The organism is Kitasatospora sp. NPDC040550, from assembly GCF_055594965.1.
The window spans coordinates 104,903-161,798 of record NZ_JBVIWC010000017.1; the positions used below are offsets into that span (position 1 = coordinate 104,903).

Here is a 56,896-nt window from a genome sequence, read left to right on the forward strand (position 1 = left end):
CTTCCCTTTTTCTTATGCTACTATCCCCCCCCCCCCCCCTCCCCCCCCTCCCCCCCCCCCCCCCACGGCCGTCCGGTTCGCGCTCAGCGGGCGAGCAGCTCCGGCGCGCGGTGGGCCACCGTGCGTTCCGCCTCGCGCCGGCCGCGCGGGCTCAGCCGGGCCAGCAGGTCGTGGTCGACGGCGCCGCGGTGGATCCAGATCCCGGCGAGCGACTCGGCGCACAGGTCCACCAGGGTCTCGTCCGGCTGGGCCGGATCACCGGCGATCCCGGCCAGGGCCGCGACCACCGCGTCGGCCGGGAAGCCCTCCAACTCCGAGGCCGCGTCGTACCGTTCGTCCGGCCGGACACCGGCGGCCGTGCCGAGCAGGACGCCGATGAGCAGGGCCTCCTGCTCGCCGGGCAGGTACGCGCGCCGGGCCACCGGTCGCTCCGCGGGCTTCTGGCGGGGTGTCCGCCGGTCCGACGAAAAGGTCTTCAACGGATCTCTCCCCCGTGCGTCTCGCTGCGCTTCCCGGCTCCGACCATACCGCCGTCGGGATCACCGGCGGCTCGCCCCCCGACGCGCGGTGCCGTCCCGGGCGGGGAACGCGCCGGCGGCGATCCGGCCCAGGTTGTAGCAGAAGCCCTGCCCGTGGCCGCGGACCCGGGTGGGGTACGACCCGGCGGAGCTGCGCGCGGCCGGGACGGTGAACCCCGGACGGCTGCTGGGCTGGTCGCCGCGGACGGCGGGCCGTGAGCCCGGGGCCGTGGCCGGCCAGGAGGCGGGGGCCCGGTGACGCCCGGTCGGAACCCGGCTGACATCCTGGCCGGATGGACGCCGACGACCTGGACCTGGTGCACCTCCACGAGGTGATGGACGGTCTGGCCAGGAACCCCGCCCTGCCGGCCCCGATGATCCGGCGGCTGTTCGCGCGGCGGGAGGGGTGGGGGCAGGTGGCGCAGCGTCCGGACCTCACCGAGGACATGATCACCGAGATCCTGGCGACCGACAACGAGTGGCTGGTGTTCGGCCTGGCGCTCAACGACCGGCTGCCGGACGCCTTCCGCCTCCGGCTGGTCGCCCATCCGTACGGTGCGGTCCACGCCGCGGTCGTCGCCCGGGCCACGAACCTGCCGAGGGAGGTGCTGGAGCGGCTCGTCGACGACCCCGAGCCGGAGGTGCGGAAGGACCTGGCGAAGCGCGACGGCACGCCGCCCGACCTCCGGGCCCGCCTCGCCGACGACGCCGACCCGGAGGTCCGCGCCACGCTGGCGAAGTTCTGGACCAGTGCGCCGGAAGCCGTGCGGCGGACCCTGCTGACCGACCCCGAGGCCGACGTCCGGGCCGCCGCCTGTGCCACCTGGTTCGCGCGTGAACCGCATCCGGTGCCGCCCGCGGACCTGGTGCCGGCCCTGCTGGCGGACCCGGTGACCAGGGCGGGCGCGGTGATCCACGCCGTGCTCGACGCGGACACCCTCCGGCGGCTCGCCGACGATCCGGACGGCGAGGTGCGCGCCGAGCTCGCCCGGCACCCCGACCTGCCGCCGTCGGTCCGTGAGGTGCTCGCCGTCGATCCGGCCCTGAGCGTCCGGGTGAAGGTCTTCGCCCGGCCCGACACGCCGGAGCACCTGCGGGCCCGGATCCACGCCTCGGTCCACGAGCCGGCGGGCTCGATGGCCGACCCGGGCCCCGACGCCGACGACGAAGCCCTCCTGGAGTGGATCCGGAACGAGTTCGCGCCCACGGAACTCCGGATCCTGCGGCTACCGTGGGTGACGGCCGATCCGCTGCCGTACGTCGAATCGCCCTACCCCTGCTTCCGGGCCTCGGCGGCCGCCGGACGGGACCTGCCCGCGGACGCGGTGGCCCGGCTGCTCGACGACGAGGAGGAGATGGTCCGCCTCACCATGGCGTACACCGCCCCGCACCTGGTCGATCCCGGGACCGCCGAGCGCATCGAACGCCGCTACCGCCGACGGGACAAGTTCACCTTCTGGTGGGACACGGAGGAGGTCCTGACCTTCCAGCCGGTCACGCTGCGTCGCTTCGCCGCCGATCCCGAGCCCAGGCTGCGCTCCTTCGCACCCCGTGATCCGGACCTGCCGCCGGAGCTCGCCGAGCAACTGGCCGCCGACCCCGAGGAGCGCGTGCGCCGTGCGGTCGCGGGCCACCGCGCCCTCCCGCTCCCGGCCCTGCTCCGGCTGCTCGCCGACCCCGAGGGGTCCGTCGCGGAGGCGGCCGCCGCCTCGCCGTACCTCCCCGTCGAGCAGATGGAGCGCTTGCTGGCTCTGGCAGGGCTCTGACCCTCGGAGGCCCCCGGACCGGGGGCTTGCCCGGTTCGGCGGACCGCTCGGATCGCCGGGCCGGGGCGTGTCGGGCGGGCGGACGGGGTACCGGAAGTGCATGGCAGTCTTCCGAAAGCCGGGGCGCTTCAAGCGGCCGGACCGTTCCGGTCCGGTGCGTCCCGAGCCCGTTGCCCGGGCCGAATCCGGTCCGGAAGGGGGTCTGGCCGAGGGCCTCACCGAGCTGGTGGAGGGGGCCGAGCGGCCCACCGGGGCCTGGCAGGTCGCCGAGTACCACGCGGAGCGCGGGCGGGGGCGGGCACTGGTGGCGGGCGTGGCCGGGTGGCTCGGCAGCGGGGGACGGGTGGCGGCCCGGGGCGCGGCGCTCGGCGGCAAGGCGCTGACCGAGCAGCTGGTGCGCACGGCGCCCCGGATCCCGGTCCGCGGCCTCGCGACCCTGCGCGCCCAGCACCCGGACGCGGCCGATCCCGAGCAGCTGGCCGATCTGCTGGTGGCCGGTGCCACCCGGGCCTCCGCCGCCCTCGGCGCGGGCGTCGGGGCGGCGGCCATGCTGCCGGTGCCGCCCGCGATGCCGCTGGAGATCGCGGCCGAGACGCTGGCGGTGGCGGCGGTGGAGGTGAAGCTGATCGCCGAGCTGCACGAGGTCTACGGCGTCCCGGCGCAGGGCAGCGTCACTCAGCGGGCCGGGGCCTACCTGGGGGCCTGGGCGAACCGCCGGGGAATCGACGCGATGCTGCTGACCCGCCCGGCGGGCTTCGCGGCGCTGGCCCTGGGGGCGGAGGTGCGCCAGCAGGTGCGGCGCCGGCTCACCCGCAGCTGGATGCGCCGGTTGCCGTCCGTGACGCCGCTGCTGCTGGGCGCGGGCATCGGCGCGACGGTCAACCGGCGGGACACCCGGCGGCTGGCCGGGCAGGTCCGCGACGACCTGCGGTCGCGGCCGCCGACGGACCGCGGGTACTGGGCGGCGGCCGGGCCGACCGTCGAGGGCGAGGTCGTTCCGTGACCTCCTGGACCCTGACCCCTGGGCCCTGGCCGTCGTTCCGTGAGCCCGTGAGCCCGTGAGCCCGTGAGCCCGTGGCCCCGGGTGCGGGGCGGGTGGCCGGGGTTGTGCCGGGACGGGGGCCTGACCGGCGATCCGTCGCCGGCCGAGCTGCCGGCACTGCCGCTCGGCCACTGGGCGACCCGTGCGGACGCCTCGTCGACGGAGTGGCAGGTCTTCCGGGGCCGACCGGGCTCGGGGGACGGGCCCCCGGCGGAGCGCGGTCAGTCGAGGAGGCCGAGGCGCGGCCCGCCCCGCTCGTGCAGTCGGCGGAGGAAGCCGAGCACTCCGGCGGAGCCGCCGGCCCAGGTGGCGCTCGGCCGGGCGAGGCCGGTGTCCGGGAACACCGGACGGGACGGCGGGCCGCCGCTGCGGCTGAGGAGGATCGCCGCGACGGTGTCGGCGGCGTGCCAGAACTCCTCGGCTCCGGTACCGCTGCCGGAGCCGGATGCGACGGCGACGTCCACCAGCAGCTCACCGACCCCGGCCAGCCCGCAGCACTGGGTGACCAGCGGCATCCGGGGCGCGAGCGCGGCGCAGGTGCGGGCGGTCTGCCGGGCGAGGTCCAGGTACCGGGGCTCGGCCAGCCGGTCGGCGGCCCGGACCAGTACCGGTCCGATCCCGGCCAGGCCCCGGCACCAGGAGCCGTAGCGGCGGGTCGCCCCCGGGGCGGTGGCCCGGGCGATCAGCCCCGGGGTGTCGGCGGCGAGTCGGGCGCAGGCCTGTTCGGCCCGGTGGCGGTCGGCCGGGTCGCCGCCGGAACTCCCGTACTCCAGCAGGAAGTAGGCGACGCCTGCGGTGCCGTGTGCCAGGCCCTCGCGCAGTGCGGCGCTGCCGGGCGTGTCGGCTCCGGTGGGGGACAGGCGGGCCCGGCCGGTGGCCAGCAGCCGGGCGCACTCGGCGGCGACGGCGAGGTGCCGCTCCCGCCCGGCGGGGTGGGCCCGGGCGAGCAGCAGTCGGCCGACGCCGATCCCGGCGACGCCCTCGATCAGGTCGGCCTCGGGCGGTCCGCCGTCCGGGCCGTGGGTGGGCAGGTCCTCGCCGCCGCCGGCGGGCGATCCGGCCCGGGCGAGGAACAGTTCGACCCCGGTGCGGCCCGAGTAGAACCCCGGTGACAGCCGCCTGGACTGCGCCGCCGTCCACTCGGCCAGCGCCGTCACGGCCTCCGGCACGCCGGGCCGGTGGAGGTGGTGGAGGAGTTCCAGGCCGAGTCCCGCGCTGCCGCCGTAGACGTCGATCGGCGTCGGGACGGCCGCCCGGGCGGCGAGCGCCGGGTCGGTGATCCGGTGTGCCTCGGCGACGCAGTACGCGGTGGTGTGCTCGACGACCTCGCGCAGCCGGTCGGGGTCGAGCCGGTACGGGGGCGGTACCGGCGGGGGCGGTGTCCCGACGGCCGTACGGCTGCGGAGCCGGTCCGCGCCGGTGGTCCGGACGCCCGGCTCGGGGCTGGTCAACTCGGCGATCAGCGAACGGAGTTGCCGGTGTTCCCGGCCGGGCAGTGCCCAGGCCAGCCCGGCCAGGGTGCGGTCCCGGTTGACGGTGGCGTCGCCGTCGACGATCACCGGGTCCAGTCCGGTGGCGGCGAAGCCGAGGGTCGCGCCCAGCGCGTGGAAGTCGTCGGCGGGCCGCGCGGGTTGGCCGACCGGGCGCCGCACCGGGTCGCTGTAGCCGGGTGTCGAGCCGTCCGGGCCGGCGCCGTCCAGGGAGCTGATCCCGAAGTCGACCAGGTGGCAGCGGCCTTCGGCGTCCAGCGCGACGTTGTCGGGTTTGAGGTCGCGGACGACCACGCCCCGGCGGTGGATGCCGTCCAGCAGCCGCAGCAGCCGGTGGGCCAGTTCGGCGAGCCGGGCGGCCTCGTACGGTCCGTGCTCCTGGACGTCCCGGCGCAGGTCCCGGTCGCCGCAGCTGGTCATCACCAGGTACTCGTCCGAGCGGTGCCGGAACGCGTCGAGTGCCCGGGGCACGCCGGGGAGGCCGTCGAGTGCGGTGAGCACCGCCCGTTCGTTGCGCAGCCGGTCGCGGGCGTCCGCACCGGTTTCGTCCTCGGCCACGAAGGCCCGGGCCTGCTTGACCACCACGGGCCGCCCGGTGGCCAGGTCGACCGCCCGGTAGACGTTGCCCTGCGGTTTGCGGGCGATGCCGCCGGTGACCCGGTAGCGGCCGCCGCCGAGCCCGGGGGCGTCCTGGGAGGGCAGCGACCGGTGCGGGAAAGGGTCCTCGGCCCAGGGCGGGCACCGGTAGGAGCCGGCCGCCAGCCCGTCGAAGGCCCGGCCGTCGGGGCCGACCATGACGGACTCCAGGCGCCCGCCGCGCCCGGTGCGGTAGTCGCCGGTGAAGGGCCCGTACCGGTAGTAGACGGGGGCGTCGGGGTCGACCCGTCGATCGCTCACGACCTGCGGTCCCTGCTGCCCGCGCAGCGCCGCGACCAGCTCCCCGGCCAGTGTGACGGCGGTGCCCGGCGCCGGGTAGACGGTGAGCGCCTTCCCGACCGAAGCGGCGCTCCGCGCGCCGGAGTTGAGCTCCCGCAGCACCTCCGGGCCGCTCGCCCACTTGGCGTGGCAGACGTGCCTGGCCAGTACGGGAAGGGCGAGGGCGAGCAGGGTGTCGAGCCCGCCGGGGCGGGCCGAGACGTGCAGCTTCCAACCGTGTTCCACCGCCGGCATCCGCGGGTCGTTCAGGTACGACCAGGTCTCGTCGGACCAGCCGCTGCGGCCGGCGATGGAACCGGTCACCGTCAGGAGTTGAAGTCGCAGGCGAAGCGGGTGGTGGCGGTCACCCACGGGTCGGCGAGACAGGCCGTGGCCTCGCGGTCGCCGCGGTCGTCGTCCTCGAACGCGATGCTCTCGTCATCGACCAGCAGCGGACCCGCGTCGCGGATCTCCTCGATCATGGTTCCGGGCATGGGAAACCTCCAGATCTTGTCGTGCTCCGGTGATGGTGCGGGCCGCGGCCCCTGCGGCTGACCGAGCGGGCCGGGATCCCGAAGCACGAAGGTAGGGAGGAACGTTCCGCCTGACAAGGGGTCAGGACGCACCAGCTCCACTTCCTGGGCACATTCGTGGAGGAACGGTAAACACCGCCCGCGATGCTCAGGAGCTGACGCCGACCGCGTGCCGGAAGCTCGTCGGGTCGGTGACCAGGTCCAGCATGGCCCGGGCGACGTCGGCGCGCGGCACGGTGGAGCCGGCGGGCCCGGACTCGACGGCGTGCCGGTAGCGGCCCCGGCCCGGCCGGTCGGTCAGTCGCGGCGGCCGCACCGCCGTCCAGTCGAGGCCGCTCTCGCGCAGTACGCGTTCCATCGCCTCCAGGTCGGTGTACACGTCCCGGAGCGCCGCCCAGAGCAGCGGGCCGAAGGCCTTCGCGGCGAGGACCGGTTGCCCGGCCCCGGAGCGGTTGAGCGGGGCGGCGCTGACCACCAGGAGGCGGCGCACCCCGGTGGCCGCCATGGCCGCGACGGCCGCGCGGGCGGAGGTCGAGGCGGGCTTGAGCGGGTCGCGCCGGCCGGCCTGGCCGATGCCGGAGAGCACGGCGTCGGCGCCCGCGACCACCGGCTCCAGCGAGGCGGGGTCGAGGGCGTCGGCCTGGACCACGGTCAGCCGGTCGTGCCGGAGGGGAAGTCGGGCCGGGTCGCGGACGGCGGCCGTGACCAGGTGTCCGTCGGCGAGGGCGAGGGTGACCAGCTGGCGGCCGATGCCGCCGGTGGCGCCCAGGACGGTGAGTTTCATGACCGCTCCCAGGGGGTGGGTGAGTGCTCACTTCCGTTCTCCTCCTCATGGTGAGTGAGTGCTCACCCACCTGTCAAGGTAGGCTGGTGCCCATGACGAACGAGGGGATCCACGAGGACGGCCGTCCGCTCACCGGCGGAGCGCTGACCAGGGCCCGGGTGCTGGACGCGGCCGCCCGGCTGATCGGCACGGTCGGACTGGTCCGCGCCACCACGAAGCAGATCGCGCGGGAGGCCGGCTGCTCGGAGGCGGCGCTGTACAAGCACTTCCGGGACAAGGAGGAGATCTTCGTCCGCGTCCTGCGCGAACGCGCCCCGCGACTGGCCGCCGCCGTCGCCGAACTCCCCGACCGGGCCGGGCAGGGCTCGGTGCGCGAGCACCTGGAGGCGGTCGTGCTGATCGCCGTGCCGTTCTACCGGCAGTCCTTCCCGATGGCCGGCGGCCTGCTCGCCAGCCCCGAACTGCTCGCCGCCCACCGCCGCAAGCTCGACGACGCCGGCCCGCACCACGTCAGCTCCCACCTGGCCGACTACCTGCGCGCCGAACAGCGGCTCGGCCGGATCGCCGCCGACGTCGACCCGCACGCCGCCGCGATGCTGCTGATCGGCGCCTGCTTCCACCGCGCCTTCCTGGAGGTCTTCTACGCCGGCGAGGCTCCGGCCGAGGCGCTGCGCCCCGCCGGCCCGGAGGAGTTCGCGGCGGCGACGGTCCGGGCCCTGGTCGGCGGCATTGAGGCTCCGGACGCCTGAGGCATTCGGCCGACCTCGCCGGGCGTCGTGACGGTCCGGGTATGTACCGTCACCTCCTTGGGGGATCTGCCGACTCTGCACGGGCCGGGCCCGCGCCCTCAGGAGTCAGTACCCATGAGACTTCGTGCCGGCGGTCCGTCAGGGGCCGGGGGCGAGGTAGCGGCGGCCCGGTATCTGTTCGAAGATCAGGTTGGTGCGGGTCTGGGCCACCGCGGGGTGGGTGGTGAGGTGGTCGACGACGAAGTCGCGCAGGGACTCGGGGCCGGCGACGCCGACGTGCAGCAGGTAGTCGTCCGAGCCGGCCATGTGGAAGACGGCCAGGACGCCGGGCAGGTCGGGGGCGGTGCTGCGGAAGCTCTCGTTCTGCTCCCGGGTGTGGGCGCGCAGCCGCACCGAGATCATCGCCTGGAGCGGCAGGCCGATCGCGGCCGGGTCGAGTTCGGCGCGGAAGCCGCGGATGATGCCGCGCTCCTGGAGGGCGCGGACCCGGGCCAGGCAGGTGGAGGGGGCGATGCCGACGGCGGCCGCGAGGGCGTTGTTCGGGAGGCGGGCGTTGTCGGCCAGGGCGCGGACGATCGCCCGGTCGACGTCGTCGACGGGTGCCCGTCCGGCCTGCGGATTGTTCGGCATGCCTGCCAGGATTCCAGCCCGTTCCGCAGATTCGCAAACCTGATCGACCCGGAACCGAATGTTCTTCGGAAGGGCTTCCCCCCGGCGCCCGAAAGTTCCATCCTTACCGACGGTCCTCCCCGGCACCCAGGGTGACGGTGGCGACCTCCCGCCGCCGTCCCCGCACCTCCGGAGCGCCCCGCCCATGAGCCCGACCGCCTTCCCCGCCGCTGCGACCGCCGTCGACCCCGGTCCGGAGCTGGACGGCGGCGACTTCGCCCTCCCCGAGGGCGGCCTGGACGAGGCCGGGCGGCTGCGCGCGCTCGACGCCGTGGACGAGTACCTGACCCGCAAGCGCAAGCACCTGGTCGGCTACCAGGCCACCCAGGACATGCACGGCACCGCGCTGGACCTCGCCCGGTTCCTGCCGAACAACATCAACAACCTCGGCGACCCGTTCCAGAGCGGCGGCTACAAGCCCAACACCAAGGTCGTCGAGCGGGCCGTGCTCGACTACTACGCCAAGCTCTGGCACGCCGAGCGCCCGCACGACCCGACCGACCCGGAGTCCTACTGGGGCTACATGCTGTCCATGGGCTCCACCGAGGGCAACATGTACGCCCTGTGGAACGCCCGGGACTACCTGAGCGGCAAGGCGCTGATCCAGCCGCCGACCGAGCCCCTGGACGCGGTGCGCTACGTCAAGGCCGACCCCGACCGGCGGAACCCGAACGCCCACCATCCGGTGGCGTTCTACTCCGAGGACACCCACTACTCCTTCGCCAAGGCCGTCGCCGTGCTGGGCGTGGAGACCTTCCACGCCGTCGGCCTGGAGAAGTACCCGGACGAGTGCCCGCTGGTCGACCCGGTGACCGGCCGCCGCGACTGGCCCACCGAGGTGCCGTCCCGCCCGGGCCCGTCCGGCCTGTCCTGGGACGGCCCCGGCGAGATAGACGTCGACGCCCTCGCCGTCCTGGTCGAGTTCTTCGCCGCCAAGGGCCACCCGGTCTTCGTCAACCTCAACCTCGGCAGCACCTTCAAGGGCGCCCACGACGACGTCCGCGCGGTCTGCGAGCGACTGCTGCCGATCTTCGAGCGGCACGGGCTGGTACGGCGCGAGGTCGTCTACGGCAGCTGCGCGCGGACCGGCCGCCCGCTGGTCGACGTGCGCCGCGGCTTCTGGATCCACGTGGACGGCGCACTCGGCGCCGGGTACGCGCCGTTCCTGCGGCTGGCCGCCCAGGACCCGCAGGCCTACGGCTGGACGCCCGAGGCGGAGCTGCCCGAGTTCGACTTCGGCCTGCGGCTGCCCACCGCCGGGCACGGCGAGGTGGACATGGTCTCCTCGATCGCGATGAGCGGCCACAAGTGGGCCGGCGCGCCCTGGCCGTGCGGCATCTACATGACCAAGGTGAAGTACCAGATCTCGCCGCCGTCCCAGCCCGACTACATCGGCGCGCCGGACACCACCTTCGCCGGCTCCCGCAACGGCTTCTCCCCGCTGATCCTCTGGGACCACCTGTCCCGGTACTCCTACCGCGACCAGGTCGGCCGGATCCGCGAGGCCCAGGAGCTCGCCGCCTACCTGGAACGGCGCCTGGCCGCCATGGAGCGGGAGCTCGGTGTCGAGCTCTGGCCGGCCCGCACCCCGGGCGCGGTCACCGTGCGGTTCCGCAAGCCGAGCCCGGAGCTGGTGGCCAAGTGGTCGCTGTCCTCCCAGGACGTGGTGATGGTCCCGGGCGACGAGACCACCCGGCGCAGCTACGTGCACGTCTTCGTGATGCCCTCGGTGGACCGGGCCAAGCTGGACGCCCTGCTCGCCGAACTCGCCGAGGACCCGGTGGTGCTGGGCGCCTGCTGACGGAGGGCGTCGTCGGCGCGGACGGCGGCCGTCAGAGGTTGGTCAGCCGGTCGCCCTTGGCGTCCTGGAGCACGTGGTCGACGCAGACCGCGAGGACGACCAGCAGCAGGGCGTCCTGCTGCTCCAGGACGTCGACGGCGTAGGCGTCGCGGATGGTGAACCAGCGCCGGGAGACGTGCGCCAGGGTGGTGCCCTCGTGCTGGATGTCGAACTCGCGGTCCCACAGGTTGCCGTTGATCCGCAGCCGGCGGCCGTCGCCGAGGCGGACCTTGAAGCGGTCGCCGAAGAGCGTGAACATCTTCTTGCTGATCTTGGCGGTCAGCTCGCCGTTCTGCTTGATCAGCAGGGTGTGGTGGATCGTGAAGGCCTTGCGGACGATGCTCGCGACGTGCTCGCCGCGGGTGTCCTCCAGGGCGAAGGTGCGGCGCAGCCGGAGGAACTTCCGGTTCACGCGGTAGAGCTTCTCCCGGTGCTCGGTCTCTATCCAGGCCTCTTCGTGGAAGGCGAACATGCGGTCGCGGACCAGGTAGCGCACTGTGGGTCCCCCCGTGGTGGTGCCGCCGGCCCCCGTGGCGCGGCGCGGCCCAGAGCGTAGCGGCTGGTCAGCGCGGGGGAGGGGCGGGGGGTGGTGGCTTTACCGGTCCGCTACCGGGCTGCGACGATCCGCCGACACGGCGGTGACCCGACGGTGACACCGGGCCGCGCGGCGGGCCTCGGCGGATGGGTGTCCAGGGCCCCGGCGGGGTGGGCGTCCAGGGCCCCGGCGGGTGGCTGCGCCGGGGCGCCCCCGGGTGGGTCAGGCGATGCCCTGCCCGTCGATGTCCGCCCCCCACTGGTCCTCGCCGACGGCGCCCACGCAGTAGCCCCCGCCCTGCACGGTGCCGCCGGCCTCCTGGCACTGCTCGGCGGTGACGTCGGCGGGCAGCACGGCGGCGGTGGCGGGCGCCGCGCCCGCGAGGGCGAGCACGGCGGCGGCGAGCGGGACGGCGAGCGGGGCGGCCAGACGGGCCGGCGATGAGGTGAACATGTGCCTCACAAGAGCACGCGCCGGGGGTGACGGCCAGTCAGGTACGTCCGTTCGCGGGCCCCGCCCCGTCAGTGTGGGTGGGCCGGCTCCGGGGGCCAGGCGTCCGGGTCGAGGACGCCGAGGGCGTAGGCGCGGGCGACCAGGGCGGTGCGGTTGGGGAGCTGCCAGCGGCGGGAGAGGCGGGTGAGGTGGTAGTTGACGCCGTCCGCCGTGAGGCCGATCTCCTTGGCGATCCGGGCGGTGGTGGCGCCCCGGGCGGCGGCGGCCAGGATGCGGGCCTCGATCGGGCTGGCCTCCGGGCGCGGGGGTGGCACCCGGGGCGCCGGGCAGGCGGCCGGTTCGGCCGGCGCGCGGAGCGAGAGCAGCATGTTCGGGGTCTGCTCCGGGGTGTCGCTGACCAGGTCGACGGTCATCTCGCCCTGCCGCTCGGCGCCGCCGGCGGGCGTCCAGGACACCCCGACGGAGTACTGCGAGCGGCGGTGCAGCCGGATCGCCTCGGCGAGGGTCTGCAAGGAGGTGTCGTCCCGCAGCGTGAAGTACTCCAGGATCCGGCGGTTGCGCAACTGCCCCGGCAGCCCGCCGAACTCGGCGGCCATCGCGCGGTTGACGATCATGATCCGGCCGCCCCACTCGCAGACCGCGATGGGCACCGGGTTGTGGTCCAGCAGGCGCAACGCCCGGTTGCGCCAGACCACCGCGGCGTCCAGGCGGGTGCCCGGCGCCGGACCGCAACCGTCGGTCGGTCGCATCATCGTCTCTCCTCCCGCGGAGGCCGCCCACGCCAGATCTGACAGGCCATGGGCAAGTCTCGGGCAGCCATTGGCACTACACAATCATGTAGTGATCGCGGCCCGGCGCTCCTGACGAGGGCAGAGAGTGGAGATACCGAGAACTTTCCTGCCGTGGGAGGGACCTACCGATGACCGACACCACGACCGAGGCCGTGCCGGCGCCACCGACCGCCGAGGCCCTGCCCGCGTTCCGCGCCGGTGCCCAGGCGGAGCCCCGGGCCGGGCTCCGGGCCGGGATCCCGGCCGATGCCGACAGCGACAGCGACAGCGACACCGACGCCGATGCCCCGGGCGTCCCGTGGGTGGACATCTCCGACCTGCCGCCGGTCAGCGTCCCGGTGCTGCGCACCATGGAACTCGCCAGAACGCACGGCTCCGCGTTCTTCCAGCGCCTGCACGGCCGCGAGACCCTGATCGTCAGCAGCCTGGAGCTGGTCGAGGAGCTGGCCGACGAGGAGCGCTTCACCAAGGCCGTCGGCCCGGCGCTGGAGAACGTCCGGGAGTTCACCGGGGACGGTCTGTTCACCGCGTACAACGACGAGCCGAACTGGGCCAGGGCGCACGACATCCTGATGCCCGCCTTCGCGCTCGGCTCGATGCGCACCTACCACCCGGTGATGCTGGAGGTGGCCCGCCGGGTGATCGGGGCCTGGGACCGCCGCGCGGCCGCCGGGCTGACCGTGGACGTGCCCGGCGACATGACCCGGATGACCCTGGACACCATCGGACTGGCCGGGTTCGGCTTCGACTTCGGCTCCTTCGAACGGGACGAGCCCCACCCGTTCGTGGAGGCGATGGTGCGCTGCCTGGAGTGGGCGATGACCAAGCTCACCCGGGACCCGGATCTCGACCACCGCGAGCGCGACGCCGCGTTCCGACGGGACGCCGACTACCTGGCCGGCGTGGTCGACGAGGTGATCGCCGCCCGGGCCGGGAGCGGCGCCGAGACCGGCCCGGCGCAGGACCTGCTCGGCCTGATGCTCGGTGCCGTCCACCCCGCCGACGGCAGCAAACTGGACATGGAGAACATCCGCAACCAGGTGATCACCTTCCTGATCGCCGGGCACGAGACCACCTCGGGCGCGCTCTCCTTCGCGCTGCACTACCTGGCCAAGCACCCGTCCGAACTCCGGCTGGTCCAGGAGGAGGTGGACGCGCTCTGGGGCGACCGGGCCGATCCGGAGCCCTCGTACGAGGACGTCGGCCGGCTGCGGTACACCCGGCAGGTGCTCAACGAGGCGCTCCGACTGTGGCCCACGGCGCCCCAGTTCAGCCGGGAGGCGCGCGCGGAGACCCTGCTCGGCGGGCGGATCCCGGTCCGCCCGGGGACGCCGATCTTCGTGCTGACCCCGATGTTGCACCGCGACCCGGCCTGGGGCGACAACCCGGAGCTGTTCGACCCCTCGCGCTTCGACCCGGAGCACGAGGCGGCCCGCTCGCCGCACGCCTTCAAGCCCTTCGGAACCGGCGAACGCGCCTGCATCGGGCGGCAGTTCGCGCTGCACGAGGCGACCATGCTGCTGGGCATGCTGGTCCACCGCTACCGGCTGATCGACCACGCCGACTACCGGCTGACCCTCAAGCAGACGCTCACCATCAAGCCCGACGGCTTCACCCTGGCCCTCGCCCCGCGCACCCCCGCGCCGCTCGGCGGTCCCGCCGCCTCCGCGCCGGCGGCCAGGGCGGCCCGGCCGGCCGGGTCCGCGCCCGCGCCGGACCGCGCCGCGCGGGTCCGCCAGGGCACCGGCCTGCTGCTCCTGCACGGCTCCAACTACGGTGCCAGCCGTGAGTTCAGCCGCCAACTCGCCGACGTCGCGGCCGAACTCGGCTGCGACACCGCGATCGCGCCGCTCGACGCCTACGCCGACGGGCTGCCCACCGACCGGCCGGTGGTGATCACGGCCGCCTCCTACAACGGCCAACCCACCGACGACGCCGCCGAGTTCGTCCGCCGACTGCGCGAGGCCCCGGACGGCGCGGCCGACGGCGTCGAGTACGCGGTGCTCGGCATCGGCGACCGGACCTACGCCGCCACCTACCAGCGCGTCCCCACCCTGATCGACGAGCGCCTCGGCGCCCTCGGCGGCACCCGGCTGCTCGCCCGCGCCGAGGCCGACGCCTCCGGTGACCTGGCCGGCACGGTACGGGAGTTCACCGAGGCGCTGGTCGACCTGCTGCTGACCCGGCACGGCGACGCCGAGGCGGTGGCCCCGCCCCGGGAGGAGGCCGGGTTCACCGTGACCGAGCTGGTCGGCGGCCCGCTGCACGCGCTCGCCACCCGGCACGGCATGAGCGAGCTGACCGTCACCGCCGTCGACAGCCTGACCGACCCCGGCTACCACCGGGTGAAGCGCCTGGTCCGGCTCGCCCTGCCGGCCGGCACCGACTACCGGACCGCCGACCACCTGACCGTGCTCCCGGCCAACGATCCCGCTCTGGTGGAACGCGCCGCCGCGCTGTTCGGCGCCGAACTCGACACGGTGCTCGGGATCGTCGCCCACCGGCGCACCGGCCCCGCCGTCGACCGCCCGCTGACCGTGCGGGAACTGCTCACCCACCACGTCGAGCTGCAGGACCGCCCCACCGCCGAACAGCGCGCCGTACTGGCCGGGCTCAACCCCTGCCCGCCCGAGCAGGCCGCGCTGCGGGCGCTGCCCGCGGACGACCCGCGCACGCTGCTCGACCTGGTCGAGGACCACCCGGCCCTGCGGGAGGCGCTGAGCTGGCCGGTGCTGCTGGACCTGCTGCCGCCGATCAGGCCGCGGCACTACTCGATCTCCTCCTCGCCGTCGGTCGACGGGGACGAGGTCGACCTGATGGTCTCGGTGCTCAGCGCGCCCGCCCGCTCGGGCCGGGGCACCTTCCGGGGCACCGGCTCCGGCCACCTCGACCGGCTGGCCGTCGGTGACACCGTGCTGGCCCGGGTCCAGCCCTGCCGGGAGGCGTTCCGGATCGGCCACCGCACCCCCGTGGTCATGATCGCGGCCGGCACCGGCCTGGCGCCCTTCCGCGGCGCCGTCGCCGACCGCCGCGCGCTGCTCGGGACGGGGGCCGAGCTGGCCCCGGCGCTGCTGTACTTCGGCTGCGACGCCCCGGACGCCGACTACCTGCACCGGGCCGAGCTGGAGGAGGCCGAGCGGGCCGGCGCCGTCTCGATGCGGCCCGCGTTCAGCGAGCGGCCGCAGGACGGGCGGCGCTTCGTCCAGGACCGCATCGCGGCCGAGGCGGCGGAGGTCTGGGAACTGCTCGCCGCCGGGGCCGAGGTGTACGTGTGCGGCGACGGCGCCCGGATGGCGCCCGGCGTGCGGGAGGCCTTCCGGGCGCTCTACCGGGAGCGCACGCCGGGGGCGGACGAGCGGCAGGCGCAGGACTGGTTGCAGGGCCTGGTCGAGGCGGGCCGCTACGTCGAGGACGTGTACGCGGGCTGAGGGCCCGTTCGCCGCGGGCCTTCGCCGCGGGGCGGCCGCCCGGCCGCTGCTCGGATCGAGCGGCGGCGGGGCGGCCGGCTCGTCAGTGGACTGCGTCAGTGGACCGCGTCAGTGGACCCGTGTCGGCAAGCCGTGTCGGTAGGCCGCGTCAGTAGACGCTGACGTCGTACGCGGCGAGGGCCGCCTTCACCGGCTGGAAGAAGGTCGTCCCGCCGGCGGTGCAGTCCCCGCTGCCGCCGGAGGTCAGACCGAGCGCCTTGTCGCCCTCGTACAGCGGGCCGCCGGAGTCACCCGGCTCGGCGCAGACGTCGGTCTGGATCAGGCCGCGGACCGTCCCGCCGCCGGTGTAGCGGACGGTGGCGTCGAGCCCGGTGACGGTGCCGGTGTGGGTGCCGGAGGTCGACCCGGTGCGGGTGACCGTCTCGCCCACGTACGCGTCGGGGGCGGAGGTGAACCCGCCGGGGTGGTCGAGCGCCTCGTCGTCGTAGCGGACCAGTGCGTAGTCGTGGCCGGGGAAGGTGGAGGCGACGGTCGGGCCGATCCGGGTGTGGTGGGCGCCGTCCGCGTACCAGGTGGCGGCGACGTTCCCGCAGTGCCCGGCGGTGAGGAAGTAGTGGGCGCCGCGGTCGGCCACGTTGAAGCCGAGCGAGCAGCGGTAGCGGCCGCCGAAGACGGCGTCGCCGGCGGCCAGCAGCGGGGTGAAGCGTCCGGGAACGCGCCGGACGGTCAGGCTGGGCGCGTCGGGGCCGACGGCGTGCACGAGCTCGGCGAGCGCGGCCGGGGAGACGGTGCTGTCGGCGGTCACCACGACCCGGCCGCCGGCCCGGTCGACGTACCAGGCCGTCCCGTCCACCTCGGCGTCGAGGACGGCGTCGCTGACCGCGGAGAGCCGCTCGGCTCCGGCGGTGTGGGCGGCCCTGGCGGCGGCGCCGGGCGTGGAGGTGGCGAGGGTGGTGACGGTCAGTAGGGCGAGCAGGGCGGCGGTCCCGGGGAAACGAGCGGTGGTCCTGCGCATGGTCCTCCTCCAGGGGGCGGGGCGCTGGGGCCGGGCCTCCGGGAGCAGCCCGGGATGAGCCGCTCCTGACAGGCGCTGTCCGGAAGTATGAGGAGGAGGACGGTTCCGGTACAGCCGTTCCCGGACGGCGTCGGAGGCGCGGTCCCGGCGTGCGGATGCGGTGGTGCGACGCTGGTCCGGTCAGTGCGCCGTGCTCACGGACACCGGAGGACGGCGTCGACCCGGGCGGCCGTGGCGAGCAGCTCACGATCGGCCAGCCGGGGCCCGACGAGCTGGATGCCGACCGGGGCGGAGCCCGCGACCGGGAGCGGGATCGTCACCGAGGGCAGGCCCGCGGTGGCCGCCGGGGAGGTGTTGCGGATCAGGGTGTGGAAGGTGGGCGCGTCCCGGCCGTTGAGCGGGAGGCTGTCCTCGTACCGGCGCAGCGGCCGGGCGCACACCGGGACGGTCGGGCTCAGCAGCGCGTCCAGGCCGTGCGCGCCGAACAGCTCGGCGTAGGCCTCCTGGAGGGTGCGGCGGGTGGCGAGCGCACCGTGCAGGCCGGCCTCTCCCGGGTACCCGGGAGAGCCGGGCAGGGCGGTGGCCCCGAGCAGCGCCGCCATGTCCGGGTCGCCGACCGCGGCGATCAGCTCGGCCGGGCCGAGCCCCACGCCGTGCTCCACCAGGTAGCGGCCCAGCGCGGTGGCGAACTCGCCGAGGACCAGCGGGAATCCGATCCGGTCGTCGTACTCGACCAGGTGCGCCGTGTCCACCGGCACCCACTCGGTCCGCGCGGCGGTGAGGCGGTCGACGGCCTGTTCCCAGGCCGTACGGACCGAGTCCTCCAGGTCCTCGGTGAACACCTGCCTCGGCAGGCCGAGCCGCAACGGGCGGGCCGGGGCGGCGAGGCCGCTGGCTGTGCCGGTGGCGCCGGTGGTTCCGGGGGCTCCGGTGACGAGGGCGTCCAGCGCGGTGAGGCGGTCCAGCGTACGGGCCATCAGGCCGGGGGTGTCCCGGGTGGTGGACAGCGGGGTGACCCCCGCCGAGGAGTAGCGCCCGGCGCTGGGCCGCAGGCCGTACACGCCGTTGAGGGCGGCCGGGATGGTGACCGACCCGCCGGTGTCCGTGCCGAGCCCGGCCTCCGCCACGCCCGCCGCCACCGCGACGGCCGTACCGCCGCTGCTGCCGCCCGCGAACAGGGCCGGGTCGGTGGCGTTGCCGACCGCGCCGAAGGTGTGGTTGCACGACGTGGCGCCCAGGGACAGCTCGTGCATGTTCGTCTTGCCCAGCACGATCGCCCCGGCCGACCGCAGCGCCGCCACCACGGGTGCGTCGGCGGTGGGCACGAAGTCGGCGAGGGCCGGGGTGCCCGCGGTGTTGGGCAGACCGGCGACGTGGGTGTTGTCCTTGACGACCAGGGACCACGGCGCCGGGCCGCCGCCCCGGGCGGCACGGCGGGCGTCGCTGCGGGCGGCCTGCGCGAGCGCCCCCTCGGCGTCGAGCGTGATGAAGGCGTTGAGGTGCGCGACGGCGGCGGCGCGGTCCAGCGCGGCCGCCACCAGGTCGTGGGCGCGGCCCCGGCCGGAGGTGGTGTGCTGCTCGGCCATCGGGGTCGGCTCCTTCGGTGCGGGCGTGCTCGGGTGACGGACGGTCACACCGTACCCGGACGGTGATCCGGGCCGGGAACCGGTGCCGCGGCGGCGCGGGAGCCCCGGCTACCGGTGCGTGCGGACCTGGATGACGGCGTGGCGGCCGGTGGTGCGCCACGGCGTGCCGGTGGCGTCGAGCTGGGCGACGGTGGTGGGGGCGAGGCCGACGACCACGTCCGACTTCACGGTGCGCAGGGCGGCGACGGGCGAGGGGAAGTGCCCGGCCGCGGTGCGGAACGGGGTGGTCGGCGGCCAGTGGCGATCGCCCACCAGGCGGCGGTAGTTGAGATCGCCCTTGAGGATCGTCAGCGCGGCGCCCGCGAGTTCGGACCGCAGGTCGTCCGGCAGGTCGTGGTACGGGAGCGGCGCGCAGAAGAACGGGTGGGTGCGGATCGTGAGCGCGCCGCTGTCCAACGCCCGCCACAGGCGGCGGCCGACGGCCCCGGCCGCCGGTGACGGCGCGGTGCGCAGGCGCTCGACCGCGGCGAGGGCGTCGGCCGTGGTGGCGTCCGAGACGAAGTACGGCTGCGGCTTGACGTGGAGGGCGACCTCGGCGACCGGGCCGGTGCGCAGGAGGTGGTCGATCAGGACGAGGTCCGGCAGCAGCTCCCGGCCGGCGTTGTCCGCGATGACGCAGACCCGCCCGCCGCCGGCCCGCTGCAACTCGGCCCGGAGCAGCGCGCTGTCGTCGGCCAGCAGATCGGCGTCGGCCGGTCCGCCGCCCGGCGCCGCGGTGAGCTGGAAGCTCAGGTCGGCCCGGTTGCCCCACAGCGCGGACCGCAGCAGCGCGTCCGTCCGGCGCGGTTCCGGCAGGGCGTCGAGCCCGTCGAGCGCGGCCAGCTCCTCGTCGACGGCGGGTCCGGCCAGCTCGGCGTCCTTGAACGGGGCGAACGGGTCGACGCCCTGCCAGGCGCCCGGCCCGAAGTACCCGGTGGCGTCGAGCAGCCGGTGGTAGAACCAGCTCTCCGCCCACAGGAACGGCGCCTCGCCCCACGGCCTGCCCCACAGGCCCTCGCCCCACGCCAGCCAGCGGGCGGCGTCCGGGCCGTCCGCGGCCGGCGGCTCCAGGACGCCGCTGGTGCTCTCCGCGAGCAGCCGCTCCACGGCCGCCCGCTGATCCGGGCCGTACGGCAGGGCGCCGAGGACCCGGCGGACCAGCTCGGGGTGGCGCTCGTGGAAGACGCCCCAGGCGAAGGAGCCGGGGGCGTCGCTGCGGATCACGGGGGCGTTCGGCACGGTGGGGCTCGGCTTTCTCGTCGTCCTTCTCGTCGCCGTCGCGGCGGGGAGCGGGTTGCGGAGCGCGGGGGCGGCGGCTGGAGCCGAGGGTAGACGATCAGGGGCGCCGGAGCGGGCGGCCGTGGCCGGGGGTCGGGGCGGCGCGGAGGTCGTGAGCGGAAAAGTGTTATCCGGCACGCCGCGCGGGGCTCTCCTGGGCGTGGGAACGAACGCGCAAGGCCGCAGCTGAGGGTATGCGGCCGGCCTGCGGGGTTCGAAATGGGGCGCTCCGCACGGAGGCGTGAGTCTCCGGTCGGGTTCGTTCCCACGGCGCCCGGCCGGATCGTCCCGTCCGACCGGCGCCGCCCGGCGGTCCGCCCGCAATCCCCCACGGCGGCGGACCGCCGGGCCCTCGTACCACCGGGCGGGTCAGCGGGTCAGCGGGTCAGCGGGTCAGCCGGTCGGCCGGTCAGCCGGCCGGCCGGTCGCGCCGGTCAGCTCCGTCGGAGCCGCCAGATCTGCTCCTCGCCGGTCTCGGCCGGGGCGATCGCCGCCGCCGGGCGGCGCGAGTGCTCGGTGAAGCCGAGGCGGGCCGGGACGGCGCCGCTGGCGAGGTTGGCCGGGTCGTGCACGATCTCGACGAAGTCCACGCCGGGGAGCCGGAAGGCCTGGTCGACCAGCGCCCGCGCGGTACGGGTGGCGATGCCGCGGCCGGTTGCGGCCGGGTGCAGCCAGTAGCCGATCTCCCGGCCGTTGTCGGCGGTGTCCGCGCGCCGGAAGAGCCCGCAGGCGCCGACGATGGCGCCGTCCAGCAGGATCGCGTAGGTGAAGTCCTGGCCGCTCTCCCACTTCCCCGGCCGCTCGGCCAGGAACTCGGCGGTATTGGCCTCGCTGTGCTCCGCGACCCACGGCATCCAGGGCCGCAGGTGCTCCAGCGACTCCTCGATGACCCGGAAGAACTCGGGGAGGTCCGCCTCGCCGCGGAAACGGCGCAGCGTCACCTCGCCCAGGTCGATCTCCTGCTCGGCCGGCACCAGCTGTTCTGTCAGCTCCATTCACGGATCATGGTCGTCACCCCGCCGCCGGGGCAACGGGATTTCGGCGCCCCCGCAGCAGGTGGAGCAGCGCACCGACGGCGGCCGCGACACCGGCGATGAGCAGCAGGGACAGGTCGGCGACGCCCACCGTGGCGAGGTCGAACCGGGGGTTCTCGGCGGCCTCGGTGAACTCCGGGTACACCAGGCCGTCCGGATCCTCGGTGACGCTCACCCGCTCGCCCGCCGTGTCCCAGGCCCCGCAGGACACCGACCGGCTGCGCGCCGGGTCGCCGTCGTAGCGCACCGTGCAGGAGTAGCTGGTGCCCTTGCCGTGGTGCACCGTGACGTCCGTGACGGTGCCCGGGTGCGCGGTTCCCCGCTCGGAGAGCACGGTGGCCTGGGCGGTGTTCAGGCTCATCAGCGGGACGGCGATCAGCGGGGCGAGCAGCAGTGCCAGCGCCGGCCCCCGCACCACCGCGGACTGCCCCAGGGACAGCACGGTGTAGATCAGGCCCGCCCCGCCGGTCAGGGCCAGGGCCAGCGAGGGCACGATGAACCACGGCCCGAACGCGCCGAGCGCCCCGCCGACCGGGAGCAGCACGGCGGCGGCCGGGATCCACAGCGCCGTCAGGAGCGGCCGCCGGGGCCACGGCACGTCGTTCTTCCCGCGCGGAGTCCGGCGACCGCCGGCCCGGCCGCCCCGCCGGTGCGGGTGGCCGGGGGCCGGTGCGGGCGTCTCGTGGTGCGTCATGGCGGCAGATCCTGCCAGGTCAGCCGGTGGACGGCCGGCGGCGGGGGAGAGCCCTTTACCGGGGCGGGCGACTTGTGGAGGTCGGGTGGTGGGCGAGCGGGGGAACTCGGGGAGGTGCGGGGGTGTCAGTGGCACCGGGCATGATCGGGGGCGGCTGCCCACCGCCGTTGTGGGCGTGAGGGGGTGGTGACCGTGGGGCCGAGGCGGGTTCTGGCGCTGGACGCGGCGCCCGGCGAGCTGCTCGACCGGGAGCTGGAGCGCCTGGTCGGGCACGGTCCGGCCGTCACGTTGAACCTGCGGCGGGTGGCGGATCCGGCGGCGGTGACGGCCCGGTGGGCGGGGCGGGTGGAGTTCACCGACGTCGACCTGTTCGACGAGGCGGCGCTGACCGCCGAGCTGGTGCGGGGCGGGCTCGGCTTCGACGCGGTCAAGTCCCGTGCGGGGGTGCCGCTGCGCGCCGCGCTCCTGGCGGCGGCGACGGACCCTGCGCTGGCCCACCCGCTGCGGGTGATCGGACGGGCGGGCGCCGGCACCGATCACGTCGACCTGGCGGCCGCCGCCCGGCACGGCGTCGCCGTCACCCACACGCCCGGCTCCAACGCGAACGCCGTCGCCGAGTTCGCGCTGGCCCAGCTGCTCGCCCTGACCAGGCGTCTGGTGCCGTACAACGAGGCCGCGCAGCAGGGCCGTTGGAGCATGCCGGGGGCGCCTGCGGTCGGGCTGTCGGAGCTGACCCTGGGCATCCTCGGGCTGGGCCGGATCGGACGGGCGCTGGCGGAGCGGGCCACGGCACTGGGCATGACCGTCCAGGCCCTCACCCGGCACCCGGCCCGCGCCACCGTACGGTCGGTCGCCGGCCTGGACGTCCTGCTCGCCGCCAGCGACGTGGTGTCCCTGCACGTCCCGCTCACCCCGGACACCCGGGGGCTGATCGGCCGGGCCGAACTGGCCCGGATGCGGCCCGGCTCGATCCTGCTGAACACCGCCCGCGGCGGCATCGTCGACGAGCAGGCCCTCGCCGAGGCCCTCCGCGACCCGGCCCACCCACTGGCGGCGGCCGCCGTGGACACCTTCGCCCACGAGCACGCCGCCTTCGCCTCACCGCTCTCCGGCCTGCCCAACGCCCTGCTCACCCCGCACGTCGCCGGGATGACCAGGAGCGCCATGGCCGAGGCGGCACTGCGCTGCGCCGACCACGTCGCCGCGCTGCTCGCGGGGCGGCCGGAGGGGGTGCCGGTGGTGTCCTGACCTGGGGCCGGGGGCGTCGGCCCGGCTACGGCAGGACCGGCGGGGACCGTTGTTCCGCGCGCGATATTCGGAGGGCTTCGGCGTCGGCGAACCGTAGGGTGGGTGCGCCGAGGCAGCCTGGTAGCAGGGGAGAAGTGTGCGGTCCGAGGAACATGCGGGGTGGGAGCGGGACTTCCCGGTCCGGTATCTCCTGGCGCGGGAGGCCGGCGACGGTGAGGAGGAGGGCGTGCTGTGGGGGCGGTGTGCGGAGGTCGAGGGCCTGTTCATGGACCCGCCTCCGCTGCCGCGAGAGGTTCTGACGCTGCGCGGCTGCCCGCGCGAGAGCCTGCTGGTCCAGGCCGTGGCGGCCGGCGCCGAACCGGTGCGGCTGCTGGGGGACGGAATGCTCTCGATCGAGCCGGTGGATCCCTCGAACGACGGGCCGGCCCGCTACTGGGACCTGGAGGGCACGGCCGTCCTGGCCCAGTGGCCCACGCCGGGCGATCCCGGGCGCGTGGACATCGTCGTGGGCACCGGCGTCAGGGAGGACGACTTCTGGGGCGGCAAGCGGCTGCCCTCGAGTCCGCGGTTCGACCTGTGGTTCCCCTCGATTCGGGGGGACAGCCCGTCGGGCGGTTGCCGTTCCATCGACGGCCTGTTCACCCCGCGCCCGCGGCGACCCACCCGGCCCGTGCACCTGATCGGCTGCGAGCCCGCCGAACCGCTGCTGGCCCTGCTGCGCCGTCCCCTTCCGCAGGAGGGCGACCCGATCACGCTCCGGCGCCTCGACCACCACGGCCGGACGATGACCGGGTACCGCCTCGACCTGCACACCGTCGAGGCACGCCCCTCCGTCCTCGGCGGAGCCCTGATCGACGTCACCGTCACCGACCCCGGTGACGACCGCCCCACCGTGGCTGCCCGCGCAGTCTGGGAGATCTGGTCCGACGGTGTTCCCACGCGGCCCGACCAGTGGGCACAGTTCGACACCGAGGGCCGGTCCGAGTGGCTGGACCTCACCCGCGTCGGCCCGTACGGGCTGCAGGGCCTCTCCGGCGGGACGTACCAGCTGGACGGACAGCACGTCACCGACAGGGCCGGCCTGCTCCTGGCGCTCGGCGAAGCCCTGCTCGGCCCTGGCGCCAACTACGGCAGGGACGTGGACTCGGTGGCGGACTGCCTGTGCGGCGGGTTCTCCGTCGTCCCCCCGTTCACCCTCGTGTGGCACCACGCCGACATCGCGCGCCAGGCCCTCGCCGGAGACGTCCTGGGCTACCTCGGGGGCCTGTCCTACTTCGAGGTGACCGTGAACCTCCTGCGCGAGCGAGGCGTCACCGTCGTGCTCCGGTGAGGGAGGCGACGGACGATCCCGGACTCCTTGGAGACGGCGGCTGATCCGGAGGAACCAGCAGCCGGCTCCGCCTACTTGACTCGCCAGGTGGGTTCCAACGGTACGACGTGGCCGGTCAGGGCGGCGACGTCGGCGGGGACGTTCGCGCGGGCGCGCAGGGTGGGGAAGGCGTGGGTGGTGTAGGCCGCGTGGGCCTCGGGGGAGGTCCAGAGGGTGGTGACCAGGTAGCGGTCGGGGGCGAGACGGGTGACGGCGCCCGCGAGGAGACCGCCGGCCGCGGCCATGCCGGGGGCCCAGACCTCGCGTTGGACGGTGAGGAAGTGCTCGGCGCGGCCCGGGTGGAGGTGGCAGTCGGCGGCGCGCAGCAGGGTGGCGTGCGGGAGGGCCTCCGGGAGGGAGGTGGCCGCGCTGGGGAAGGCCTGGACGACGGGGCCGGCGGCGACCCGGATCGAGTCCCAACTGCCCTGCTGGGCAGCCTCGTCGGCGACCTCGTCGTGGCGCTCGCGCAGGAAACGGTCGTAGGCGGCCCGGTCCGTCCAGAGGGCGTACAGCAGGGCCCGGTCGCCGGTGCGGTCCCAGCCGCCCAGTTGCCCGAGCAGCCCCGGCTGGTCCGCGATCGCCGACCAGCGGCGCTGTCCGGCGGCGAAGCCCGCGCGGGCGCCGGGCCGGACCCGGCAGTCGATCCACTTGCCCCACATGGGGGCCATCATGCTGCGCCGGACGGGCCGAGCGGCAATCGGCCGGAGGTCCCGGTCGGGCTCGGGCCGGGGGCGTAGGCCCGGTCAGGGTCGCCGGCGCCGAGCTGGTCGAGCGGTGCCTCCGCCGAGGGAGGCCTCAGCGGGTGCCGACCGGGGGGAGGCGTTCGAGGATGCGGGCCATGCCGCTGGTCCAGTTGGCCTCCAGGGCGACGACGGCCTGGTCGAGGTCGCCCTCGAGGAGGCACTGGGCGATGCGTTCGTGCTCCTCGGCGGCGCGGCGGAGGATCTCGTCGTCGCCGACCACGACCCGCTCGTAGCGGTGGAGGGTCAGTTTCAGCGAGTCGATCATGTCGCGCAGCCGGGTGTTGGCGCAGCCGGAGAGCAGCAGGGCGTGCCAGGCGTCGTCGTAGCGCTCGATGGTGCCGTGCGGGGCCTGGGGGGCGGAGAAGGCGCGGGCCTCGGCGAGGAGTCGGGGGGCGATCGCGGACAGGTGGGCCGGGTCGGAGGTGCGCAGGGCGAGCGACTCCAGGGCGATCACGATGGCCGTGAGGTCGAGGAACTCCTGTTTGCCGGTGGGTGCGAAGCGGAAGCCCTTGCCGCGCTCGCTGGTGATGATGCCCTCGCGTTCCAGGCTGATCAGCGCCTCGCGCAGGGGGGTCCGGCTGACGCCCAGTTCCTCGGCGAGCTGGACCTCGTTGATCGACTCGCCGGGGGTGAACCGGCCGCGGCCGAGCTGTTCCAGCAGTTCGTCCTTCACCTGCTCGCGCAGCGGACGCCGCTCGATCGCCATCGGGCTTCCCTTCCTCGTTCGTCCCGTAGAGTACCGGCCGCCGTCCGGCCCCCGCCGGGCCGGACGGCGTGGCCGGTCAGGCGGTTCCGGCGCCGTCCACGGCGATGACGGCGCCGCTGACGAAGGCAGCGGCGTCGCTGGCCAGGAAGGCGACGGTGCGGGCGATGTCCCCGGGCTGGCCGATCCGGCCGAGCGGGCGGTCGGCGGCGTCGGCGTAGAACGCGGCGGCGCTCTCGCCGAGCTGGCGGGCCTCCTCGGCGAGCATGCCGGTGTTGGTGTCGCCGGGGCAGACGCAGTTGACCCGGATGTTGTCCGGGCCGTGGTCGATGGCCATCGCCCGGGTCATGTTGACCACGGCGCCCTTGGAGGCGCAGTAGGAGACGGCCCGGGCGCCGCCCTTGATGCCCCAGCCGGAGCCGGTGTTGATGATGCTGCCGCCGCCGTTCGCGGCCATCAGCGGGACGACGAGTCCGCTGAGCAGCATGATCGAGCGGACGTTGACGGCCATCACCAGGTCCCAGTCCTCGTCCGAGATCTCGGTGACGGTGGACCGGCGGATGATGCCCGCGTTGTTGAACAGCACGTCCACGCCGCCGTGTTGGTCGACGGCGGCGCGGACGGCGAGCTCGCAGTCGGCGCGTCGGGAGACGTCGCAGCGGACGAAGGTGCCGCCGGTCTCCTTGGCCGCCTGCTCGCCGAGGTCGGCGTCCAGGTCGGCGAGGACGACGGCGGCGCCGAGTTCGGCGAGCAGCGCGGCGGTGGCCCGGCCGATGCCGGAGGCGGCGCCGGTGACGAGGGCGCGCTTGCCGTGCAGGTCGATCATGGGGAACTCCTTCGCGGGGAGGGAAGGTGGACGGGCACCAGGCGGACGGGGACGAGCGGACGGGGGCCAGGCGGACGGAGGTTCAATCGGACAGGCGGTAGACGGCGCCGGAGCGGTGGCCGGTGATCACCCGGACGTGCCCGGCGAGGGCGCGGTCCAGCTCCGGTTCACCGGTGTCCAGCAGCAGCGGGCGGCCGGCGAGGGCCGCCAGCTTGGCCTCGGTGGCGAGGACCAGCAGCCGGCCCCGCCCGGCCGCGCGCAGCAGCCCGGGGGAGAGCTGCTGATTGCCGCGGCCGAGCAGGAAGCCCTGGCCGCCGATGGGGGAGAGGGCGATCCAGGGGGTGCCGGGCAGGTCGCCCAGTTGGTCGGCTCGGGCGTCCCGGAGCAGGACCGCCGGTGGCGCGTCGGCGTGCAGGCGGAGCAGGTCGACGCCGGTGAGGCTGGTGCCGGGGGCGCCGAGGGCGGTGGCGACGGCGTGCGTGGTGCTGCCCGGGCCGAGCACCAGCAGGCCGCCGGGCCCGACCCGTTCGGCGACCTCGGCGGCGATCCCACCGACCGTGGACGGCGTGGGGAGGCCGCTGCCGGTCTTGCGCTGCTGGACGCGGGCGGGCAGCACCGGGACGGTCAGCCGGCCGTACAGCCGGGTGCCGACCAGGCCCGCCCGCAGCGCGGCCTCGTCCCGGTCCACCACCTCGGCGGTCTCCAGGCGGGCGGCGCCGCGCGCCCAGGCGCTGACCACCTCGGCGGCGGCGTGCGGGTGGACGGCGAAGACGGCGGAGTGCATCTTCACCCCGGCGGGGATGCCGAGGACGGGCAGCTCGTCGGCGTCCGGCCCGAGCGCGTCCAGGACGTCCCGGGCGGTGCCGTCGCCGCCGCAGAACAGCAGCAGCCCGGCGCCGGCCGCGACCAGGGCGCGGACGGCCGCCCGGGTGTCGGCGGCGGTGGTGGGTGCGGGGCCGGGCCGGTGCACCACGTGGGCGGGCCGGCCGGTGACGGCGTCCGCGCCCATCGCCCCCGCAGTGGTGAGCAGTTGGACACCGATGAGTCGACGGACCGTCAGTTCCGCGCGCCGCAGCGCCTCCGGGCGGGCCCCGAGCGCCAGCGCGCGCCGCTGGACCTCGGGGCCGTCGCTGCCCTTGAGGCCGACCCGGCCGCCGAGTCCGGCGACCGGGTTGACCACCAGCCCGACCGGGGGCGCCGTCACGGCTGTTCGTCCTGCACCCGGCCGCCCTGCACCCGACCGCCCTGCGCCTGTTCGCCCCGCACCTGTTCGCCGAGGACCTTGCGGCGGTAGGCGCGCCAGCTGACCGACCAGACCGCCGGGTCGTCCAGCGGCTCGTGCCGGATCCGGTGCACGGTGGAGTTGTGCGGCGCGGTCCGGACGGTCTCCGGGTCCTCGTAGGCCTCGCGGGCGACCTCGGCCAGGATCGCCGCGTACTCGTCCAGGTCGGCGCGGGAGTAGGACTCGGTGGGCTCCAGGGTCATCGGCTCGGGGACGACGTACGGGTGGTGGCTGGTCCAGTAGTGGGTGCCGAAGTCGGCGGCGCGGAGGCCGAGGTCCTCGCTGTGCAGGCCGGTGTCCTCGTTGAGCCGCTGCCAGCTGTAGCGGACCTGCTCGACCCGCGGCCGGCCCTCGGCGTACGGGACGGAGACGCCGCGGATCCGCTGCACCCGGTGCAGCAGGTAGTTGTTGTTGAGCACGGCGGTCTCGGCGACCGTGCGCAGGCCCTCGGCGCCGAGCGACATGATCCAGGCGTAGGCGCGCACCAGGTTGGGGACGACACCGAGGTAGGGGCGGATCTTGCCGATCGACTCCGGCCGGCCGGCGTCCAGCCGGTAGCGCTCGCCGTCGAACTCCACGGTGGGGGAGGGCAGGAAGGGTGCCAGTTCGGCGGTGACCGCGCAGGCGCCGGCCGCCGGTCCGCCGCAGGCGTGCGGGGTGGAGAAGGTCTTGTGCAGGTTGAAGTGGCACAGGTCGAACCCGGCTTCGCGGGCGCGGGCGATGCCCAGGATGCCGTTGGCGTTGGCCTGGTCATAGGCGCACAGGCCGCCGGCCGCATGCACGATCCGGACGAACTCGGCGATCCGCGGGTTGTAGATGCCGGTGTCCTCGGGGTTGGTGATCAGCAGCGCGGCGGTGCGCGGGCCGACGGCGGCGCGCAGCGCCTCGATGTCGGGGTAGCCGTCGGCGTCCGGGTGCAGGGTGATCACCCGGTAGCCGGCGGTCTTGGCGCAGGCGGCGTTGGAGGGGTGGGAGAAGGCGGTGGTGATGACCTCGTCGCGCTGCTCCGCCTCGCCGCGGGCGGCGTGGTAGGCGCGGATCACCGAGACGTTGGTCCAGATCGCGGCGCTGCCGGCGCCCGGTTGCAGGCTGACCCGGTCCATGCCGGAGATCTCCTTGAGCAACTGCTCCAGGCGGTGGGCGAGTTCGAGGACGCCCTGGACGGTGGAGGCGTCCTGGGCGGGGTGCAGGGCGGCGATCCGGGGGTCGCGGACGAAGCCGTCGTTGACCTTGGGGCTGTACTTCATGGTGCAGGTGCCCTGGCCGACGTCCACGTTGAGGTCGGCGCCCAGGTTCTCCTGGGAGAGCCGCAGGTAGTGCCGGAGCACCTGCTGCTGGCCGAGTTCGGGCAGCGCGGCCGGGGTGGCGCGGCGCAGGGCGGCGGGCAGCCGTGCGGCCGGGTCGCCGACGGCGGCGGTGACGCCGGGTTCGGGCAGCGGGGGGAGCACGCCGCGTTCGCCGGGGGTGCCGAGCTCGAAGATCAGCTTCTCGTCCCAGCGGGCCTGGTGGAAGCGGCGCAGCGGGGGTTTGGCGGCGATCCGCGCGTCGGTGGCAGTGGCAGTGGCAGTGAGACGGTCCGTCACTTCACGATCTCCCGTCACTTCGTGGTCTCCGCGAGTGCGTCGGCGAGTGCGTCGGCGAGGTGGTCGATGTCGGCCTGGGTGTGCAGCTCGGTGACGCAGTACCGGCCCTCGCGCGGGCCGGCCGGGGTGCCGCCGTGCAGGCCGCGGGCGAGCAGCGCCTCGGCGACGGCGGCGGCGCCGGGACCGCCGGTGTAGCGCACGGTGAAGTCGGCGAAGTGCACCGCCTCCGGCTCGGCGAGCTCCACCCCGGGCACCCGGGCGAGCCGCTGCCGGGCGTAGGCGGTGTTGGCGAGGACGGTCTCCCCCAGCTCGCGCATGCCGTGCGGGCCCATCAGGGCGAGGTAGACCCCGGCGGCGATGCCGTGCAGCGCGGCGGCGGTGCCGACCCACTCCTTGCCCTCCTCGCGCAGCGCGAAGGAGGTGCGCTCGTAGGCGACGTCGCCAAAGCCGTACTCGCCGGGCACCTCGGTCGGGACGAGGCCGAACAGCCGGCTCGGGTACTCGGCCACCAGGCGCTCGTCGTCGGCCGAGCCGATGAAGCCCGCGTTGCCGCCGCCGAAGCTCGGGTGGATGCCGAGCGGCTGGAGGTCGCCGCAGGTGAGGTCGGCGCCGAGGGCGGCGGGCGGGGCGAGCACGCCGAGGCTGATCGGGTTGGCCTGCACCACGGCCAACGCTCCTGCCGCGTGCGCGAGTTCGACGTACTCGGGTAGCCGGTGGTCGATCCGGCCGGAGAAGTCGGTCAGCTGCGTGTACACGGCGGCGCAGTCGCCGCTCGCGAGCGCGGCCCGGACGGCCTTCGGTTCGGCGGGCACCGGCTCGACCGGGTGCACGCCCCGGACGTAGTCGCGGATCCGGGACAGCAGGTCCGGGTCGATGTCGCCGACCAGCAGCAGCCGGCGCCGCCCGGTGGCCCGGCCGGCCATCCGCAGGGCCGTGGCGGCGGCCTGGAAGCCGTCGTACGTCGGCACGTTGACCACCTCGACGGCCAGCAGTTCGGCCATCAGCGACTGGTACTCCCAGAGCGCCTGGAAGCGCCCGTGGTCCTCGTACGGCTCCCCGGCGTAGGCGGTGAGGAACTCGCTGCGGTTGACGATCTCGTCGACCACGGCGGGCACATGGTGCCGGTAGCAGCCGGCCCCGAGGAAGGAACGGCCGGGCGGCACCGGGGTGTTGCGGGTGAGCAGCTCCTCCAGGTGGGCGACCAGCCGGGCCTCGGAGTCGAACGGTTCGGGCAGCCGCAGCGGGCGCCGGAGCCGGAGTTCGGCGGGGATGTCGGCGTAGAACTCTTCGACGTCCCGGGCGCCGATCTCCGCGAGCATCGCGGCGCGCACCTCGGGGGCGGAGTTGGGGACGTACGGGTGGGTTCGGGGAACGCGTGCGGTCATCCTGGCACCTTCCGCGATTTCAGTCACAGGCCTTGACGGCGCTGTGCATGCTGAGTTCTGTATACAGCATTCGGCATTCACCAGTCGGGAGGCAAGATGTCCGCAGAAACCCGGCACAGAAAACACCTCCAACTCGCCCGTGAGCAGCGGGAGTCCGGCCCGGCCCTGGGCCGCCGCCGGTTCCTCGGCGCCGGACTCGCGGGCGGCGCCGTGCTGCTGGCCGGAGCCACCGGCTGCGCCACCGGCGGGGCGGCCGGCCCGGACGCCAGGAAGCTCACCGGCAGCCCGGGGGCCACCGTCGCCGGGAAGGTCACCGTCTGGTCCTGGGACGTCGCCGCCAAGGCCGTGCAACGGCTCGGCAAGGTCTTCGAACAGGCCCACCCCGGGAGCACCGTCGAGGTGGTCGACATCGGCTACGACAACGCCTACGACAAGATCACCGTCGGGCTCCGCGCCGGCAGCGGACTGCCCGACATCCTCACCGTCGAGGGCAACCGGATCCCCAGCTACATCGGCAACTTCCCGAACGCCCTGGTCGACCTCAGCGGCCGCGCCGCAGGCCTCAAGTCCCAGTACGCCGAGGCGACATGGCGCACCGTGACGGACGCCGAGGGCCGGGTCCTCGCCCTGCCCTGGGACAGCGGACCGTGCGCCCTCTTCTACCGCCGCGACCACTTCCAACAGGCCGGAATCGACCCCGCCGCCCTCGCCACCTGGGACGACTACCTCACCGCCGGGACGACCCTCAAGAACGCCACCGGAAAGAAACTGCTCATCCTGGACTCCAAACAGGACACCCTGTTCGCCCAACTCCTCCAGCAGCAGGGCCAGTCCTGGTTCGTCGACGGCAAGGTCGCCGTCGCCACCCCCGCCGCCGAACGGGCACTCACCCTGTTGAAGCACCTGGTCGACCGCGACCTGGTCGACTTCGAGAACGGCTGGGACGGCCTGGTCTCCGGCACCCACGACGGCAAGGCCGCCACCACCCCCACCGCCGCCTGGTGGGACGGCACCCTCACCGCCGAAATGGCCGACCTGTCCGGCAAGTTCGGCGTCGTCCCGCTGCCCGCCTTCACCGCCGGCGGCCCCCGCACCTCCAACAGCGGCGGCTCCACCCTCTGTATCCCCGCGCAGAGCGGGAACCCCGAGACGGCCTGGGCGTTCCTCTCCTTCCTGCTCGCCGACAAGGCCAACCAGGCGTCGATGATGCAGCACGAGGGCCTCTTCCCGGCCTTCCTCCCCGCCCTGGACGACCCGTACTTCCAGCAGCCCGCCCCCTACTACGGCGGCCAGCCCGCCATGAGGCTGTTCGCCGACCTGGCCCGCACCATCCCCACCGTCGAACGCACCGCCGACGACTCCAAGGCCGGCGACATCGTCACCACCGCCGTCAACCAGGTGCTGCACAACGGTGCCGACCCGGGCACCGTGCTGCGCTCCGCCGCCCGCCAGATCGCCACCGCGACCGGCCGCTCCACGGTCGCCCAGTAGGCGGGCGCCGTGACCAGCAGCCTGCCGGCCGTCCTGCGCAAGTCCGCCGCCCGCACCGCCCCGGCCCGCCGACGACACTCCCCGCGCACCGCCGCCTGGCTGTTCGCCGGTCCCACCGCCGCCCTGTTCGCCCTCTTCTTCGCCTACCCGCTGGGCGCCAGCCTCTACCAGAGCCTCACCGCCCGCCGCGACGGCGTGGACGTCTTCGTCGGGCTCGACCAGTACCGCCGGATGCTGGACGACCCGGCCTTCCTGCACTCCCTGGTCAACACCGGGCTCATCCTCGCCGTCCAGGTGCCGGTGATGATCGGCCTCGCCCTGGTGCTCGCCGTCCTGCTCGACCAGTCCTGGCTGCGCTTCCGCTCCGGCTGGCGGGCGGTCTTCTTCCTGCCCGCGATCACCACCCTGGTCGCCTACGCCGTGGTGTTCCAGGTGCTGCTGCGCACCGACGGCGGCCTGGCCAACCAGGCCGTCGAGGCGCTCGGCCTCGGACCGGTCGACTGGCTCAACTCGCCCACCTGGGCCCGGATCTCGCTGATCGGCTCGGTCACCTGGCGGTGGACCGGCTACAACGCCGTGATCCTGTTGGCCGGACTCCAGGCGATCGGCCGCGACCAGTACGAGGCCGCCGCCCTCGACGGCGCCGGCACCGTGCGCACCTACACCGGGGTGGTGCTGCCGCAGCTGCGGCCGGTGGTGCTGTTCTGCGTCATCACCTCCACCATCGGAACCCTCCAACTCTTCGACGAGAACTACGTGCTGACCCGTGGCGGCCCCGGCGACGCGACCCTCACCCCGGTGGTCTACCTCTACAAGGTCGGCTTCCAGCAGCTCGACTTCGGCTACGCGGCGGCCATCGCCTGGGTGGTCGTGCTGATCATCGCGGCGGTCTCGCTGCTCCAGTTCCGGCTCTACGGAAGGGAACGCCGCCGATGAAGGCCGGAACACCGATGAAGGCCGGAACACCGGTGAGGGCCGGAACACCGGCGAGGGCCCGGCTCCTGGGCCGTGCCACCGTCCTCGCCCTGCTCACCCTCGGCGCCGTCGCCAGCCTGCTGCCCTTCGCCTGGATGCTGATCGCCGCCACCCACAGCAGCTCCGAACTCTTCCACTCCCCGCCGCCGTTCCTGCCCGGCGGCGAGCTGCTGAACAACCTGGTGCACCTCCAGCAGAGCATCGGCTTCGGCCGGGTGCTGCTCAACAGCCTCGGCATCGCCGTCGTGCACGCCCTGCTCAGCTCGCTGCTGTCCGCGATGTGCGGCTACGGCCTGGCCAAGTACCGCTTCCGGGGCCGCGGTCTGCTGCTCGGCCTGGTGCTGGCCACCATGATGATCCCGCTCCAGGTGCTGCTGGTCCCGCTGTTCCAGATGATGGCCAGCCTCGGCTGGATCGACAGCTACCAGGCCGTCGTCCTGCCCTTCCTCGCCAACTCCTTCGGCATCCTGCTGATGCGCCAGAGCTTCCTGGACTTCCCCGACGAACTGCTGGAGTCCGCCCGGATCGACGGCTCCGGCGAGCTGCGCACCTTCTACCGGGTCGTCCTGCCGTGCGTGCGGCCGCAGTTGGGGGCACTCGTCATCTTCACCTTCATGGGCCAGTGGAACAGCTTCATCTGGCCGCTGCTGATGCTCAACACCCAGGACCGGTACACCGTGCCGGTCGCGCTCAACACCCTGACCGGACTGACCCACGTCGACTACTCCGGCCTGATGCTGGGCTCCTTCCTGGCCACCCTCCCGCTGATGGTGCTCTTCCTGCTCTTCCAGCGACAGTTCGTGGCCGGCCTGCTCGGCGGAGCCTTGAAGGGATGACGGACGAATGGACCGACTCACCCGTGTGCCCGGCCTGTTGTACGGCGGGGACTGGAACCCCGAGCAGTGGCCCGAGGAGGTGTGGGCGGAGGACGTCGAGCTGATGGCCGAGGCCGGGGTCAACCTGGTCACCGTCGGCGTGTTCTCCTGGGCCCGGCTGCAACCCGACGCCCACAGTTGGGACTTCGGCTGGCTGGACCGGCTGCTCGACCTGGTCCACCGGCACGGCATCGCCGTCGACCTGGCCACCGCCACCGCCTCCCCGCCCGCCTGGCTGGTGCGCGCCCACCCCGAACTGCTGCCCGTCACCGCGGACGGCGTCCGGCTGGAGTTCGGCTCGCGCCAGCACTACTGCCCGTCCTCCCCGGCCTACCGCACTGCCGCCGTCCGGCTCACCCGGATGCTCGCCGAGCGCTACCACGACCACCCCGCGCTCGCCCTGTGGCACGTCCACAACGAGTACGGCGACCACGTCCAGGAGTGCTTCTGCGCCGAGTCGGCCGCCGACTTCCGCCGCTGGCTTCGCGAACGGCACGGCACTGTAGAGGAGTTGAACCGCTCCTGGGGCACCGCGTGCTGGTCCCAGCGGTACAACTCCTTCGACCAGGTCGAGCCGCCGCGCACCGCGCCGGGCCCGGTCAACCCGACCCAGCTGCTGGACTGGCGCCGGTTCTGCTCGGACGCCCTGCTCGCCCTGCACCGCGCCGAGAAGGCCGTGCTCGACGAACTCTCGCCCGGCGTGCCGGTCACCACCAACTTCATGTCGATGCTCAAGGCGCTCGACTACTGGGAGTGGAGCCGGCACGAGGACTTCGTCTCCGACGACGCCTACCCTGACCCGGCCGACCCGCGCGCCCACGTCAACGCCGCCATGAACTACGACCTGATGCGCTCCCTCAAGGCCGGCCGACCGTGGCTGCTGATGGAACAGGCCCCGTCCGCCGTCAGTTGGCGTCCGGTGAACGTCCCCAAACGCCCCGGCCTCTACCGCCTCTGGTCGTTCCAGGCGTTGGCCCGGGGCGCCGACGGGGTGCTGCACTTCCAGTGGCGCGCCTCGGTCGCCGGGGCCGAGAAGTTCCACAGCGCGATGCTGCCGCACCGGGGCACCGCCGGACGCGGCTGGCAGCGGACCGTCGCCCTCGGCGCCGAACTGCGCCGGCTCGGCGAGGTCGCGGGCAGCCGGATCCGCGCGGAGGTCGGCGTCCTGCTCGACTGGGACAGCTGGTGGGCGCTCGAACTGGACGACCACCCCTCCGCCCGGATGCGCTGGCTCGACCTGCTCCGCCCCTGGTACGCGGCCCTGTACGCGCGCGGTGTCACCGTCGACTTCCTCCCGCCCACCGCCGGGTACGACGGCTACCGGCTGCTGCTCGCCCCCAACCTGTACCTGCTCGACACCGCCACCGCCGAACGCCTCACCGACTACGTCCACGGCGGCGGCCACCTGGTGTGCGGCCCGTTCAGCGGCATCACCGACCGGCACGACCACGTCCACCCCGGCGGCCACCCCGGCCCGCTGCGCGAACTGCTCGGCGTGGTCGTGGACGAGCACTGGCCGATCCCGGACGGCGGGGCCACCACCGTACGGCTCGACGGAACGGGCCGGGACGCCGAACTGCACCCCGAACCGCACCCCGAACCGCACCCCGAACTTCGCGCCGAGCACTGGAGCGAGTGGATCGAGCCCGAGGGCGCCGAGACCGTCGCCCACTACACCTCCGGCGAACTCACCGGCCGGCCCGCCGTCACCCGCCGCCGCCACGGCACCGGCAGCGCCTGGTACCTGAGCTGCCACCTCGGCCCGGACACCGGCCCGGTGCTCGACCTGCCGCTGACGGAGTCCGGCGCGCGGCCCGAACTGCCCGGACTGCCCGAAGGCGTCGAGGCCACCCGCCGCCGCTCCGCCGACGGCACCGCCTACCTCTTCCTGCTCAACCACGGCCCCGCCGAAGCCTCGGTGCCGCTGGCTCACCCCGGCACCGACCTGCTCACCGGCACCGTCACCGGCACCACCCTCACCCTCGCGCCGCTGGGCGCCGCCGTCCTCCGCCTGCCCGCCCCCGAGGAGCGCCCGTGAACCCGCTGACCCGCCGCCACTTCCTGGCCGCCTCCGCCCTGGCCGGCACCGCGGCCGTGGCCACCCCCGCGACCGCCGCCCGGGCCGACGAAGGCGACCAAGGCGACCAAGTCGACGCGGAACTCGCCGCCGAACGCTACGCCGACGTCCTCGACCTGCACGGCACCCCCACCCAGGCCTACCCCGGCGACAACAACCCGATCACCGTCTTCGCCGACCTCGGCGCCTGGCACGCCTACGCCCTGCCCCGCCCGACCGACCCGCTCGGCGGCTTCACCGGCCCGCTGCACCTCGCCCAGGAATACCCCTGGTGGCTCAGCGACGGCCTCACCCGCCTCCAACTCACCGAGCGGGGAAGGCCCCTGGACCTCGCCGCGGGCGGCGCCCCGACCCTCACCGCACTGCCCGGACTGCTCCGCCAGCGCTACGCACTCGGGGACGGCCTCGCCCTCACCCTCGAACTGCGCTTCGCCGGCAACCGCACCGCCCTGCTCCGCGCCCGCCTCACCAACACCGGCCGTGCCGCACGCACCCTGGCCGTCGCCTGGACCGGCGCCCTGCTGCGCCCCGCCGACGGCCCCCAGCGCGACGCCCCGCGGCTGCTCGCCGCCGAGCGCGGTGTCGAGGTCGCCTTCGCCAAGGTCCGCCGGACCTGGGACTACCTGACCGACGGTACCGAGCGCTTCGCCGTCCGCCATGCCCAGGCCGTCCGGGTCACCGTGGACGGCGACCGCCACCGCACCGAACTCGCCGAGCCCGTACGGCTGCCGCCCGGCGCGAGCCGCACCCTGGACTGGACCGAGAGCTACACCTTCACCGCCGAGGACCGCGCCCGCGCGGCCCGGGAGGCCGAGGCCGCGCTGCGCGACCCCGACCGGACTGCCGCCGCCGGTCGGGCCCGCTGGGCCGGCTACCTCGCCCGCGCCACCGAGGGCGTCCCGGCCGCCCGCCGCCGCACCGCCGTCAAGTGCGTGCAGACGCTGGTCACCAACTGGCGCAGCCCGGCCGGGCGGATCCGGCACGACGCCGTCACCCCCTCGCTGTCCAACAAGTGGTTCAGCGGCGTCTGGGCCTGGGACACCTGGAAGCAGGCTGTCGGCACCGCGCTGTTCGCCCCGAGCTTGGCCGCCGACCAGATCCGCGCCGTCTTCGACCACCAGACCGGGCCCGGCTCGCCCGACCGCCCGCAGGACGCCGGGATGGTCCCCGACTGCGTCTTCTACAACGACCCGTCCACCGGTGGCGGCAACTGGAACGAGCGCAACTCCAAGCCCCCGCTGGCCGCCTGGGCCGTCTGGCAGGTCTACCGCCGCTCCGGCGACCGGGCCTTCCTGCGCGAGCTGCTGCCCAAGCTCACCGCCTACCAGGACTGGTGGTACCGCACCCGGGACCACCTCGGCGAGGGCCTGTGCGAGTACGGCGCCACCCTCGACCCGGCCAACGCCGCACCCGAGGACTGCCGCCAGGCGGCGGCCTGGGAGTCCGGCATGGACAACGCCCCGCGCTTCGACGCCGCCACCGTGGTGCCCAACCGGGACGCCAAGGGCGCCCTGCTCGGCTGGTCGCTCGACCAGCGCTCCGTCGACCTCAACGCCTACCTGGCCGCCGACCACCGGCACCTGGCCCTGATCGCCGCCGAACTCGGCGACCGCCCCGCGGCGGAGCGGCTGCGCGGCCGGGCCGAGCGGATCGACGCCGCGATCCGCGCCACCATGTACGACCCGGCCACCGGCTGGTTCCACGACACCGACCTCACCACCGGCGCCCCGCTCACCGCCCGCGGCCGGGGCATCGAGGGCGCGATCCCGCTCTGGTCCGGCACCGCCGACCCGGCCCAGGCCCGCACCGTGCGGGCCCGGCTGCTCGACCCGGCGGAGTTCGGCACCCCGATGCCCTTCCCGACCGTCGCCCGCAGCTCCCCGTCCTTCGACCCGGCCGGCTACTGGCGCGGCCTGGCCTGGCTCGACCAGAGCTACTTCGCGATCGAGGGGCTGCGCCGGTACGGCTGGGACCAGGACGCCCGCCGGGCCGTCGAGCGGCTGCTCGCCGCCGCCGAGGGGCTGAGCGGCGACGGTCCGGTGCGGGAGAACTACGACCCGCTGACCGGCCGGGGCCGCAACTCCACCAATTTCAGCTGGTCCGCCGCGCTGTTGCTGCCCCTGCTGCGCAGCTGACCCGCTTTGGCTCCGAGCGGCCTGACCAGGCATGATCGGGGCATGGTCGAACGAGTCATTGCAGCGTGTGACGGAGCAGCCAAGGGCAACCCCGGCCCGGCGGCCTGGGCCTACGTGGTCGCGGACGCCGCCGGGGCGCCCCAACGCTGGGAGGCGGGGCCGCTCGGGCACAGCACCAACAACATCGGCGAGCTGACGGCGCTTCAACAGCTGCTGTCCGCCACCGACCCGGCCGTCCCGCTGGAGGTCCGGCTCGACAGCACCTACACCCGCGACTCGGTCACCAAGTGGCTCAAGGGCTGGAAGCGCAACGGCTGGAAGACGGCCGCGGGCAAGCCGGTGGCCAACCGTGAGCTGATCCAGCGGATCGACGAGCTGCTGGAGGGCCGGGACGTCACCTTCGTCTACGTCCCCGCCCACCAGGTGGACGGCGACCCGCTGAACGCCATCGCCGACAAGGCCGCCAGCGACGCCGCCCGCACCCAGCAGGCCGCCGCCGGGACGGCCGCCGACCTGCCGGTGCCCGACCCGGCCGCGGCGGTCAAGGCGCCCCGGGCCGCAAAGCCGCGCACCACCTCCGCCGGAGCCGGAACCGGCACCGGCACGGGGACCGGCGCTGCCAAGCGCAGCGGTGGCGGCTCGCGCACCCTGAACGCCCGCTTCCCCGGCACCTGCCCGTGCAGCCGCCCGTACGCCAAGGGCGACAAGATCACCAAGGTCGGCAGCAGCTGGGGCCACCCGGAGTGCGCCACCGCCCACGCCTGAGCACCTCCGGGCCGCCGCCTGAGTACGGGTACTCAGGCGGCGGCCCGGCCCGGTCGGGCACGATGGCGATCATGACGAAGCGTGTTCGGACGGACGGTCGGGGCGGCCGCAGGACGGTGCGGGTGGCACTGGTCACGACGGTCGCGGGAGCGGCGGTGCTCGGCACGGTCGGCTACCGAGGCGCCGTGACGGTCGCGGCCGAGGTCCCGCGGGTCTGGTCCGGGGAGCCGTACCCGGTGGCCGACCCGGCCGCCGTCGCCGCGCACCTGGACGCCCGGACCCAGGCCGTCTACGACGCCCTCGCCCTGCCGCCCGCCGTGGCACTGACCCCGGCGCCGGTCGGCGACGACGGCATCACCGCCCGGGTCCAGGGCGTCTGCCACGCCCGCGGCCTGGAGCACCTCCTGGCGAGCATGAACGACGGCGGCGCCGACCAGCCCCGCACGGCCGTGCTCGCCGCCCGCTTCACCCTCGCCGGGGTCACCGCGACCCAGTGGACGGAGGCCCTCGGGCGCGCCCGGCGGACCCTGACCGCCCAGGGCTGGACGGTCGTCTCGGCGGACGAGTCCGCGCCCGTCCCCAGCCTGAGCCTGGCGCCGCCCTCGGACGGCCCGGGCGCCCTGGCCGAGGGCGCCTCGCTCCGCTACGACCCGGTGGCCCGCACCCTCAGCGTCGGCGCGGGCGCCGAGTGCTCCCGCTTCCCCGACGGCACCGCGCTGGACCGGGCCGGGCAGCCGACCGCGCTGCCGACCCCCACCGCCCCGAGGCAACTGCGCGCTCACTGAGTACCCGGCCCGCCGCGCTCCGTACAGCCGGGTGAAGGGGCCCGGTGAACAGGCCGGCCCAGCAGGACCGTAGGAGCGAGGAGGTGGGCCCGGTGATCGTCTCCGAGACTGCGGAGTTCCACATCGGCGACCGGGTGTGGGTGTACCGCGAATCCTCCTACGGCACGGTGGAGAGCGCCGTCGTCGTCGACGCCCCCGCGGACCGCAGCCTGCGGCTGGAGTTCGCCGACGGTCACCGCAACCACCTGCGCCACGGCCGGGTCGAGCTGCACGGCCTGCACCGCACGGGTGTTGACGGAGCGTTAAGATCCTGCCCCGGAAAGCCTCCGGTCGCCCCGGCCGCTGCCATCATGGGCACGACTCCGGCGGTGGGCGCCGGAGTTCGACCGTGAGGAGCGGGCGTGACGGAAGCCGGTACGGCGATCGACCAGCCGCGGCAGCAACCGGTGACGGTGGCGGACGGACAGGTCGGGCTGAACGGCGCGATCGCGGCCGCGCTGACCCGGGCCGTGGGTTCGATGCCCGCCCTGTACGTGACCCTGGTGCTGGTCGCCGGCTGGATGGGGCTGGCGACCTGGGGGCCGCTGCACTCGATCGACCCCTACCCCTTCGGCTTCCTGCTGTTCCTCGACAACGTCGTCCAACTGGTGCTCTGCCTGGCGATCCTGGTCGGCCAGCGGGTGCTGGGCCAGGCCGCCGACCGCAGGGCGGTGCAGACCTACGAGAACGCCGAGGCGATCTTCGCCAGGGTCGCCGACCTCCAGGCGCACCTGGACCGGCACGACCGGGCGCTCGGGCGCGGGGTGAGCCTGCTGGAGACCAGCGGGCACCCGTGGATCCAGCGGCACCGGGTGCAACCGCCGCCGCAGGCCCTGGACCAGGTCGCCGGGGTCAACGGGCGGATCGCCGCCTGGCTGACCGGGCGGCTGGGCGGCATGTGGGCCTTCTACCTCGCCGCCGTGACCCAGGTGCTCTGGATCGGCCTGTCCCAGCTCGGGGTGCAGACCTTCGACCCGTACCCGTTCGCCTTCATGAGCTTCCTGTCCACCCTGGCCCAGCTGGTCTTCATGATCGTGATCATGGTCGGCCAGGACGTGCTGGGCAAGGCCGGCGACCGCCGCGCCGAGCAGACCCTGCTGGACGCCGAGGCCGTGCTGCACGAGTGCGGCCGGATGAAGGCCCGGCTGGAGGCGCAGGGGAGGGTGATCGAGAGCCTGGCCGACTACACCAACGCCCAGGTCACCCGGCAGCTGTCCCGGGCCATCCACCGCAGCCGGGTGGCGGCGGCGGTCGAGGACGGCGAGGAGGCCGGCAGCCGCCCGGCCCTGCTGCCCTGGGAGGAGCTGCCCGAGGAACTGCGCACGGCCAACCGGCGCCAGGCCCGCCAGCTCGGCGAGCGCCTCGCCGCGGTCGGCTGCCTGATGGTGCCCACCTCCGAGCAGGTCGCCCCGGACGCCGTCGGCGGCTTCGAGGACTTCACCGAGGAGGAGGCCGAGGTGCTGGCCCGGCTGGAGCACGAGCACGAGCACCGCTACGGCACGGGCGCCGAACCGGAGGCGCTGCTCCCCGGCCAGCGGGACGGCCGGGCGGTGTTCCTGCCCTGGGAGGAACTGCCGGACCGGGCCCGGGCCCGCACGGTGGAGTCGGTGCGGCTGATCCCCGCCGTGCTCGCCGAGGTCGGCTTCCAGGTGGTGCGGATCGGCCGGGGCGCCGACGGCGCGGGGGAGTTGGACTTCACCCCCGAGGAGTGGACGACGCTCGGCCGGGCCCTGATGGCCTCCGGCGTCCTGGTCGCCCTCGCCGAGGGCGTGGCGGACCCGGAGGAGGTGATAGCGATCGTCAAGCTGCTGCGCGAGGCGAGCAGCACCCATCCGCGGCGCTTCGTCCGGGAGTTGGCGGCGGCCTCGACCTTCGACACCGGGCTGCGCCCCGACACCCGCTACGCCGGGTACCGCGGGCCCGCGTTGGAGACGATCCGGGCCGCCACCCGGATCGTGGCCGAGCGGGCGCCGGAGGAACTGGCCGGGTACCGGGAGCTCCTGCTGGAGATCGCGACCGTGGTCGCGGACGCCAACGAGGAGGGCGGCATCCTCGGCCTGGGCGCCCGTACCCGGGTGCCGAACGAGGTGGCGGCCATGGAGGCCGTCCGGGCCGCGAGCCTGGGCGAGCCCGAGGCCGCGCCGGTGCGGGCCAGGACGGGCCCGCGCAAGCGCGGTTGAACGGACGCGACCGGCCGACCGCGGGAGCGGCCGGCCGGCCGGTGCGTCAGGGGCGCCTGCGGGGGCGCGCGTCAGGGCTGCCCGTGGGGGCGTCCGGAGCGGCGCCCCTCAGGAGCGGGTCATTTCTCCTCGGCCATGGCCTTGATGTCCTCGAAGCCCAGGCCCATCTTGTTGAACGCCTTGGCCTGGGCCTCCGGGATGCCGAGCGCGGCCAGCGAGCTGAGCTGGGCGTCGGTCAGCGGCGCGGCCTCGGTGTTGAACGGCGGGACGCCGGTGGCGTCGTCCTCGGCGGTCGGGTCCTCGCCGCTGGCCAGCACGAGGAAGGTCTTCATCAGGTCCTCGCTGGTCATCCTGGTGGCGTCGGCCGGGGCCTCGACCTTCGGCGCGTCCTGGTTGAAGGCGAGCTTCACCGGGAAGTTGACGCCCGGGTCGACCTTCTTCTCCAGCTGCGCCAGGTCGAAGGAGGCCGAGTTGAGCGCGCCGTCCTTGAGGTACAGGTCGACGCCGACCTTGCGGTCCGGGACGTCGGTCGGGGCCTCGGTCGGGAACTTCTTGAACTGCTGGGGGAACTTGCCGGAGAGCGGCTTGACGGCCTTGTACAGCTCGTCCACGGCCTGGCGGGCCGGGGCGCTCATCCAGATGTGCTCGGTGCCGTCCTTCGTGCCCTTGTCCTCGAAGGTGACGGTCCGGTTGAACACGTCCTTGAGCGAGTCGAGGAGCTCCTTGCCGGCGGCCGGGTCGACCGAGGGCGCGGCCGCCGGCTTGCCGCCCTTGGCGCCGTCCTCCTTCTTGGCCTCGTCCGCGAGCTGCTGGAGGTCGAGCGAGACCCACTTGCCGGTCAGCAGGCTCTTGGCGGGGGCCAGGTCGGGGGAGAGGTCCTTGGTGACGGTGTCGACCTCGGTCGGGTCCTGGCCGGTGAGCTTGAGCACGCTCTTCATGTCGAGGTGCAGGAAGCCCTTGGCGTCGACCTGGCGGTACTCGAGGAGCGGGGTGCCCTTCTTGTCCGCGATGAGGTATGAGATCCGCACCGACTTGTCGAGCGTGATGTCCTGCTGGTGCTTCTGGTCGCCGGCCCCCGTGTTCTTGAAGGCGTCGACCTCCTTGAGCGGCTTGTCGGCCGAGACCGCGACGGAGACCGAGAGGCCGGACAGGCCCTTCGCGCTCTGCTCGTCGATCGCCTCGTCGCCGGTGGCCTTGGTGAAGGCGACGATCTGCTCCGGGGTGGCGTCCACGGAGAGCGTGAAACCGGCGGACTTGCCGTCACCGACCTTGCCGAAGGCCTTCGACACCTTCTGGCCGGCCGAGAGCTGCTCGGCGGTGCCGCAGGCGGTGAGGCCGGTGGCGAGGACGGAGGCGGTGACGGCGACGGGCAGCGCACCGCGGGCGGCCGTGCGGATGGCGGTGTTGATGGTGGAACTCCTGGTCTGACGGGGCCTGAGTGAAACGGGTCAGGCCATTCCCTCCCCTGCGGTGAAGAACGCCGCAGCGCATACACAGGTGATCACATTATCAGCAAGGAAGCACGCGATTATTTGACCCCGGCTTTAACTGATCGGGGCGATATGCATACCTTTTGGCCGGATTTCATCCCTTCGAGGAACCGGAGTTGGCACCCCGGACGAAATGGCGCTGGAAGCAGAAGAACAGCACCGCCACCGGCACGGTGGACACCAGCGCCGCCGCCAGCTTGAGCGGGTACTGCGTCCCGGAGCCGAGGCCGCCGGAGACGAAGTGCGCCAGACCCGTCGTCAGGGTGTCGTGCTCACTGGACTGGGTGGAGACCAGGAAGTGGGTGAACTCGTTCCAGGAGCCCTGGAAGGAGAGCACGGTGAGGGTGATCAGCGAGGGCCGGGACATCGGCAGCACCACCGACCAGAAGATCCGGAACGTCCCGGCGCCGTCGATCCGCGCCGCCTCCTCGATCTCGCGCGGCACCGAGACGAAGAACTGCCGCATGATGAAGATCCCGGCGGCGTCGACCAGCAGCGGCAGTACCATCCCGCCGTAGCTGTCGAACAGCCCGAAGCTCTTGAGCACCAGGAACTTCGGGATCAGCAGCACCACCCCGGGCACCGCCATCACCGCCAGCACGAAGCCGTACAGCAGCCGGCGGCCGGGGAAGGCGATCCGGGCCAGGGCGTAGCCCGCCATCGAGTCGAACAGCACCCGCCCGGCCGTGACCAGGACGGTCACCAGCACGCTGTTGCCCAGCCAGCCGAGGAACGGCACGTTCTCCACGCCGTGCGCGAGCCCGAACAGCCGCCGGTAGGAGTCGAGGGTGCCGCCGTCCGGGAGCAGCGTCATCGGGTGGGCGGCCGCGTCCGGGTCGGTCTTGAAGCTGTTCGCCGACTGCAGCAGGAACGGCAGCAGGTAGAGCAGCGCGAAGCCGAGCAGCGCGGCGTACCCGAGCAGGCGCAGCGGCCGGGGGAAGCGGGCGAACACGGGCCGTTCCGGGCCCGTCCCGTGGTCAGCGCGCCGCACGGCGAACTCCCTTCGAGCGGGGCCCCGGTGCGCCGTCCCGCTCCCGCAGGGCCCACCGCTGCACGGCGGTGAGCAGCAGGACCAGGCCGAGCAGGACGAACGCGATGGCGGCGCCCTGCCCGTAGTCGGCGTTGTCGAAGCCGGCGGAGTAGGAGAGGTAGGCGGGGGTGAGGGTGGTGTTGCCGGGCGCGCCCTTGCCCATCACGTACACCTGGTCGAAGACCTGCCAGGTGGAGATCAGGCCCAGCGTCAGCACCAGGAACAGCACGGGCCGCAGGGCGGGCAGGGTGACGTGGCGCAGCACGTGGCGCCGGCCCGCGCCGTCCAGGGCCGCGGCCTCCTCCAGTTCGCGCGGGACGTCCTGGAGGGCCGCCAGGAAGATCAGCATGAAGGTGCCGGAGGTGGTCCAGACGGCCATCAGGATCAGGGTGCACATCGCGACCGAGGGGCCGGCGAACCACTCCGACCACGCCAGCCCGAGCGGGCCGCCGGCCGCCGGGGCGGGCTGGTCCACGCCGAACCACCCCAGTACCAGCCAGACCAGCCCGCGCGGATCGGCGAACCAGTTGGGGCCCGCGACCCCGACCCAGCCCAGCATCCGGTTGACGGCGCCGCTGCCCTGGAACAGGAACAGGAAGACCGTCGAGACGGCGATCGAGCTGGTGACGGACGGGAAGTAGAACACCGTGCGCAGGGCGCCGCGGCCGCGCAGCAGCCGCTGGTTGACGGCGAGGGCCAGGGCCAGCGCCAGCACGGTCTGCAACGGCACCGTCAGCAGCACGTAGTAGAGGGTGTTGCGCAGCGAGGTGGCGAACAGGGTGCGGTCCAGGCCGTCCACGGTGAACAGCCGGCGGTAGTTGTCCAGGCCGACGAAGTCCGCGCCGCCGTCGAAGGGGTTGGACTGGCCGTCCCAGTGCAGCAGGCTCACCCACAGCGCCATCGCGATCGGCAGGACCATGAAGAGGCCGAGGACCAGGACCATCGGGGCGGTGAACAGCCAGCCCCAGGCCCCCTCGCGCAGGCCGCGCCGGGCGCGGGGGTCAGCGGGCATTCTTGACGACCTGCTCGCCGTTGCGCTGGAGGGCGGCCAGCACGGCCGCCGGGTCGGCCGTCCGCAGCGACTGGAGGTCGGTGTTGAACTGGGTGAGCACCTGGTTGAACCCGGGTACGGTGACCGGCGGTTGGGCGTGGGCGACGCCGTCCACCCAGGCCTTGGACTCCGGGTACTTCTCGGCGTAGGCGGCGAGGGCGCTGGTGCGCGAGGGCATCACGCCGAAGGCCTTGGCGAACTCCAGCTGCTGGTCGGCGGAGGTGAGCTGCTGGACCAGGTCGACGCCGGCCGCCTGGTGGCGGCTCTTGGCGGCGATGCCCCAGCAGTTGCTGAACGCCAGGGTGCCGGGCCCGGCCGGCCCGGCGGGCAGCGGGAGCACCTTGTACGGGACGTTCGGGTAGTCCTTGGCCATCGCGCCCTTGAGCCAGTTGCCCTCGATGGTCATCGCGGCCTTGCCCTTGCCGAGCGCCTCGCCGCCCCAGCCGGCGTCCACGTCGGCGACGTACTTGGCGGTGCCGGCCTTCAACAGGCCCTGGACGTACTCCAGCGCCTGCCGGTTGCCGGGGGCGTCGGCGGTCATCGCGGTCTGCTCGGGGTTGGTGATCCAGCTGCCGGCCTGCTTGAACAGGGCGCCGAGCCGCTGGTAGTCGGGGGCGGTGACCAGGCCGGTCACACCGTCCTTGGTGAGCTTGGCTGCGTCGTCGGCGAGTTGCTGCCAGGTGGTGGGGTAGTCGGCCTCGGTGAGGCCGGCCTGCTGCCACATCGTGGTGTTGACGGCCAGGGCCAGGGTGGAGCTGTCCTTGGGCAGGCAGGTGAGCGTGCCGTCGTGGCTGAACGCCTTGCGCAGCTGCTCGGAGAAGTCCGAGGCGTCGGCTATGCGGTCACCGTAGGCGTACAGCGAGCCGCCCTTGGCGTAGTTGGCGAACTGGTCGGAGTTCACGTAGAAGAGGTCCGGCGGATTGCCGCCGGCGAAGGCCTGGCCGAGCTGCTGGTTGATGTTGCTGGCGATCTGCACGGTGACGGTGTTGCCGGTCCGCTGCGCCCAGGCGGCGGTGGCGGCCTTGACGGCCGCGGTCTCGGCCTCGCCGGAGCTGGCGATCAGGACGGTCAGGCTCTGGCCGGCGCCGGAGGACTGCTTGGCCGACGTGTCGCCGAATCCGCCCGAGGAGGAGCAGCCGGTGACGGCGCCGAGGGCGACGGCCGTGCAGACGGCGGCCGCGGCGAGGGTGCGGGAGGTGGCCATGCGGATCTCCTAGCGGGGGTGGTGGGTGGTGGACGGCCTTCGGGGGACGGGTGCTTCGGGTGGGCCTCGGCGGCGGCGGGGTTCCGGGGGAGCGGGGCGGGGAGGGTGCGGCGTGGGTGCTAAGCGCTCTCGCGGAGCACCAGCTCCGGTTCCAGCAGCACGTGTTCGACGGGCCGCCCGCGGTCGCCGAGGCGTTCCAGCAGCAGCTGCATGCAGACCCGGCCGACCGCGTCGAGCGGCTGGGCGAGGCTGGAGAGCGAGGGGAAGAGCAGCGGGGCGATCGGGGAGTCGTCGAAGCCGATCACGGCGGCCTCCGGACCGGGGGTGCGGCCGGCCCGGCGCAGGGCCTGGTACCAGCCGAGCGCGAGGGTGTCGCTGGCGGCGACGACGGCGGTCGCGCCGCCGGCCAGCAGTTTCCCGGCGGCCTCGGTGGCGCGCTCCGGGTCGTCGGGGCTCTCCGCCCGGCGGCCCCGGGTGGACAGGCCCAGTTCGCGCATCGCGCCCTGCCAGCCGCGGGCGCGGTCGTCACCGACCCCGGAGCCCTTGGGCCAGCCGAGGAAGCCGATCCGGCGGTGGCCGAGCCCGGCCAGGTGGCGGACGGCCGCCGAGGTGCCGGCGGCGCCGTCCACGTCGACCCAGTCCCCGACGTCCTTGCCGGACCAGGTGCGGCCGAAGGCGACGAAGGGGACGCCGCGCTCGTGCAGCCAGCCCTGGCGGCGGTCGCCGCGGTCGGTGCCGCTGAGCACGAAGCCGTCGGCGCCGTGCTCGTCCAGCAGCTGCTGGTAGCTGGTGAGTTCGTCGTCCCCGGGGGCGACAGCGAACAGCACGACCCGGTAGCCGGCCCGGTCGGCGGCCTCGGAGAGCGAGTGCAGGAACTGGTCCAGGACCGGGGTCGGGACGCCGGTGCTGCTGGAGCGGATGCCGTAGCCGATCAGCCGGCTGGCCCTGGTCTTGAGCGCCTGGGCGGCCCGGTGCGGGCGGTAGCCGAGTTCGTCGATGGCGCGCCGGACCCGCTCCAGTGTCTGCGGGCGCAGCAGCTCGGGCGAGTTGATGGCGTTGGACACCGTCTGACGGCCCACGCCGGCCCGGGCGGCGACCATTTCGAGGGTCACCGCGGACCCGGGGCCGCTCCTGGGCGATGAGTGTGCATGCATGACGGTGATCCTAGGTTCTGTCGCCGTAAGGCCTGGCTTGGAGCGTTCCAAGCGGGGGTTCCATCAACCCCACCAGGGGAGTTAATGTCTTGGAACGCTCCAATGAAAGAAAGGTTGCGCCCGGGTGGAAGCAACTGTCAAGCCCCGCACCGAGAACGAGGAGACCATGCCCGCGACCGACCTCCAGCCGTTCCTGCACGACGCCCGGCTCTCCGTGGCCGCCCCCAGCTTCTGCGCCGCCCGCCCCGACGGCCGGATCGGCGAGAGCGCCGACGGCTTCTACCACGGCGACCGCCGCATCCTCTCCCGCCTGGAGATCGGCGCCCCCGGCGTCCCCGAAGCCCCGATCGCCGGCACCGAACTCCCGGACGGGCGGACCGTCTTCGTCACCGTGCTGCGCGGCCTCGGCGAACGGACCGCCGACCCCGCCACCACCCTGGAACGCCGCCGGGAACTCCACCCCGGCCGCCTGGTCGAGCACTGCACCCTCCACAATGCCGGCGCCCACCCCGCCCGACTGCGCCTGGAGATCCGTGCCGAGAGCGACTTCGCCGCCATGGACGCCGTCAAGGCCGGCCGCGCCGGCACCCCGGTCGAGCCCCGCGCCGACGGTGCCGACGGCCTGCGCTGGCAGGACGGCCCGCTCACCGCCGCCCTCACCCTCACCCCCGCACCCCACCACCTCGACCCCGCCACCGGCACCCTCGGCTACGACCTCGAACTCGCCCCCGGCCAGAGCTGGCACGCCGTCCTGGAGTGCACCGCCGAACACCGCGACGGCGACCTCTTCCCCGCCGCCCGCACCACCCCCTGGACCACCCCCGAGATCACCGGCCGCGACCACCACCTCGCCCACTGGCTCACCCGCTCCCACCACGACCTGCGCGGCCTGCTGCTCACCGACCCGCTGCGCCCCGCCGACACCTTCCTCGGCGCCGGCGCGCCCTGGTTCCTCACCCTGTTCGGCCGCGACTCGCTCTGGGCGGCCCGGATGATGCTCCCGCTCGGCACCGACCTCGCCGCCGGCACCCTGCGCACCCTGGCCCGCCGTCAGGGCCGGGCCGTCGACCCGGCCACCGAGGAGCAGCCCGGCAAGATCCTGCACGAGGTCCGCCGCGCCGAGCAGCACCTCGACACCGGCTCCCACCTGCCGCCCAGCTACTACGGCACCGCCGACGCCACCCCGCTCTGGCTCCTGCTGCTGCACGACGCCTGGCGCTGGGGCCTGCCGGCCGAGGAGGTCGAGGAACTGCTCCCGCACGCCGAGGCCGCCCTCGACTGGCTGGAGCGGTACGCCGACGCGGACGGCGACGGCTTCCTGGAGTACGTCGACAGCACCGGCCGGGGCCTCTCCAACCAGGGCTGGAAGGACTCCTCGGACGGCATCCGGTTCCGCGACGGCCGGATCGCCGCCGCCCCGATCGCCCTCAGCGAGGTCCAGGCCTACGCCCACGAGGCCGCCGTCAAGTCCGCCGACCTGCTGGAGGCCTTCGGCCGCCCCGGCGCCGAGCGCCGGCGGCAGTGGGCCGAGCGGCTGCGCGAGCGCTTCCGCGACCGGTTCTGGACCGAGGACGAGCACGGCCGCCACCCGGTGGTCGCCCTCGACCGGGACAAGCGGCCGGTCGACTCGGTGGCCTCCAACCTCGGCCACCTGCTCGGCACCGGCCTGCTCTCGGCCGAGGAGAGCGCGCTGGTCGCGCGGCGCCTCACCGCCCCCGGCCTGGACAGCGGCTTCGGCCTGCGCACCCTGGACTCCGCCACCGCCGGCTTCAACCCGCTGGGCTACCACACCGGTTCGGTCTGGCCGCACGACACCGCCGTCGCCGTGCACGGACTGGCCCGGGCCGGCCGGTACGAGGACGCCGCGCCGCTGGCCGCCGGACTGCTGCGCGCCGCCGCGGCCTTCGACCACCGGCTGCCCGAGCTGTACGGCGGCCACCCGCGCGAGCGCTACCACCGCCCCGTCCCGTACCCCGCCTCCTGCCGCCCGCAGGCCTGGGCGGCGGCCTCCGCGGTCCTGGTGCTGCAGGCGCTGCTCGGGCTCGCCGCGGACGCGCCCGGGCGCCGGTTGTGGGTGCGCGGGAGCGTCCCGGCCGGGTACGAGTCGCTGCGGATCGGAGGGCTGACGGTGGCCGGGCTGCCGATCGAGGTGGCCACCGACCACACCGGCGCCGTCCGGCTGCGCGCCCCGGAGGGGTTCACCGTCATCACGGTCTGAGGGTCCGGTGAAGGTCCTGCGTCGCCCGGCGGACCGGGCGTCAGCCCGCCGACAGCCGTCCGACCTCGCCGAACGCCCGGCGCCCGGGCCACCGTCGGGTGCTCCGTGTGCTGACTTGACCCCGCCGGGAAAGGGCCCGGCGGGGCCCCGGCGGCCGTGGGGGCGCTGGTGTTCGAGGCGTCATCACCACCTGCTAACCTCAGCCGATTTCCCGCCGCACCGAGCCGGCGGACACGACGGGGTAAGAGGTACAGAAGACATGGCATTCCTCCGGGCCAAGCAGAAGGCCCAGGTCATCGAGAAGCTGTCGCAGGTGGCGCCGCCCGGCGAGACCTTCATCGCCTGCGTGCACGCGGAGAGCGGGCCCAGCCCGTGGCTCGCGGCCGCGCTCGGTGAGATTCCGCTCGTCGGCCTGATCATCGTGCTGACCCGCAGGTACTACTTCCTGACGCTCACCAACAGCCACGTGGTGATCAACTCGGCCAACCGCTGGAACAACCGGCCCGGCGACGTGGTCGCGGCCTTCCCGCGGCAGGCCTTCCCGGTCAGCCGGGTCAAGCGGGCGAGCATCTGGAGCTCGATGTACGTCCAGATGCCGGGCAGCGCCAACCCGGTGCGCCTGAACATCCACCGCATCTGGCGGGCCGAGATGGACCAGCTGAGCGCCGCCTTCCCGCCCGGGGCGATCGACCCGAGCTCGCAGCCCTTCGACACGCCGCAGAACCAGGGCTTCCCGCCGCCGGCGTACCCGATGGGCGTCCAGGCCGGGCCCGGCCAGCAGATGATCCCGCAGCAGCCGCCGCACCAGCAGCAGCCGCAGCAGGGCTTCGGCGCGCCGCAGGCGCAGCCGTACCCGCAGCAGCAGCCTTACCCGGGAGCGCAGCCGGGCCAGCCGTACCCGCCGCAGGCCTACCCGCCGGCCCAGCCGTACCCGGCGCAGCCGGGCGCCCAGGTGCCGCCGCAGGGCCAGCCGTACCCGCCGCAGGTCCCGAACGTGCCGTACCCGGGCCAGCAGGGCTACCCGGGCCAGCGCTGACCGCGCGCCCGCGCCGACCGCGGCCCCGGCTCCCCGTGCGGGGGTCGGGGCCGCGGCCTTCGCACGGGGAGCCGGGGCCGGACACCGGGGGTGAGGCGGTGGTCGCCGGGCGCAGCCGGGCCGCGGCCGGCGCCGGCTCGGCGCGCCCGCCCGGGCGGACTCTGCGAGGCTGAGAGGGACAAGCAGCCTCGATCGAGGAGGCCCGCACCGATGTCAGCGCAGAGCCCGGAGCCGTCCGGGCGCAAGGCCCACGTCGCCGCGCTCCGGGCCGCGGAGGTCCGGCACGCGCGGACCAGGCGGTGGCTGGTGAGCGGCCTGGTCGTGCTGGTGGTGCTCGCGGTGGTCGGCGTGATCGCCGTCGTGATCGCCGACAACCAGGGCAGCTCCGCGCCGTCGGGCGTCCCGGCGCAGCCCCGGACCACCGCCGAGGGCCGGACCACCCCGCCGCCCTGGGACGCGCCCGCCGACGCCGCCGCGGCCGTCAAGGCGGCCGGTCTGCCGATGCTCGGCGCCGAGGGCACCGCCCTGCACATCCACACCCACCTCGACGTCTACGCCGACGGGCAGCCCGTGACCGTCCCCGCGCTGGTCGGCATCGACGAGAGCGCCCAGCGGATCAGCCCGCTGCACACCCACGACACCAGCGGGGTCGTCCACATCGAGTCGCCGGTGACCGCCGACTTCACCCTGGGTCAGTTCCTGACCGAGTGGCAGGTCTCCGCTTCCGCGGACCACTTGGGCGGGCTGCGCACCGACGCCACCCACGCGCTCACCGCGTACATGGACGGCAAGGCGGTGGGCAGCGACCCGGCGGCGATCGTGCTGCACGCCCACGACGAGATCGCCCTGGTGTACGGCACGGCCGCCGAGAACGCCGCCGTCAAGGTGCCGAGCGGCTACGACTGGCCGAGCGGGCTCTGAGCCGGCCGCGCGCCGCTGTCGCGCCGCAGGCCGCTGTCGTGCCGCGACCCGCTGCCGGGCGGGGAACCGCCGTCGACCGGGGGCAGCCGTCGGGTGATCCGGTCGAACAGTTCCCTGAGCGGCTCGCCCAGTTCGCGGCCGAACCCGGTGAGCCCGTAGGTGACCTGGGGCGGTGTGGTCGGTGCGACCTCCCGCCGGACCAGGCCGTCCTGGACCAGGGCGCGCAGGGTCTGGGTGAGCATCTTCTCGCTGACGCCCTGGATGCTCTCGCGCAGTTCGTAGAAGCGCAGGTCGTTGCTCCGCAGGGAGATCAGCACCCAGATCCCCCATCGGCTGGTCACGTGGTCGACGACGTCGCGCGCGGGGCAGTCGGTGTGAAACACGTCATACCGGCCCCCCGGTGCGGCCGCTCTGTACTGCGGGCCTTCCTCCATGTGTGGAGCTTACTTCAAGGTATGTCCTTACCAAAAGTAAGTCGGCGCTCCTAGGTTGAGGGCCTCGGAGGACCTCCGAGCAGAACGAGCAGAACGAGCAGACGAGCAGACGAGCAGTGGGAGCTGAACATGATCGTGGTGACCGGGGCGACCGGAAACATCGGCCGGCCGTTGACCCAGGCACTGGCCGAGGCGGGCCGGGAGGTGACGGCGGTGTCGCGGCGGGCGGCCGCCGTGCCGGACGGCGTCCGGCACGTGGCGGCCGACCTGGCCGAGCCGGGCGCCCTCAAGCCGGTACTGGCCGGGGCGGAGGCGCTGTTCCTGCTGCTCTCCGGCGACCTGCACAGCGGGGCCGGCCCGGCCGACCTCCTCGCCGAGGCCGTGGGTGCCGGGGTCCGGCGGATCGTCCTGCTGTCCAGTCAGGGCGTGGTGACCAGGCCCTTCGGCCCGACCCGGATCGCGCTGCGCGCACTGGAGGACGAGCTGCGCGGGTCCGGCGCGGAATGGAGCATCCTGCGGCCGGGCGGCTTCGCCTCCAACGCCTTCTGGTGGGCCGAGTCGGTGCGCACCGACCGGCTGGTCGCCGCGCCCTTCGGGGACGTCGGCGTGCCGGTCGTCGATCCGGCCGACATCGCCGAGGTGGCGGCGGCCTGCCTGCTGGACGAGCGGCACTCCGGCGGCCGCTACGAACTCACCGGGCCGGAGGTGATCACCCCGCGCGGACAGGCGGCGGCCCTGGCCGCCGCGCTGGGCGAGCCGGTGCGCTTCCACGAGCTCGGCCGGGAGGAGGCCAGGGCCGGCATGGCCCGGAACATGCCGGTGGAGCTGGCCGACGACACCCTGGACATCCTCGGCGCGCCCACCTCGGCCGAGACCCGGATCAGCCCGGACGTCCAGCGGGTCCTCGGCCGGCCGCCGCGCCCCTTCGCGGACTGGGCTGCGCGCAACGTCGCCGCGTTCCGCTGAGCACGGGTCCGCTGAGCACGGGTCCGCTGGGCACGGGTCCGCCGGGGCGGACCGGTCGGGGTCGGCCGGTCAGGGCCGCTCGGCGTCCCCGGGCGGCGGGGCGCCGAGGGCGAGGGTGAAGCTGAACCGGTCGCCCCGGTAGAGGGCGCGGACCGGTCGGGGTCGGCCGGTCAGGGCCGCTCGGCGTCCCCGGGCGGCGGGGCGCCGAGGGCGAGGGTGAAGCTGAACCGGTCGCCCCGGTAGAGGGCGCGGACCAGTTCCAGCGGGCGGCCGTCGGCGTCCAGGCTGCGGCGGTGCAGCAGCAGCATGGGCAGCGCGGGCGGGGTGCCGATCAGCAGGGCCTCGCGCGGGGTGGCGAGGACGGTCTCGATCCGCTCGTCGGCGGTGCCCAGGTGGACCCCGCGTGCGCGCAGGTAGCCGTAGAAGGAGCCCTCGGGGTCGAAGTCCGTTGCCAGGTCGGGCACTCGGGCCACGGGCACGTAGGTGGACTCCAGCCCGACGCGCTCCTCGTCGGCGCGCAGGACGCGCTCCAGGTGCCAGAGCGGTTCGCCCTCGGCCACGGCCAGGCGCTCGGCCAGCGCGGGGTCGGCGGCCAGGCGGTCGAGGGCGATCAGGGTGCGGCCGGGGCGCAGGCCCTGGCGGGTGACGCCCTCGGTGTAGCTGGTGAGGGACAGCGGCTGCTCGATCTTCGGGCCGGCGACGACCGTGCCACGCCCCTGGCGGCGCAGCCGGCCCTCCAACAGGAGCTCGCGCAGGGCCTGCCGAACCGTCGCGCGGGCGACGCCGTGACGCTGTGCCAGCTCGGCCTCGGTGGGCAGCCGGCCGCCCGGGCCGAGCTCGCCGAGGAGCTCCTCCAGCCGCTCCTTGACCAGGTAGTACTTGGGCACCCGGCCGTGCTCGGGGATGCCGGCGCGGGCGGGTTCCGGGCCGGGCCGGGGGGTGGGGTGGCTCACCGCGCCAGCCTATCGAGCGCCCTAAGGGCTCGGCGGCCGGGCGAAGGTCACGGAACGATAACCGGTCTGGACTGAATTTCGACCGTTGTTCATGCCGCCGTGGATTCGCCAAGGGTTCGTGCTCGCCCGGCCGCCCCACCCTCGGTGCTGGTGCAACTGCACCGAACCGATGCCCAGTTGGGAGCCCCCCTTGCGTACCTCCCGCTCCATCCGCAGCACGGCCCTCGCCACCGCCACGGTCGCCGCGACCGTCGCCGCGCTGATCCCGCTGTCCGCGTCCGCCGCCACCGCCGTGACCGCCACCGCCGCCGGCACGGCCGCCGCGGTCGCGGCCGACGGCTCGTACCAGGGCCTGCCGAACGGCACCAAGCAGGCCAAGACCCTGGTCATCGGCGTCGACGGCACCCGCTACGACAAGCTGCTCACCGCCGACGCGCCCCATCTCAAGGCCCTGATGGCGGGCGGCCTGACCGCCACCAGCAACCTGTACGCCAACCCGCTGGCGCCCACCCTGTCCGGCCCCGGCTGGTCCACCATCGCCACCGGCGTGTGGCCCGACAAGCACAAGGTCAAGGACAACGCCTTCACCGGCGCCCGCTTCGACCTCTACCCCGACTACGCCACCCGCCTGGAGACCGCCGACCCCGGCAACTCCACGCTGGTGATCGGCTCCTGGAACCCGATCACCGCCAACGTCTTCAACGGCCGCGCCGACCTGCGCATCCCGGAGAGCGAGAACGACGCCAAGACCGCCACCGACGCCGCCGACTACCTCGCCCACGGCAACCCCGACGCCACCTTCCTGCACTTCGACGGCGTCGACGAGGCCGGCCACGCCCACGGCGGCGCCAGCGCCGACTACCTGAGCGCCATCCACGCCGTCGACGGCCTGGTCGGCCAGGTCGTGCAGGCCGTCAAGTCCCGCCCCACGTACGGCTCCGAGGACTGGCTGATCGTCGTCACCACCGACCACGGCCACACCGACGCCGGCGGCCACGGCGGCAACAGCGCCAACGAGCGCCAGACCTTCCTGATCGCCGACGGCGCCGGCTGCACCCCCGGCTCGCGCCGCTACGACGTCAAGCCGGTCGACATCGCCCCCACCGTCCTCAAGCACGAGGGCGTCACCGTCGACCCCGCCTGGAGGCTCGACGGCCGGCCGATCGACGAGATCACCCCGGACGCCTTCGACGCGCTGCGCCCGAACCTGCAGACCCGGGTCGACGAGACCGGCATCCCGGCCGGGGTGAAGGGCTGGACCCACACCCCGCCGGCCGGCTGGAGCATCGACAACTCCCGGATGCCCAGCGGCGGCGTGACCGAGTGGCGGGGCTGGGCCTTCGCCACCGACGAGTTCTGGACCGCCGCCGAGCTGAACCAGTCCCGCGAGACCAACGTGCGCGCCCGCAACGTGTTCGCCGTCGCGGACTCCGACGAGTGGGACGACAAGGCACACGGCGCCGGGCAGTTCGACTCCACCCTGATCAGCCCGGTCTACCCGGTGACCGGCCTGAGCCGCGGCACGCTCTCCTTCGCCACCGACTACAAGGTGGACGGCCCGCAGACCGGTGACCTGTACGTGGTCTTCGACAACGGCACCCCGCAGCTGGTGAAGTCCTACCGCAGCGACCTCAACACCGTCGAGCAGCTGCCGGTCACCGTCCCGGCCGGTGCCACCGGCGCCCGCTTCCAGTTCCGCTACACCGGCACCAACAGCGCCTTCTGGACGGTCGACCAGGTGACCTTCACGGCCTCCTGAACCGCCCTCGGGCCCGCGGGCGGGGGCCGTGCACCGGCCCCCGCCCCCGGGTCAGGCCAGGTCGCGCATCCGGCGGATCGGGCCGGCCAGCAGGATCACCGGGCTCACCACGCTGACCACGGCGACCAGGAGCAGCGCCGTGCGCGGCCCCCAGGCCGCGGCCGCGGCACCGGCGGCCAGGGCGCCGACCGGGATCGCGCCCCAGGAGACGAAGCGGACCGTGGCCATCACCCGGGACAGCAGCTCAGGCGGGGTCTGGGTCTGCCGGTGGGTGCGGGTCACGATGCTGGTGACCACGACCCCCGCCGAGAACCCGGCGTTGCCGAGCGCGAAGACCAGCGTCGCCCACCCGGATCCGGCGAGCGGCAGCAGCAGGGCGAAGGCGGTGGCGACCACGGCCGCCCGGCGCAGCGCGACGCCGCTGCCGAACCGCGCCACCAGTCGCGGTGTGACGGCCGCGCCGAGGAGGCTGCCGAGCCCGCCGGTGGCCATCAGGGCGCCGACGGCGGCGGCCGGGGCGTCGAGGGTGCGGACCAGGAACACCGGGGTGAGCGTCATCAGCCCGCCGCAGACGAAGTTCACCGCGGTGGCGTCGGCCACGCAGGGCCGGATCACCGGGTGCCGGGCGACGAACCGCCAGCCCTCGCGGATCTGCTCGCGCATCCCGGCGCCGCCGGCTGGCCGGGCGGCTGGCCGGCCGACCGGCGGCAGGGTGCCCAGCAGGGCCGCCGAGGCGAGGTAGCTGACGGAGTCCAGCAGCATCGAGGCCGCGCCGCCGACCAGCTGCACCAGCACGCCGCCGAGCGAGGGCCCGGCCAGATCGGTGGCGGCGATGCTGCCGGAGACCAGGCTGTTGCGGGCGGTCAGCTGTTCCTTGGGGACGACGGCGGGCAGGAAGGTGGAGTTGCCGACATCGAAGAGCACGCCGGCAAAACCGACCAGCAGGGCCACCACGACCAGGTGGGGCAGTCCCAGCACCCCGAACGCGGCGGCCAGCGGTACCGAGGCGACGGCGGCGGCCCGGAGCAGGTCCATCGCCACCTGGGTGCCGCGCAGCGGC

At 74.4% G+C, this 56,896-nt stretch carries 49 protein-coding genes (1 of these 49 only partly in view); 22 read left to right on the forward strand and 27 right to left on the reverse strand.

All coding sequences use genetic code 11. The features are described from left to right. Positions 1-83: 83 nt before the first annotated feature. The gene (locus tag ACZ58X_RS24555; RefSeq protein ID WP_470335744.1) at positions 84-422 is read right to left on the reverse strand and encodes a hypothetical protein; all 339 of its coding nucleotides are present in this window, start codon (positions 420-422) and stop codon (positions 84-86) included. 389 nt (positions 423-811) lie between these two features. Here ACZ58X_RS24555 and ACZ58X_RS24560 point away from each other — a divergent pair, with 389 nt between their 5' ends. Both ACZ58X_RS24560 and ACZ58X_RS24565 read left to right on the forward strand, forming a co-directional pair. Then, positions 812-2,284 (forward strand): hypothetical protein, encoded by a 1,473-nt coding sequence (locus ACZ58X_RS24560; protein WP_470335745.1) that lies wholly within the window; start codon positions 812-814, stop codon positions 2,282-2,284. A 100-nt stretch (positions 2,285-2,384) separates the two neighbouring features. Further along, complete coding sequence (locus tag ACZ58X_RS24565) at positions 2,385-3,287, forward strand: hypothetical protein (protein WP_470335746.1); 903 nt, start codon at positions 2,385-2,387, stop codon at positions 3,285-3,287. Between the two features lie 260 nt (positions 3,288-3,547). Here the strand turns inward: ACZ58X_RS24565 and lanL are convergent, their stop codons facing one another. The 3 genes from lanL to ACZ58X_RS24580 all read right to left on the reverse strand — a co-directional run bounded on the left by lanL (position 3,548) and on the right by ACZ58X_RS24580 (position 7,048). Continuing rightward, positions 3,548-6,055, reverse strand: a complete 2,508-nt coding sequence (lanL, locus tag ACZ58X_RS24570; RefSeq protein ID WP_470335747.1) for a class IV lanthionine synthetase LanL — start codon at positions 6,053-6,055, stop codon at positions 3,548-3,550. Between the two features lie 2 nt (positions 6,056-6,057). Continuing rightward, positions 6,058-6,225: an SflA family class IV lanthipeptide gene (locus tag ACZ58X_RS24575; protein WP_470335748.1), complete on the reverse strand. Its 168-nt coding sequence runs from the start codon at positions 6,223-6,225 to the stop codon at positions 6,058-6,060. 187 nt (positions 6,226-6,412) lie between these two features. Then, complete coding sequence (locus tag ACZ58X_RS24580) at positions 6,413-7,048, reverse strand: NAD(P)-dependent oxidoreductase (protein ID WP_470335749.1); 636 nt, start codon at positions 7,046-7,048, stop codon at positions 6,413-6,415. Positions 7,049-7,140: 92 nt separating this feature from the next. Between ACZ58X_RS24580 and ACZ58X_RS24585 the strand changes: the two genes are divergently transcribed. After that, positions 7,141-7,797 carry a TetR/AcrR family transcriptional regulator gene (locus tag ACZ58X_RS24585; RefSeq protein WP_470335750.1) on the forward strand — a complete coding sequence of 219 codons (657 nt, stop codon included), beginning with the start codon at positions 7,141-7,143 and terminating at the stop codon, positions 7,795-7,797. A 138-nt stretch (positions 7,798-7,935) separates the two neighbouring features. Here ACZ58X_RS24585 and ACZ58X_RS24590 read toward each other — a convergent pair whose 3' ends face one another. Continuing rightward, the gene (locus ACZ58X_RS24590; protein ID WP_470335751.1) at positions 7,936-8,427 is read right to left on the reverse strand and encodes an Lrp/AsnC family transcriptional regulator; all 492 of its coding nucleotides are present in this window, start codon (positions 8,425-8,427) and stop codon (positions 7,936-7,938) included. Between the two features lie 184 nt (positions 8,428-8,611). On the opposite strand from ACZ58X_RS24590, the gene ACZ58X_RS24595 reads away from it, so the two are divergent. Beyond that, positions 8,612-10,267, forward strand: a complete 1,656-nt coding sequence (locus ACZ58X_RS24595) for a PLP-dependent aminotransferase family protein (RefSeq protein ID WP_470335752.1) — start codon at positions 8,612-8,614, stop codon at positions 10,265-10,267. A 31-nt stretch (positions 10,268-10,298) separates the two neighbouring features. Here the strand turns inward: ACZ58X_RS24595 and ACZ58X_RS24600 are convergent, their stop codons facing one another. From ACZ58X_RS24600 to ACZ58X_RS24610, 3 genes are all read right to left on the reverse strand, one after another. Beyond that, a complete protein-coding gene (locus tag ACZ58X_RS24600) occupies positions 10,299-10,802 on the reverse strand; it encodes an LURP-one-related/scramblase family protein (RefSeq protein WP_470335753.1) in 504 nt (167 codons plus the stop codon). A 261-nt stretch (positions 10,803-11,063) separates the two neighbouring features. Beyond that, on the reverse strand, positions 11,064-11,294 hold the full coding sequence (locus ACZ58X_RS24605; protein WP_470335754.1) for a hypothetical protein: 231 nt from the start codon (positions 11,292-11,294) through the stop codon (positions 11,064-11,066). 68 nt (positions 11,295-11,362) lie between these two features. Further along, positions 11,363-12,046 (reverse strand): LuxR C-terminal-related transcriptional regulator, encoded by a 684-nt coding sequence (locus tag ACZ58X_RS24610; protein ID WP_470335755.1) that lies wholly within the window; start codon positions 12,044-12,046, stop codon positions 11,363-11,365. Between the two features lie 167 nt (positions 12,047-12,213). Between ACZ58X_RS24610 and ACZ58X_RS24615 the strand changes: the two genes are divergently transcribed. After that, positions 12,214-15,513 carry a bifunctional cytochrome P450/NADPH--P450 reductase gene (locus tag ACZ58X_RS24615; RefSeq protein WP_470335756.1) on the forward strand — a complete coding sequence of 1,100 codons (3,300 nt, stop codon included), beginning with the start codon at positions 12,214-12,216 and terminating at the stop codon, positions 15,511-15,513. Positions 15,514-15,661: 148 nt separating this feature from the next. Here ACZ58X_RS24615 and ACZ58X_RS24620 read toward each other — a convergent pair whose 3' ends face one another. The 5 genes from ACZ58X_RS24620 to ACZ58X_RS24640 form a co-directional block, all read right to left on the reverse strand. Next, positions 15,662-16,528, reverse strand: a complete 867-nt coding sequence (locus tag ACZ58X_RS24620) for a S1 family peptidase (protein ID WP_470335757.1) — start codon at positions 16,526-16,528, stop codon at positions 15,662-15,664. Between the two features lie 194 nt (positions 16,529-16,722). Then, positions 16,723-18,114: an amidase family protein gene (locus ACZ58X_RS24625; protein ID WP_470335758.1), complete on the reverse strand. Its 1,392-nt coding sequence runs from the start codon at positions 18,112-18,114 to the stop codon at positions 16,723-16,725. Positions 18,115-18,222: 108 nt separating this feature from the next. Beyond that, entirely contained in the window at positions 18,223-19,392 is a 1,170-nt protein-coding gene (locus ACZ58X_RS24630) for a damage-control phosphatase ARMT1 family protein (protein WP_470335759.1), read from the reverse strand. Between the two features lie 473 nt (positions 19,393-19,865). Further along, positions 19,866-20,426: a GNAT family N-acetyltransferase gene (locus tag ACZ58X_RS24635; RefSeq protein ID WP_470335760.1), complete on the reverse strand. Its 561-nt coding sequence runs from the start codon at positions 20,424-20,426 to the stop codon at positions 19,866-19,868. A gap of 16 nt (positions 20,427-20,442) precedes the next feature. Then, positions 20,443-21,159 (reverse strand): hypothetical protein, encoded by a 717-nt coding sequence (locus ACZ58X_RS24640; RefSeq protein ID WP_470335761.1) that lies wholly within the window; start codon positions 21,157-21,159, stop codon positions 20,443-20,445. A 192-nt stretch (positions 21,160-21,351) separates the two neighbouring features. Between ACZ58X_RS24640 and ACZ58X_RS24645 the strand changes: the two genes are divergently transcribed. Then, positions 21,352-22,407, forward strand: a complete 1,056-nt coding sequence (locus tag ACZ58X_RS24645) for an NAD(P)-dependent oxidoreductase (protein ID WP_470335762.1) — start codon at positions 21,352-21,354, stop codon at positions 22,405-22,407. Positions 22,408-22,543: 136 nt separating this feature from the next. Beyond that, a complete protein-coding gene (locus tag ACZ58X_RS24650; protein ID WP_470335763.1) occupies positions 22,544-23,737 on the forward strand; it encodes a barstar family protein in 1,194 nt (397 codons plus the stop codon). 71 nt (positions 23,738-23,808) lie between these two features. Here ACZ58X_RS24650 and ACZ58X_RS24655 read toward each other — a convergent pair whose 3' ends face one another. From ACZ58X_RS24655 to gcvPA, 6 genes are all read right to left on the reverse strand, one after another. After that, the gene (locus ACZ58X_RS24655; protein WP_470335764.1) at positions 23,809-24,435 is read right to left on the reverse strand and encodes a DUF4937 domain-containing protein; all 627 of its coding nucleotides are present in this window, start codon (positions 24,433-24,435) and stop codon (positions 23,809-23,811) included. Between the two features lie 136 nt (positions 24,436-24,571). Next, positions 24,572-25,225 carry a GntR family transcriptional regulator gene (locus ACZ58X_RS24660; RefSeq protein ID WP_470335765.1) on the reverse strand — a complete coding sequence of 218 codons (654 nt, stop codon included), beginning with the start codon at positions 25,223-25,225 and terminating at the stop codon, positions 24,572-24,574. A gap of 76 nt (positions 25,226-25,301) precedes the next feature. Beyond that, positions 25,302-26,048, reverse strand: a complete 747-nt coding sequence (locus tag ACZ58X_RS24665; RefSeq protein ID WP_470335766.1) for an SDR family NAD(P)-dependent oxidoreductase — start codon at positions 26,046-26,048, stop codon at positions 25,302-25,304. An 82-nt stretch (positions 26,049-26,130) separates the two neighbouring features. Further along, positions 26,131-27,252, reverse strand: coding sequence for an ATP-NAD kinase family protein (locus ACZ58X_RS24670; protein ID WP_470335767.1), 1,122 nt, complete (start codon positions 27,250-27,252; stop codon positions 26,131-26,133). Beyond that, positions 27,249-28,913, reverse strand: coding sequence for an aminomethyl-transferring glycine dehydrogenase subunit GcvPB (gene gcvPB / locus ACZ58X_RS24675; protein WP_470335768.1), 1,665 nt, complete (start codon positions 28,911-28,913; stop codon positions 27,249-27,251). The genes ACZ58X_RS24670 and gcvPB overlap by 4 nt, the downstream gene beginning before the upstream one ends. A 14-nt stretch (positions 28,914-28,927) precedes the next feature. After that, positions 28,928-30,298: an aminomethyl-transferring glycine dehydrogenase subunit GcvPA gene (gene gcvPA / locus ACZ58X_RS24680; protein WP_470335769.1), complete on the reverse strand. Its 1,371-nt coding sequence runs from the start codon at positions 30,296-30,298 to the stop codon at positions 28,928-28,930. A gap of 96 nt (positions 30,299-30,394) precedes the next feature. Here gcvPA and ACZ58X_RS24685 point away from each other — a divergent pair, with 96 nt between their 5' ends. The 9 genes from ACZ58X_RS24685 (at position 30,395) to ACZ58X_RS24725 (ending at position 41,620) form a co-directional block, all read left to right on the forward strand. Then, on the forward strand, positions 30,395-31,789 hold the full coding sequence (locus tag ACZ58X_RS24685; RefSeq protein WP_470335770.1) for an ABC transporter substrate-binding protein: 1,395 nt from the start codon (positions 30,395-30,397) through the stop codon (positions 31,787-31,789). A gap of 9 nt (positions 31,790-31,798) precedes the next feature. Next, complete coding sequence (locus tag ACZ58X_RS24690; RefSeq protein ID WP_470335771.1) at positions 31,799-32,725, forward strand: carbohydrate ABC transporter permease; 927 nt, start codon at positions 31,799-31,801, stop codon at positions 32,723-32,725. Beyond that, positions 32,722-33,600, forward strand: a complete 879-nt coding sequence (locus tag ACZ58X_RS24695; RefSeq protein WP_470335772.1) for a carbohydrate ABC transporter permease — start codon at positions 32,722-32,724, stop codon at positions 33,598-33,600. Before ACZ58X_RS24690 ends, ACZ58X_RS24695 begins: the two co-directional genes overlap by 4 nt. A 7-nt stretch (positions 33,601-33,607) precedes the next feature. After that, positions 33,608-35,677, forward strand: coding sequence for a beta-galactosidase (locus tag ACZ58X_RS24700; RefSeq protein ID WP_470335773.1), 2,070 nt, complete (start codon positions 33,608-33,610; stop codon positions 35,675-35,677). Further along, positions 35,674-37,851, forward strand: coding sequence for an MGH1-like glycoside hydrolase domain-containing protein (locus ACZ58X_RS24705; protein WP_470335774.1), 2,178 nt, complete (start codon positions 35,674-35,676; stop codon positions 37,849-37,851). Before ACZ58X_RS24700 ends, ACZ58X_RS24705 begins: the two co-directional genes overlap by 4 nt. A gap of 42 nt (positions 37,852-37,893) precedes the next feature. Beyond that, the gene (locus tag ACZ58X_RS24710; RefSeq protein WP_470335775.1) at positions 37,894-38,616 is read left to right on the forward strand and encodes a ribonuclease H family protein; all 723 of its coding nucleotides are present in this window, start codon (positions 37,894-37,896) and stop codon (positions 38,614-38,616) included. A 71-nt stretch (positions 38,617-38,687) separates the two neighbouring features. Beyond that, positions 38,688-39,401 (forward strand): hypothetical protein, encoded by a 714-nt coding sequence (locus tag ACZ58X_RS24715; RefSeq protein ID WP_470335776.1) that lies wholly within the window; start codon positions 38,688-38,690, stop codon positions 39,399-39,401. Between the two features lie 92 nt (positions 39,402-39,493). Beyond that, complete coding sequence (locus ACZ58X_RS24720) at positions 39,494-39,793, forward strand: hypothetical protein (RefSeq protein WP_470335777.1); 300 nt, start codon at positions 39,494-39,496, stop codon at positions 39,791-39,793. A gap of 9 nt (positions 39,794-39,802) precedes the next feature. Beyond that, positions 39,803-41,620 (forward strand): DUF1003 domain-containing protein, encoded by a 1,818-nt coding sequence (locus ACZ58X_RS24725; protein ID WP_470335778.1) that lies wholly within the window; start codon positions 39,803-39,805, stop codon positions 41,618-41,620. 119 nt (positions 41,621-41,739) lie between these two features. On the opposite strand, the gene ACZ58X_RS24730 is transcribed toward ACZ58X_RS24725, so the two are convergent. After that, the gene (locus ACZ58X_RS24730) at positions 41,740-42,909 is read right to left on the reverse strand and encodes a hypothetical protein (RefSeq protein WP_470335779.1); all 1,170 of its coding nucleotides are present in this window, start codon (positions 42,907-42,909) and stop codon (positions 41,740-41,742) included. Here ACZ58X_RS24730 and ACZ58X_RS24735 point away from each other — a divergent pair. After that, positions 42,890-43,048, forward strand: a complete 159-nt coding sequence (locus ACZ58X_RS24735) for a hypothetical protein (protein ID WP_380397864.1) — start codon at positions 42,890-42,892, stop codon at positions 43,046-43,048. The genes ACZ58X_RS24730 and ACZ58X_RS24735 overlap by 20 nt on opposite strands. A 156-nt stretch (positions 43,049-43,204) precedes the next feature. Here ACZ58X_RS24735 and ACZ58X_RS24740 read toward each other — a convergent pair whose 3' ends face one another. From ACZ58X_RS24740 to ACZ58X_RS24755, 4 genes are all read right to left on the reverse strand, one after another. Next, positions 43,205-44,101, reverse strand: a complete 897-nt coding sequence (locus ACZ58X_RS24740; RefSeq protein ID WP_470335780.1) for a carbohydrate ABC transporter permease — start codon at positions 44,099-44,101, stop codon at positions 43,205-43,207. Further along, a complete protein-coding gene (locus tag ACZ58X_RS24745; RefSeq protein WP_470335781.1) occupies positions 44,088-45,152 on the reverse strand; it encodes a carbohydrate ABC transporter permease in 1,065 nt (354 codons plus the stop codon). Before ACZ58X_RS24745 ends, ACZ58X_RS24740 begins: the two co-directional genes overlap by 14 nt. Continuing rightward, positions 45,142-46,395 (reverse strand): extracellular solute-binding protein, encoded by a 1,254-nt coding sequence (locus tag ACZ58X_RS24750; protein ID WP_470335782.1) that lies wholly within the window; start codon positions 46,393-46,395, stop codon positions 45,142-45,144. The genes ACZ58X_RS24745 and ACZ58X_RS24750 overlap by 11 nt, the downstream gene beginning before the upstream one ends. 119 nt (positions 46,396-46,514) lie before the next feature. After that, positions 46,515-47,549, reverse strand: coding sequence for a LacI family DNA-binding transcriptional regulator (locus ACZ58X_RS24755; protein WP_470335783.1), 1,035 nt, complete (start codon positions 47,547-47,549; stop codon positions 46,515-46,517). A gap of 124 nt (positions 47,550-47,673) precedes the next feature. Here ACZ58X_RS24755 and ACZ58X_RS24760 point away from each other — a divergent pair, with 124 nt between their 5' ends. The 3 genes from ACZ58X_RS24760 to ACZ58X_RS24770 all read left to right on the forward strand — a co-directional run bounded on the left by ACZ58X_RS24760 (position 47,674) and on the right by ACZ58X_RS24770 (position 51,724). Beyond that, complete coding sequence (locus tag ACZ58X_RS24760; protein ID WP_470335784.1) at positions 47,674-49,767, forward strand: amylo-alpha-1,6-glucosidase; 2,094 nt, start codon at positions 47,674-47,676, stop codon at positions 49,765-49,767. A gap of 259 nt (positions 49,768-50,026) precedes the next feature. Then, positions 50,027-50,803, forward strand: a complete 777-nt coding sequence (locus ACZ58X_RS24765) for a hypothetical protein (RefSeq protein WP_470335785.1) — start codon at positions 50,027-50,029, stop codon at positions 50,801-50,803. A 210-nt stretch (positions 50,804-51,013) separates the two neighbouring features. Next, positions 51,014-51,724 (forward strand): hypothetical protein, encoded by a 711-nt coding sequence (locus ACZ58X_RS24770; protein WP_470335786.1) that lies wholly within the window; start codon positions 51,014-51,016, stop codon positions 51,722-51,724. On the opposite strand, the gene ACZ58X_RS24775 is transcribed toward ACZ58X_RS24770, so the two are convergent. Further along, the gene (locus tag ACZ58X_RS24775) at positions 51,700-52,158 is read right to left on the reverse strand and encodes a winged helix-turn-helix transcriptional regulator (RefSeq protein ID WP_470335787.1); all 459 of its coding nucleotides are present in this window, start codon (positions 52,156-52,158) and stop codon (positions 51,700-51,702) included. The genes ACZ58X_RS24770 and ACZ58X_RS24775 overlap by 25 nt on opposite strands. 129 nt (positions 52,159-52,287) lie before the next feature. On the opposite strand from ACZ58X_RS24775, the gene ACZ58X_RS24780 reads away from it, so the two are divergent. Then, on the forward strand, positions 52,288-53,124 hold the full coding sequence (locus ACZ58X_RS24780) for an SDR family oxidoreductase (RefSeq protein ID WP_470335788.1): 837 nt from the start codon (positions 52,288-52,290) through the stop codon (positions 53,122-53,124). Positions 53,125-53,294: 170 nt separating this feature from the next. Here ACZ58X_RS24780 and ACZ58X_RS24785 read toward each other — a convergent pair whose 3' ends face one another. After that, positions 53,295-54,077 carry a GntR family transcriptional regulator gene (locus tag ACZ58X_RS24785; RefSeq protein ID WP_470335789.1) on the reverse strand — a complete coding sequence of 261 codons (783 nt, stop codon included), beginning with the start codon at positions 54,075-54,077 and terminating at the stop codon, positions 53,295-53,297. Between the two features lie 190 nt (positions 54,078-54,267). Between ACZ58X_RS24785 and ACZ58X_RS24790 the strand changes: the two genes are divergently transcribed. Next, entirely contained in the window at positions 54,268-55,836 is a 1,569-nt protein-coding gene (locus ACZ58X_RS24790) for an alkaline phosphatase family protein (RefSeq protein ID WP_470335790.1), read from the forward strand. A gap of 51 nt (positions 55,837-55,887) precedes the next feature. Here the strand turns inward: ACZ58X_RS24790 and ACZ58X_RS24795 are convergent, their stop codons facing one another. Beyond that, a protein-coding gene (locus ACZ58X_RS24795; protein ID WP_470335791.1) for an MFS transporter crosses the window boundary here: on the reverse strand, positions 55,888-56,896 show its 3' portion. It continues 266 nt past the right edge of the window; only the last 1,009 of its 1,275 coding nucleotides appear in the window; its start codon lies off the right edge, out of view; its stop codon occupies positions 55,888-55,890.

Coding starts and splice junctions, on each gene's coding strand:
- ACZ58X_RS24560 (WP_470335745.1), top strand. CDS start 812: ATGGACGCCGACGACCTGGACCTGGTGCACCTCCACGAGGTGATGGAC.
- ACZ58X_RS24565 (WP_470335746.1), top strand. CDS start 2,385: ATGGCAGTCTTCCGAAAGCCGGGGCGCTTCAAGCGGCCGGACCGTTCC.
- ACZ58X_RS24575 (WP_470335748.1), bottom strand. CDS start 6,225: ATGCCCGGAACCATGATCGAGGAGATCCGCGACGCGGGTCCGCTGCTG.
- ACZ58X_RS24580 (WP_470335749.1), bottom strand. CDS start 7,048: ATGAAACTCACCGTCCTGGGCGCCACCGGCGGCATCGGCCGCCAGCTG.
- ACZ58X_RS24585 (WP_470335750.1), top strand. CDS start 7,141: ATGACGAACGAGGGGATCCACGAGGACGGCCGTCCGCTCACCGGCGGA.
- ACZ58X_RS24590 (WP_470335751.1), bottom strand. CDS start 8,427: ATGCCGAACAATCCGCAGGCCGGACGGGCACCCGTCGACGACGTCGAC.
- ACZ58X_RS24595 (WP_470335752.1), top strand. CDS start 8,612: ATGAGCCCGACCGCCTTCCCCGCCGCTGCGACCGCCGTCGACCCCGGT.
- ACZ58X_RS24605 (WP_470335754.1), bottom strand. CDS start 11,294: ATGTTCACCTCATCGCCGGCCCGTCTGGCCGCCCCGCTCGCCGTCCCG.
- ACZ58X_RS24610 (WP_470335755.1), bottom strand. CDS start 12,046: ATGATGCGACCGACCGACGGTTGCGGTCCGGCGCCGGGCACCCGCCTG.
- ACZ58X_RS24615 (WP_470335756.1), top strand. CDS start 12,214: ATGACCGACACCACGACCGAGGCCGTGCCGGCGCCACCGACCGCCGAG.
- ACZ58X_RS24620 (WP_470335757.1), bottom strand. CDS start 16,528: ATGCGCAGGACCACCGCTCGTTTCCCCGGGACCGCCGCCCTGCTCGCC.
- ACZ58X_RS24625 (WP_470335758.1), bottom strand. CDS start 18,114: ATGGCCGAGCAGCACACCACCTCCGGCCGGGGCCGCGCCCACGACCTG.
- ACZ58X_RS24635 (WP_470335760.1), bottom strand. CDS start 20,426: ATGGAGCTGACAGAACAGCTGGTGCCGGCCGAGCAGGAGATCGACCTG.
- ACZ58X_RS24640 (WP_470335761.1), bottom strand. CDS start 21,159: ATGACGCACCACGAGACGCCCGCACCGGCCCCCGGCCACCCGCACCGG.
- ACZ58X_RS24655 (WP_470335764.1), bottom strand. CDS start 24,435: ATGTGGGGCAAGTGGATCGACTGCCGGGTCCGGCCCGGCGCCCGCGCG.
- ACZ58X_RS24660 (WP_470335765.1), bottom strand. CDS start 25,225: ATGGCGATCGAGCGGCGTCCGCTGCGCGAGCAGGTGAAGGACGAACTG.
- ACZ58X_RS24665 (WP_470335766.1), bottom strand. CDS start 26,048: ATGATCGACCTGCACGGCAAGCGCGCCCTCGTCACCGGCGCCGCCTCC.
- gcvPA (WP_470335769.1), bottom strand. CDS start 30,298: ATGACCGCACGCGTTCCCCGAACCCACCCGTACGTCCCCAACTCCGCC.
- ACZ58X_RS24685 (WP_470335770.1), top strand. CDS start 30,395: ATGTCCGCAGAAACCCGGCACAGAAAACACCTCCAACTCGCCCGTGAG.
- ACZ58X_RS24695 (WP_470335772.1), top strand. CDS start 32,722: ATGAAGGCCGGAACACCGATGAAGGCCGGAACACCGGTGAGGGCCGGA.
- ACZ58X_RS24700 (WP_470335773.1), top strand. CDS start 33,608: ATGGACCGACTCACCCGTGTGCCCGGCCTGTTGTACGGCGGGGACTGG.
- ACZ58X_RS24710 (WP_470335775.1), top strand. CDS start 37,894: ATGGTCGAACGAGTCATTGCAGCGTGTGACGGAGCAGCCAAGGGCAAC.
- ACZ58X_RS24715 (WP_470335776.1), top strand. CDS start 38,688: ATGACGAAGCGTGTTCGGACGGACGGTCGGGGCGGCCGCAGGACGGTG.
- ACZ58X_RS24745 (WP_470335781.1), bottom strand. CDS start 45,152: ATGCCCGCTGACCCCCGCGCCCGGCGCGGCCTGCGCGAGGGGGCCTGG.
- ACZ58X_RS24750 (WP_470335782.1), bottom strand. CDS start 46,395: ATGGCCACCTCCCGCACCCTCGCCGCGGCCGCCGTCTGCACGGCCGTC.
- ACZ58X_RS24755 (WP_470335783.1), bottom strand. CDS start 47,549: ATGCATGCACACTCATCGCCCAGGAGCGGCCCCGGGTCCGCGGTGACC.
- ACZ58X_RS24765 (WP_470335785.1), top strand. CDS start 50,027: ATGGCATTCCTCCGGGCCAAGCAGAAGGCCCAGGTCATCGAGAAGCTG.
- ACZ58X_RS24770 (WP_470335786.1), top strand. CDS start 51,014: ATGTCAGCGCAGAGCCCGGAGCCGTCCGGGCGCAAGGCCCACGTCGCC.
- ACZ58X_RS24775 (WP_470335787.1), bottom strand. CDS start 52,158: ATGGAGGAAGGCCCGCAGTACAGAGCGGCCGCACCGGGGGGCCGGTAT.
- ACZ58X_RS24780 (WP_470335788.1), top strand. CDS start 52,288: ATGATCGTGGTGACCGGGGCGACCGGAAACATCGGCCGGCCGTTGACC.